48 protein-coding genes and 2 pseudogenes (1 of these 50 running past the window's edge) are annotated in these 57671 nt (G+C 41.7%); 27 read left to right on the top strand and 23 right to left on the bottom strand.

Features of this window, described 5'->3' with window-relative positions:
- Together V7L31_RS06310 and V7L31_RS06305 are read right to left on the bottom strand one after the other, a co-directional pair.
- On the bottom strand, nucleotides 1-387 hold the 5' portion of the coding sequence (locus V7L31_RS06310; protein WP_334695453.1) for a hypothetical protein. 177 nt of this gene lie to the left of the window's left edge; 387 of the gene's 564 nt are visible here — the first part of the coding sequence; its start codon is at nucleotides 385-387; its stop codon lies off the left edge, out of view.
- A gap of 253 nt (nucleotides 388-640) precedes the next feature.
- The gene (locus V7L31_RS06305) at nucleotides 641-1924 is read right to left on the bottom strand and encodes a glycoside hydrolase family 10 protein (RefSeq protein ID WP_334695452.1); all 1284 of its coding nucleotides are present in this window, start codon (nucleotides 1922-1924) and stop codon (nucleotides 641-643) included.
- Between the two features lie 635 nt (nucleotides 1925-2559).
- Between V7L31_RS06305 and V7L31_RS06300 the strand changes: the two genes are divergently transcribed.
- Nucleotides 2560-2880 (top strand): hypothetical protein, encoded by a 321-nt coding sequence (locus tag V7L31_RS06300; RefSeq protein WP_334695451.1) that lies wholly within the window; start codon nucleotides 2560-2562, stop codon nucleotides 2878-2880.
- A 345-nt stretch (nucleotides 2881-3225) separates the two neighbouring features.
- Here the strand turns inward: V7L31_RS06300 and V7L31_RS06295 are convergent, their stop codons facing one another.
- From V7L31_RS06295 to V7L31_RS06275, 5 genes and pseudogenes are all read right to left on the bottom strand, one after another.
- Nucleotides 3226-3537, bottom strand: coding sequence for a ferredoxin (locus V7L31_RS06295; RefSeq protein ID WP_334695450.1), 312 nt, complete (start codon nucleotides 3535-3537; stop codon nucleotides 3226-3228).
- A gap of 102 nt (nucleotides 3538-3639) precedes the next feature.
- Nucleotides 3640-4515, bottom strand: a pseudogene (locus V7L31_RS06290) (uroporphyrinogen-III synthase).
- Between the two features lie 173 nt (nucleotides 4516-4688).
- Nucleotides 4689-5984, bottom strand: coding sequence for an adenylosuccinate lyase (purB, locus tag V7L31_RS06285; protein WP_179063707.1), 1296 nt, complete (start codon nucleotides 5982-5984; stop codon nucleotides 4689-4691).
- Between the two features lie 40 nt (nucleotides 5985-6024).
- A complete protein-coding gene (locus V7L31_RS06280) occupies nucleotides 6025-6576 on the bottom strand; it encodes a DUF421 domain-containing protein (protein ID WP_334695449.1) in 552 nt (183 codons plus the stop codon).
- 211 nt (nucleotides 6577-6787) lie between these two features.
- Entirely contained in the window at nucleotides 6788-7804 is a 1017-nt protein-coding gene (locus V7L31_RS06275; protein WP_334695448.1) for a YihY/virulence factor BrkB family protein, read from the bottom strand.
- A gap of 193 nt (nucleotides 7805-7997) precedes the next feature.
- Between V7L31_RS06275 and V7L31_RS06270 the strand changes: the two genes are divergently transcribed.
- Nucleotides 7998-8639, top strand: a complete 642-nt coding sequence (locus V7L31_RS06270; protein ID WP_334695447.1) for a type I restriction endonuclease — start codon at nucleotides 7998-8000, stop codon at nucleotides 8637-8639.
- A 9-nt stretch (nucleotides 8640-8648) separates the two neighbouring features.
- Here the strand turns inward: V7L31_RS06270 and V7L31_RS06265 are convergent, their stop codons facing one another.
- Both V7L31_RS06265 and V7L31_RS06260 read right to left on the bottom strand, forming a co-directional pair.
- Nucleotides 8649-10178: a YifB family Mg chelatase-like AAA ATPase gene (locus tag V7L31_RS06265; protein WP_334695446.1), complete on the bottom strand. Its 1530-nt coding sequence runs from the start codon at nucleotides 10176-10178 to the stop codon at nucleotides 8649-8651.
- Between the two features lie 108 nt (nucleotides 10179-10286).
- A complete protein-coding gene (locus V7L31_RS06260) occupies nucleotides 10287-11513 on the bottom strand; it encodes a pentapeptide repeat-containing protein (RefSeq protein ID WP_334695445.1) in 1227 nt (408 codons plus the stop codon).
- 593 nt (nucleotides 11514-12106) lie between these two features.
- On the opposite strand from V7L31_RS06260, the gene V7L31_RS06255 reads away from it, so the two are divergent.
- Entirely contained in the window at nucleotides 12107-14236 is a 2130-nt protein-coding gene (locus V7L31_RS06255) for a hypothetical protein (protein ID WP_334695444.1), read from the top strand.
- Between the two features lie 34 nt (nucleotides 14237-14270).
- On the opposite strand, the gene V7L31_RS06250 is transcribed toward V7L31_RS06255, so the two are convergent.
- The 4 genes from V7L31_RS06250 to V7L31_RS06235 all read right to left on the bottom strand — a co-directional run bounded on the left by V7L31_RS06250 (nucleotide 14271) and on the right by V7L31_RS06235 (nucleotide 17680).
- Complete coding sequence (locus V7L31_RS06250; protein ID WP_334695443.1) at nucleotides 14271-14714, bottom strand: type II toxin-antitoxin system VapC family toxin; 444 nt, start codon at nucleotides 14712-14714, stop codon at nucleotides 14271-14273.
- Entirely contained in the window at nucleotides 14702-14941 is a 240-nt protein-coding gene (locus V7L31_RS06245) for a hypothetical protein (RefSeq protein WP_100900700.1), read from the bottom strand. The genes V7L31_RS06250 and V7L31_RS06245 overlap by 13 nt, the downstream gene beginning before the upstream one ends.
- 279 nt (nucleotides 14942-15220) lie before the next feature.
- On the bottom strand, nucleotides 15221-16696 hold the full coding sequence (locus V7L31_RS06240; protein WP_334695442.1) for a pentapeptide repeat-containing protein: 1476 nt from the start codon (nucleotides 16694-16696) through the stop codon (nucleotides 15221-15223).
- Nucleotides 16697-16969: 273 nt separating this feature from the next.
- Nucleotides 16970-17680 carry a pentapeptide repeat-containing protein gene (locus V7L31_RS06235; protein ID WP_334695441.1) on the bottom strand — a complete coding sequence of 237 codons (711 nt, stop codon included), beginning with the start codon at nucleotides 17678-17680 and terminating at the stop codon, nucleotides 16970-16972.
- Nucleotides 17681-17938: 258 nt separating this feature from the next.
- Between V7L31_RS06235 and V7L31_RS06230 the strand changes: the two genes are divergently transcribed.
- On the top strand, nucleotides 17939-19129 hold the full coding sequence (locus tag V7L31_RS06230) for an FAD-dependent oxidoreductase (protein ID WP_334695464.1): 1191 nt from the start codon (nucleotides 17939-17941) through the stop codon (nucleotides 19127-19129).
- A 114-nt stretch (nucleotides 19130-19243) separates the two neighbouring features.
- Here the strand turns inward: V7L31_RS06230 and V7L31_RS06225 are convergent, their stop codons facing one another.
- The 5 genes from V7L31_RS06225 to V7L31_RS06205 all read right to left on the bottom strand — a co-directional run bounded on the left by V7L31_RS06225 (nucleotide 19244) and on the right by V7L31_RS06205 (nucleotide 26613).
- Nucleotides 19244-21061 (bottom strand): tetratricopeptide repeat protein, encoded by a 1818-nt coding sequence (locus tag V7L31_RS06225; RefSeq protein WP_334695440.1) that lies wholly within the window; start codon nucleotides 21059-21061, stop codon nucleotides 19244-19246.
- A gap of 226 nt (nucleotides 21062-21287) precedes the next feature.
- The gene (locus V7L31_RS06220; RefSeq protein ID WP_334695439.1) at nucleotides 21288-21584 is read right to left on the bottom strand and encodes a helix-turn-helix domain-containing protein; all 297 of its coding nucleotides are present in this window, start codon (nucleotides 21582-21584) and stop codon (nucleotides 21288-21290) included.
- Between the two features lie 130 nt (nucleotides 21585-21714).
- Entirely contained in the window at nucleotides 21715-24876 is a 3162-nt protein-coding gene (locus tag V7L31_RS06215) for a plasmid replication protein, CyRepA1 family (RefSeq protein ID WP_334695438.1), read from the bottom strand.
- A gap of 356 nt (nucleotides 24877-25232) precedes the next feature.
- Nucleotides 25233-25433, bottom strand: a complete 201-nt coding sequence (locus V7L31_RS06210; protein ID WP_334695437.1) for a hypothetical protein — start codon at nucleotides 25431-25433, stop codon at nucleotides 25233-25235.
- Between the two features lie 352 nt (nucleotides 25434-25785).
- Nucleotides 25786-26613, bottom strand: coding sequence for a carbohydrate ABC transporter permease (locus V7L31_RS06205; protein ID WP_334695436.1), 828 nt, complete (start codon nucleotides 26611-26613; stop codon nucleotides 25786-25788).
- A gap of 181 nt (nucleotides 26614-26794) precedes the next feature.
- On the opposite strand from V7L31_RS06205, the gene V7L31_RS06200 reads away from it, so the two are divergent.
- The 5 genes from V7L31_RS06200 (at nucleotide 26795) to folE (ending at nucleotide 31625) form a co-directional block, all read left to right on the top strand.
- On the top strand, nucleotides 26795-27493 hold the full coding sequence (locus V7L31_RS06200) for an aldehyde oxygenase (deformylating) (protein WP_179065203.1): 699 nt from the start codon (nucleotides 26795-26797) through the stop codon (nucleotides 27491-27493).
- A gap of 123 nt (nucleotides 27494-27616) precedes the next feature.
- The gene (locus V7L31_RS06195; RefSeq protein ID WP_179065202.1) at nucleotides 27617-28636 is read left to right on the top strand and encodes a long-chain acyl-[acyl-carrier-protein] reductase; all 1020 of its coding nucleotides are present in this window, start codon (nucleotides 27617-27619) and stop codon (nucleotides 28634-28636) included.
- 119 nt (nucleotides 28637-28755) lie between these two features.
- A complete protein-coding gene (locus tag V7L31_RS06190) occupies nucleotides 28756-29736 on the top strand; it encodes an acetyl-CoA carboxylase carboxyltransferase subunit alpha (protein WP_179065201.1) in 981 nt (326 codons plus the stop codon).
- Between the two features lie 355 nt (nucleotides 29737-30091).
- Nucleotides 30092-30817, top strand: a complete 726-nt coding sequence (locus V7L31_RS06185; protein WP_334695435.1) for an SDR family oxidoreductase — start codon at nucleotides 30092-30094, stop codon at nucleotides 30815-30817.
- A gap of 100 nt (nucleotides 30818-30917) precedes the next feature.
- The gene (gene folE / locus V7L31_RS06180) at nucleotides 30918-31625 is read left to right on the top strand and encodes a GTP cyclohydrolase I FolE (RefSeq protein WP_334695434.1); all 708 of its coding nucleotides are present in this window, start codon (nucleotides 30918-30920) and stop codon (nucleotides 31623-31625) included.
- Nucleotides 31626-31825: 200 nt separating this feature from the next.
- Here the strand turns inward: folE and V7L31_RS06175 are convergent, their stop codons facing one another.
- Complete coding sequence (locus V7L31_RS06175) at nucleotides 31826-32470, bottom strand: phosphoribosylanthranilate isomerase (RefSeq protein ID WP_334695433.1); 645 nt, start codon at nucleotides 32468-32470, stop codon at nucleotides 31826-31828.
- A 121-nt stretch (nucleotides 32471-32591) separates the two neighbouring features.
- Here V7L31_RS06175 and psaK point away from each other — a divergent pair, with 121 nt between their 5' ends.
- From psaK to V7L31_RS06130, 9 genes are all read left to right on the top strand, one after another.
- Nucleotides 32592-32846 (top strand): photosystem I reaction center subunit PsaK, encoded by a 255-nt coding sequence (gene psaK, locus V7L31_RS06170; RefSeq protein ID WP_334695432.1) that lies wholly within the window; start codon nucleotides 32592-32594, stop codon nucleotides 32844-32846.
- Nucleotides 32847-33573: 727 nt separating this feature from the next.
- Complete coding sequence (locus tag V7L31_RS06165; protein ID WP_334695431.1) at nucleotides 33574-34770, top strand: site-2 protease family protein; 1197 nt, start codon at nucleotides 33574-33576, stop codon at nucleotides 34768-34770.
- Between the two features lie 262 nt (nucleotides 34771-35032).
- Entirely contained in the window at nucleotides 35033-36403 is a 1371-nt protein-coding gene (der, locus tag V7L31_RS06160) for a ribosome biogenesis GTPase Der (RefSeq protein ID WP_334695430.1), read from the top strand.
- Nucleotides 36404-36569: 166 nt separating this feature from the next.
- Nucleotides 36570-37487 carry an energy-coupling factor transporter transmembrane component T family protein gene (locus V7L31_RS06155; RefSeq protein WP_334695429.1) on the top strand — a complete coding sequence of 306 codons (918 nt, stop codon included), beginning with the start codon at nucleotides 36570-36572 and terminating at the stop codon, nucleotides 37485-37487.
- A gap of 865 nt (nucleotides 37488-38352) precedes the next feature.
- Nucleotides 38353-38631 carry a transcriptional coactivator PipX gene (gene pipX / locus V7L31_RS06150; RefSeq protein WP_069068710.1) on the top strand — a complete coding sequence of 93 codons (279 nt, stop codon included), beginning with the start codon at nucleotides 38353-38355 and terminating at the stop codon, nucleotides 38629-38631.
- Nucleotides 38628-39296: a YggS family pyridoxal phosphate-dependent enzyme gene (locus V7L31_RS06145; RefSeq protein ID WP_334695428.1), complete on the top strand. Its 669-nt coding sequence runs from the start codon at nucleotides 38628-38630 to the stop codon at nucleotides 39294-39296. The genes pipX and V7L31_RS06145 overlap by 4 nt, the downstream gene beginning before the upstream one ends.
- Nucleotides 39297-39663: 367 nt before the next feature.
- Nucleotides 39664-40269: a cell division protein SepF gene (locus V7L31_RS06140; RefSeq protein WP_334695427.1), complete on the top strand. Its 606-nt coding sequence runs from the start codon at nucleotides 39664-39666 to the stop codon at nucleotides 40267-40269.
- A gap of 106 nt (nucleotides 40270-40375) precedes the next feature.
- Nucleotides 40376-41194, top strand: a complete 819-nt coding sequence (proC, locus tag V7L31_RS06135) for a pyrroline-5-carboxylate reductase (protein WP_334695426.1) — start codon at nucleotides 40376-40378, stop codon at nucleotides 41192-41194.
- 125 nt (nucleotides 41195-41319) lie between these two features.
- A complete protein-coding gene (locus V7L31_RS06130) occupies nucleotides 41320-43995 on the top strand; it encodes a DEAD/DEAH box helicase (protein WP_334695425.1) in 2676 nt (891 codons plus the stop codon).
- 369 nt (nucleotides 43996-44364) lie between these two features.
- Here the strand turns inward: V7L31_RS06130 and V7L31_RS06125 are convergent, their stop codons facing one another.
- Nucleotides 44365-44745 (bottom strand): hypothetical protein, encoded by a 381-nt coding sequence (locus V7L31_RS06125; RefSeq protein ID WP_334695424.1) that lies wholly within the window; start codon nucleotides 44743-44745, stop codon nucleotides 44365-44367.
- A gap of 778 nt (nucleotides 44746-45523) precedes the next feature.
- Between V7L31_RS06125 and V7L31_RS06120 the strand changes: the two genes are divergently transcribed.
- From V7L31_RS06120 to V7L31_RS06085, 8 genes are all read left to right on the top strand, one after another.
- On the top strand, nucleotides 45524-45655 hold the full coding sequence (locus V7L31_RS06120) for a hypothetical protein (RefSeq protein WP_334695423.1): 132 nt from the start codon (nucleotides 45524-45526) through the stop codon (nucleotides 45653-45655).
- A 22-nt stretch (nucleotides 45656-45677) separates the two neighbouring features.
- The gene (gene bchB, locus V7L31_RS06115) at nucleotides 45678-47204 is read left to right on the top strand and encodes a ferredoxin:protochlorophyllide reductase (ATP-dependent) subunit B (RefSeq protein ID WP_334695422.1); all 1527 of its coding nucleotides are present in this window, start codon (nucleotides 45678-45680) and stop codon (nucleotides 47202-47204) included.
- A 409-nt stretch (nucleotides 47205-47613) separates the two neighbouring features.
- Nucleotides 47614-47934 (top strand): hypothetical protein, encoded by a 321-nt coding sequence (locus tag V7L31_RS06110; RefSeq protein ID WP_334695421.1) that lies wholly within the window; start codon nucleotides 47614-47616, stop codon nucleotides 47932-47934.
- 506 nt (nucleotides 47935-48440) lie between these two features.
- Nucleotides 48441-50786, top strand: a complete 2346-nt coding sequence (locus V7L31_RS06105) for a two-partner secretion domain-containing protein (RefSeq protein WP_334695420.1) — start codon at nucleotides 48441-48443, stop codon at nucleotides 50784-50786.
- Nucleotides 50787-51429: 643 nt separating this feature from the next.
- Nucleotides 51430-51789, top strand: coding sequence for a Mo-dependent nitrogenase C-terminal domain-containing protein (locus V7L31_RS06100; RefSeq protein ID WP_334695419.1), 360 nt, complete (start codon nucleotides 51430-51432; stop codon nucleotides 51787-51789).
- Between the two features lie 22 nt (nucleotides 51790-51811).
- A complete protein-coding gene (locus tag V7L31_RS06095) occupies nucleotides 51812-52084 on the top strand; it encodes a cupin domain-containing protein (protein WP_334695418.1) in 273 nt (90 codons plus the stop codon).
- 756 nt (nucleotides 52085-52840) lie between these two features.
- The gene (locus tag V7L31_RS06090; protein WP_292716925.1) at nucleotides 52841-53047 is read left to right on the top strand and encodes a glycogen debranching protein; all 207 of its coding nucleotides are present in this window, start codon (nucleotides 52841-52843) and stop codon (nucleotides 53045-53047) included.
- Between the two features lie 454 nt (nucleotides 53048-53501).
- A complete protein-coding gene (locus V7L31_RS06085) occupies nucleotides 53502-54059 on the top strand; it encodes a methylmalonic aciduria and homocystinuria type D protein (protein WP_334695417.1) in 558 nt (185 codons plus the stop codon).
- A gap of 88 nt (nucleotides 54060-54147) precedes the next feature.
- On the opposite strand, the gene V7L31_RS06080 is transcribed toward V7L31_RS06085, so the two are convergent.
- Both V7L31_RS06080 and V7L31_RS06075 read right to left on the bottom strand, forming a co-directional pair.
- Entirely contained in the window at nucleotides 54148-54366 is a 219-nt protein-coding gene (locus V7L31_RS06080; RefSeq protein ID WP_334695416.1) for a hypothetical protein, read from the bottom strand.
- A 69-nt stretch (nucleotides 54367-54435) separates the two neighbouring features.
- Complete coding sequence (locus V7L31_RS06075; RefSeq protein WP_334695415.1) at nucleotides 54436-55452, bottom strand: potassium channel family protein; 1017 nt, start codon at nucleotides 55450-55452, stop codon at nucleotides 54436-54438.
- 193 nt (nucleotides 55453-55645) lie between these two features.
- On the opposite strand from V7L31_RS06075, the gene V7L31_RS06070 reads away from it, so the two are divergent.
- Nucleotides 55646-56392 carry a creatininase family protein gene (locus V7L31_RS06070; RefSeq protein WP_334695414.1) on the top strand — a complete coding sequence of 249 codons (747 nt, stop codon included), beginning with the start codon at nucleotides 55646-55648 and terminating at the stop codon, nucleotides 56390-56392.
- A gap of 845 nt (nucleotides 56393-57237) precedes the next feature.
- Here V7L31_RS06070 and V7L31_RS06065 read toward each other — a convergent pair.
- Nucleotides 57238-57584, bottom strand: a pseudogene (locus V7L31_RS06065) (hypothetical protein); the annotation flags it as partial.
- Nucleotides 57585-57671 lie beyond the last annotated feature (87 nt).

Here is a 57671-nt window from a genome sequence, read left to right as displayed (position 1 = left end):
CCATGCCTGATGCTGGGAAATTGCTAACCATTGTGCTAATCCAATCCCCAAACCGCCAAGGCTACCATAAACTGCGCCTGACAAGATTCTCATGGGAAGAATCTGAGTGCTAGGTACAATCCAACCTACAGCACCAATACCGATCGCAGTGATTATACTCCAACCCAAAAGACTTGCCAAAATCCACCTGATACAAAATATAGGTTGTTTGAGAAGACAACCTTGAAAAAGTGCGATCACAAATCCCCCGATGGCTGCTTCTACTACCCCAACATCGGGTTTTTCACCGACTTCAATTAAGAGTAAACTCAATAAAAAACCGCCAAAAGTAGCTAAAGTCCACAGCAGTGTAAAGCCAAATTTGGTATTTCCAGGCGCAAATAACATCAAAATTTCTTTGTTTTTCAGGAGGAGGAAGGCAGTTCTTGCAGGAGGAACCCGCGCTTAAAAGTGTGGTACTTAGGCTATGGACGCTTTGTATCTCGTGGCACATTCCATTCTGATTAGTATTTTTGATCAGCTAAAAAACATCTAATTTGCATAATCAAATTAAACATAACTCTTGTGGGGTGGGCAACATGAGCGCCCAGCTTATACAATTTAAATATGGAACAGCTTACTATTGGACAATAACCTATAACTAAAGTTTCTCGTAATATTTCTTTCCTCCTACCTCCTGCCTCCTACCTCGTGCCTTTGTTTGCAATAGTCTGACAGTTTTAGCATTAAACATATCAAAAAAAGCTTTGCGTCGTTGTTGGGGTGATTCAGGTGCAATGTAACCCCAAAGACTCTCCCAGTAGAAAAAGGATACACCATCAAAGTAGCGATCGCGCACTGCTTGAACTTGTTCTCTAACTTGTGCCATTTTCACCGGATTACCTACCGTTCCCGTTGATATACCAATACCTACAGGAATTAAACTTTGAGCCAATTTTACAGATGGTTGTTCTAGTTGAGCGATAAAAGAGTTTTTATCGTTTCGATATACCTGCAAAACTAACTCATTAACTAAACCTTTTTTTACCCAATTTTCCCAATCTTGCAAATAGTATTTGTAGGCAAAAGCTTGATAATTAGGAGACAAAGATATTTTGACTTTGGGTTTGACTGCCTTGATAGCTTGATAGATTTCCGCCATGAAATCAGTAATTTTATCGGCTCGCCAATGCATCCATTCTGGGTTGAAAGGGTCGATAGGGGGACTTTTGCCTTGATGCTCTTGCTGATAGAGTTTAATTGTGAAGCGATCGTAGCCAAACTGTACAGGCATTCCAAAATGATCGTCAAGCTGAATACCATCCACATCGTAATCTCTGATAACTTCTAATATTAGCGATTGAATAAACTCTTGTACTTGTGGATGTAAAGGATTTAACCAAGCCTGTTTGCTCACCAAAACATTGTCAATTTCTTCTGGTGGGGCATCTTGAATAGAGTTTATACCTTTTTGACCAATTGTTAACCAATCGGGATAACGCCTTGCTAATTGCGAATAATGAGGAGTCATGAACCCATATTCAAACCAGGGAATTACTCTCATATCTTTATTTTTAGAAAGTGTTACTATCTTTGCTAAAACATCCTGTCCACCATGCAGAAAATTGAGTAAAGGTTGAGTATCCGAGCCTGTAGTCATTTTGGCTACGGCACTTTTATAAAAAGTATGTCCTCGGTTCCAAACTACAGGATAAATTGTATTAAAATTGAGAGCCGATAATTGATTTATGGCACGGTTAATACCCCAAGGGACAAATAGTACACCACTAGCAACATTAGTGAGCCAAACGCCGCGAATTTCTGTAGTTAAAGGACTTGTTTTTTGGGAATAAACTGGTAGTGAAGAGGGTAAGAAAACTGTTAAAGCAACTACTAATCCCAAACACAGTAAGTAAGAAAAACAACGGCGAACAACCCGATTCATTTGTAAGCTTAACCTAGTGCGATCGGAATATATATAACTACAAATTAAAGTTATAATCCTCCGGATGATGTAAATAAATGATGATTTAATGTCTAGATATCAATTAATAAATGTCTCTTAGCAGACAATTCTTACTAGCTGCCGATAATTCTCGATACGTACATAGTATCTTGTAGTCATTTTGGCAACTCTTATTGGAGTGCAGAAATGCGATCGCGGTATTTGATTGCGTGAAAAACTCCCTACAACTCAAAAAGGCTTGATTCCCTACTCTCTGCCTATCGCGCTTATGGTGCGAGAAGCGCAGCACGCAAATAAGTTCAAAAATCAAATCGGATTGCTATATAGATTCACTCAACTTTGAGTCAGTCTGATGCTATTTAAGTGTAAATACAGTGTTAGTTCCATTATAGCTTGTATAAACTATTGGTGTTGTATAAAAAACTCTATCTAGAACGTTTTACTACCGATAAGAGAACTTTTCAAATATTTTGTAATGCTTCATGAAGAGTGATTACGAGGATCAGGGCTAATACCCAAGTAGATCAGTACTGGGAGTAAACAGCGCTATCAATCTAAATCCTTGTAGCTAACAAATATTTTAGTCTAATCCAGAGTTTTATCAAAGGACAGTAATGATGATGAAGCAGCTAGAAAACACATCGGTTGGTACAGACAACACCGATTTTACTACAAACTTAGTTCAATCTGCGATCGCTATAGCTTGGGATGATTGGGTAACTGTTCTCAATACGGTTCCAGATGATTTGGTGTTTTATAAATTCAATGATATTAACAGTGATATCATTAACGATCAACTAGTTATTGAGTGGAATAATGTCCATCATTTCAATAACTCAATATCTGGAGACGCAACTTATCAGACGATTTTGGACTTGAATACAGGAACTCAAAACCGGAACATTATTTCTAACTACACCAGCCTGAGCCTATAAGCAAAATATGTTCTTAAACCCAGAGATATCAAGCGATCGCTGTAAAAATTCGTATCTTTTAATTTTTAACCATTAGGTTAATGCGTAAGTCCTATTTTTAACAAAACTTAGTTATTACTGTAATAATACAGTAGCAAATTTTATAATAACAGCATAATTTTCTATTTATTCACAATATGAAAATTTTCTCTTTTACCTCAATAAAAAAGCGACGCACAAAGCGAGTATTCGATAGCGCAGTGGGGCGTAGCCCATTCTGATTTCTGAATTCTTCTTCAACCCCACCCTACTTACTAAGAGTTGAGGGTGGGGATTTTTGTGTTATGTTAAATCCACATTTCTGGGTTAAGCGTTAAGTGCTTCTTCTTGATGGGTTTCGATAACACAGTCAGAAGTAGCATAGGCAACGCAGGTAAGAACCCATCCCTCGTCAATTTGATCGTTGTCTAAGAAGTTCTGATCGTCTTGGTTAACTGTACCTGAAATCAGCTTCCCGGTACAGGTAGAGCAAGAACCAGCGTTACAGGAATAGGGCAAGTCCAGGTGATATTCTTCGTTAGCGACCTCTAGGATGTACTCATCATCAGGGACTTCAATTACGTGTTCACCTGCGTGGTCACCTTCTGGGATACGTAGTGTAACTTTGTAAGTTGCCATAAAAAATTCCTAACTCAATATAAACTCCATTTTCGATACTACGGGTTTATGTGCTGCTAGTCTAGAGTCAAATGTCGTTAATTAATCTATATCTTGAGGCAGTTAGTGTGAACTGAAAGTAAGAGTAAAAAATGCTGCGTAGGCGTAGCCCGTCGTAGACATCGCTTCAGCAAATCCCTGAAATAAAGTATAGTCTTTAGACATGATCGAAACATTCATACTCAACTTTTGAGCATTAGCAGTTGTATAAGGGCCGAAACATGCAATAACCCAGCCTTGATAATCGCTTTGCAAGTTAACCATTTTCAAAAAGCTTTCTACTTCTGCTGTGCTACTGAAGGCTATTACATTGATAATTCCTTGACGTATCAGATTTAATTCCACACTGTAGATACTTTTGTCTAAACCCTGTGTAATATGAGTGGGTACGCGAGTTATTTCTATACCCAATTTCTGCAAATCTGTAATTAAATTGGGTACGACATCAGGCTCAGGTAAACCAACAACTTCTGGAGTAGGTATTAGGATTTTTTTCTCTTGAATTTGCGGAAGTTTTGCAAGTTCAGCCACAATTCCGGCTGGAGTAGGTTCTGTTGGAATTAAATCTACCTTGCCACAAAAAGCTAATAAGCTTTCTGCATCTTTTCCTAAAGCACATAAGTGACATTTTTGTACCACAGATATAGGAATATTCAAATCATTCATGCGGTGAAAAAATGCAGTGATGCCATTTCTACTTGTAAACACAATTCAATCAAATTCGTCTATGTAGTTTAGAGCAGCATCTAACTGATTGTAGTTTGATAAATAGCAGGTTTCGATAGTAGGCATGAAAATAGGTAAACTACCTTGTTTGATGATTTGTTCAGATAACCTATAAGCATAATTTCTCGGTGCTGTTACTAAAATTCTCTTGCCATCTAGAGGTAATTTGCTAGATGGAGTGAGCAAGTTAATTTCTCTTAATTGGGTGTCCATTTGTTTAAGTCTCGCTTCGGTTAAGTCAAGAGACGCGATGAATCGCCGTCTCTACAAGGATTATGGGTGACGCATATTTAATTTCTGGAGATGTCTATTGGATAATTTATTTCTTGGAGTTCCCTAAAAGGTTAGTAGCAAGCGCTTAAGCGCTTACTACAGGTAAATTAATGCTAAATTCCTAATCGTTGGTAAACTTCTTCTAAATGCCGCAGATGTTGCTGGGGGTCGAAACACACCTCTAGTTCTTCTGGAGACAACTTTTGGGTAACACGTGGGTCTTTGCTAATTAAGTCCTGAAAGTTGCCTGCTGGTTTGTTCCAAGCAGCGTGAGCGCTTTCTTGGACGATCGCATAAGCATCTTCTCGGTTGCTTCCCTTGTCTATCAAAGCCAGTAGTACTTTTTGGCTGAACACAACGCCGCCGTAACAGTTGAGATTCCGTTTCATGTTCTCAGGATAAACCAACAGGTTTTTCACCAAGTCGGTTATTTCTGACAGCATGAAGTGAGTCAAAGTGCAAGCATCTGGCAAAATTACCCGTTCTACAGAACTATGGGAAATATCCCGCTCATGCCAGAGGGCAACGTTTTCTAAAGCTGCACCTGCATGACTTCTGACGAGTCGTGCCATTCCGGTTAATCGTTCCGAACGAATGGGGTTGCGCTTGTGTGGCATTGCTGAAGAGCCTTTTTGACCTTTGGCGAAAAATTCTTCAACTTCCAGAACGTCTGTTTTTTGGAGATTGCGAATTTCTACAGCAAAGCGTTCAATGGTTGCGGCTACCAAGGCTAATTGTTGCACATAGTCGGCGTGGCGATCGCGGGAAATAACTTGTGTTGAGGCTGTATCGGGTTTGAGTCCGAGTTTTTGGCAAGCGATCGCTTCTACACGGGGTTCAATATTGGCATAAGTTCCCACCGCACCAGAAATCTTACCCACAGCGATCGTTTGCCGGAGTATTATCAAACGTTCTTGGTGTCGCAACACCTCTGCTAACCAACCAGCTAGCTTAAAACCAAAAGTAATTGGTTCAGCGTGAATACCATGCGATCGGCCAGCCATCACTGTATGGCGATGTTCCCGTGCTTTTTGGCGAATTACCTGAATCAAATCTTCTAGACGTTGCAACAATATATCTAGGCTGGCAACTAATTGCAGTGCTAAAGCCGTATCCAAAACATCCGAACTAGTTAAACCTAGATGAATATAGCGTCCAGCATCGCCTACATATTCATTGACATTTGTCAAGAAAGCAATGACATCATGGCGGACTACAGCCTCAATTTCTAGCACCCGCTTCGGGTCAAAATCTGCTTTGGCTTTAATTTCCTCAACAGCTTCAGATGGAATGTAACCAAGTTCAGCTTGAGCCTCACAAACAGCAATTTCGACTTGCAGCCAAGTTTTTAGTTTATAGGCTTCATTCCACAGATTAGCCATTTCGGGCAAAGTATAACGCTCAATCACAGTTCGGCACAGAATACAACCGTCATATTTTACAGTTTAATTAATGTAGATCGCTTTTTAACGCTACTTTTTGCTCCAGAACAGAACTAGTTTTTGAATCCGACATGATGATACTAATCCTGCCGTCAGCCTCTATATACGCGAACTTCACATCAGCTAAAAATTCTACACCTTGCTGACGTAGCTTGCTCATCAACTCATCATCTGTAATTAACTCTCGTTGCAGATGACGTTCAATCATCCGACCATTTTTTACCAGTAGCAACGGTGGCGGATTCAAAAAACGTTGGAACTGGGGAAGTTTGTAGCCTAACCAGTTCAGCAAGTAACTCCAAAAAATCACTGTTCCGACCAGAATCGCACCTTCAGTAATCGATGTATAATTACTTGCCATTGCATTTTGAGCAGCTTCCGCAAATAGCACAACTACAAGTAAATCAGTAATTCCTAGCGTTCCTAATTGTCGGCTAGGAAGCAGGCGTAGCACTGAGAACAGCGCTAAGTAGACTAGTGAACCACGGATAATCAACTCAAAGACGCTGATGCTAGGAACAAAAATTGCGTGCCAATTGATAAAAAACCATTTTTCCATATAATTCTGGAAAAAATCCAGTATAAATTTATTTGTGTTTTCTTATAAAGCTAACTTTTATTAGAAGTTATATCATCTCTGGTTAATGATTTAATTAAACCCCAATAACTGCACCCAACTGATGGAGAAAAGATTTAAATATTAACCAGACTTGATATTATATACTTCAATACATCAGATTTATAAATATAATTACTCCGGCAATCATGGATTAAAATCGCTGATTTTTTCTTCTCTGTTTTAAGCGCTTGGGCTTTTTAAAATTCTGAAATAAGGGATTAATAAAACTGGAAGATGTCTTTCTATTAGTGGATACTTGCCTGGTTGGAGTAGTGTCATCATATTTCGTGTTATCAGACAGAGGTATGGCATGTTTAGTTGGAGTTATGCCGCTACCGTATCTTCTGGCATAAACTTGGGTAAACTCTGCACCAAAGAAAAGAATCTGTGCGGCATAGTTAACCCAAGCTAAAATAACGACCAGTGAACCAGCAGCACCATAAGCTGAACCAAAACTACCATTACCTAAATATTGTCCTAATAAAAATCTCCCGATAGAAAACAAAAATGAGGTGAGAATAGCTCCAACTAAAACATCACTCCAAGCAATTTTGACATCTGGGAGAACTTTAAAAATTAGTCCAAATAGAAACGTAGTGACGGCAAAAGAGAGGATGAAATTGAGAATCTGCCAAACAAAATCGACACCTGGTAATAAGTTGCTAAAGTATGTTACTAATGCTGCTAACGCCGTACTAATTACCAGAGAAACTAAAAGTAAAAAGCCAATCCCAATCACCATTGCAAAGGATAAAAAACGTAGGCGGATTATGTTAGTTACGCCGCGTCCAGGTTTTGGTTTCACTTCCCAAATCGTGTTCATAGCATCTTGCAATTCGGTAAATAAACCAGTAGCACCTAAGAGCAAAACTACAACACTAATAATAGATGCGATCGCTCCTGTCTTTGGTTTGTTAGCATTCTGAATCGCTGTTTCGAGAAACTTTGCGCCATCTGGGCCGACTAAACCTTGAATTTGTCCGACGATTTGACCTCTGGCTGCTTCCTCTCCATACACTGCACCTGCGATCGCAATTACAATAATTAGCAACGGTGCAATCGAAAAAATCGTGTAATAAGCTAACGCCGCCGCTAACCTTGAGGCTTTATCCTCACTCCATTCTTTGAATGTTTCTTGTAATAACTTCCAAATTGCTCGCAAATTCATCAAATCAGTCTCCTTCTAAGGGATGTTGCTTAGTCCCTGATATATTGGATACTGATTTACTGAGTTGTAACATCCTCCCAAGGATGTTTTTGCAGCTTCCTTGGGGAGGAGTTTAGAATTTTATCGCCAATTGGCGATAATTAAAGATGCGCTGATGTTGATCTTATAGCCAAGCAATTTTTATCTAGAAGCAATGACACAGACTGCAGCAATTACAGAAGCGATTACCACTCTTGAGGATGCAGAAAATCGATTTGGTTTTGTCCGTGTTGAAAACGAGCAATTTTTCCCAGAGTGGTATGAGGGATTGTCTGAAATTACAGAAGCGGAAAAAGCCTCTGTGGATGTCGTGCGCCGTAGGTATCTCTATCACCGTGCCGGAGGTGATTTACTAGAAGGGACAGTCATATTATTGTTAGTGTCACCAATACTTGCACTCTCTGGATTTTACGATCCTCCTTTCAGAATTAAGGCTGAATCATCCGTGGAACTAATTTTGAATGATGGTGAGGAGATATTGCGCGGAAGGATTGATGTTTTAGTGTTACAAGATCAGTTGTGGGTGATGGTGTTAGAGTCGAAAAAAACTACACTCTCAGTTTGGTCAGCTGTACCGCAAGCCCTAGCTTATATGATGGCTAACCCTAACCCCAGTAGACCTGTGTTTGGGATAGTGACGAATGGAGACGATATTTTATTTGTGAAAGTGACGCAAACAAATACGCCACAGTACGATTTGTCAAGAGTTTTTGCCCCGTTTGCATCCGCGAGAGAACTGTACGCCGTTTTGCAAATTCTTAAGCATATTGGTCAGTTAATTTCTCCTACGTCTTAGCGTTCCCTTTTATTGCATTCTATCGATTGTGCGATATTGAATTGCTTCTGCTACATGATTGGTTTTTAGCTCATCTTCTCCTGCTAAATCTGCAATAGTCCGTGCTACTTTGAGAATGCGATCGCTAGCTCTGGCTGATAAACCTAATTTTCTAATTGCTGCTTCTAATAAATTACGACTAGCATCATCTAACTTGCACCATTTCTGGAGATGACGACTTTGCAAATGGGCATTGCAACGCAGATTTGCTTCTCCTTGGAAACGCGTTATTGCGCGATCGCTTGCTTGTTGCACCCGTTCGCGTACTGATGTTGATGTTTCTCCCGTCGGTTGTTGGGTAATTTCTTCTGGTTTTAAGCGATTCACTGCAACTTGTAAATCAATTCGATCCATCAACGGCCCCGAAAGTTTTGCCCAATATTGCTCGCGTTGGCGCGGTGAACAAGTACACTGTTGGATAGTATCGCCATAGTAACCGCAAGGACAGGGATTAGTACTTGCCACCAAAGTAAACTGCGCGGGAAACATTACCGATAATTTGGTGCGGGAAATTGTGACGTAGCCATCTTCTAGAGGTTGACGCAGAAATTCTAAAACATCTCGTTTAAATTCTGTTAATTCATCGAGGAAAAGTACACCTCTGTGAGATAGTGAAATTTCTCCAGGACGGGGGAAGCTACCACCACCCACCAGAGAAGGGCCGGATGCCGAGTGGTGGGGACTGCGAAAAGGGCGATCGCGTACTAATGAACCACGATTTTTCAATAAACCAGCTACCGAATGAATGCGAGTCACTTCTAAAGATTCGGCAAAGGTTAAGGGCGGTAAAATTCCCGGTAAGCGTCTTGCTAGCATAGTTTTACCACTACCAGGCGGCCCGACAAAAATGAGATTATGCCCACCAGCCGCCGCAATTTCTAAAGCACGACGCCCATGAGCCTGTCCTTTTACATCATGCAAATCTGCGCCAGGATATGATGCTTTGGCTATGTCTACTGTACTATCAAGCTGCACAGGTTTGTAACGCCCCGGATTATTTAAAAAATCCACCACCTCAGATAGATGTTTGTAGCCATAAACAGCCAAGCCTTCAACCACTACCGCTTCTTGGGCATTATCAGCAGGGAGAACTAAACCTGCAATTCCCATTTTTTGGGCTGCTGCGGCGATGGGTAAGACGCCAGCCACCGGGCGCAAACTGCCATCTAGAGAGACTTCACCCAAAAATAGATAATCCCCCAACAAATCGGCGCTAACTTGCTCAGAAGCCGTTAAAATTCCGACACTAATGGGTAAGTCGAAACAGGGGCCTTCTTTGCGTAAATCTGCCGGAGTTAAATTAATGACTATTTTTCGCATCGGAAAGGCAAAGCCAGTATTTTTCAAAGTTGCTTTGACTCTTTCTCTCGATTCTTGAATTGCTGAATCTGGTAGTCCCAAGACAACAATTCCCGGTAATCCCCCTGACACATCGACTTCTACGCCTACTTTGACGGCATCGATGCCCACAATTGATGCACTCCAGACTCTAGCAAGCATTTCTTATATCACAGTAAACCAATAGACATCTCTAGCAGATGAGTTAGTTGGTTGGCATTAGTGAAAGCACATAGATGATTTTGGGCAATTCATCAATTGCCCATCGCATTATCGCCAGTGCTGGGGTATTTTCAGATTTTCCGGTAGGATGGTTGTGCGATCGCCAATTGCTTCTTCAATCTGCTGTGATTCTACATTCTCCGAACCGCTCAAGTTTGCTCCACAGAGGTTAGCTTCTTGGAAGTTAGCTTCTTGGAGGTTAGCTGTACTCAGTAATGCACTGTCTAAATTAGCTCCAGCCAGTTTTGCCCTTTGCAAGTTACTGCCAATCAAGTTTGCATCTTGGAGATTGCTACCCTCAAGGTTGACTTCTTCTAAGTTAGCATCACAAAGAATTGCACCTTCCAAGTTAGCGTCACAAAGAACTGCACCTGCCAAATTGGCATCACAAAGAACTGCACCTTCCAAATTGGCATCATAAAGGATTGCTTGAGAAAGGTTCGCTTTTCTGAGGACTACGCCTTGGAGATTGGCTTCTGGGAGGATGGCTTTTTGCAGGTTGGCTTCATAGAGGACTGAACCACAAAGATAGGTTACTGATAAGTCTGCTTCTGAGAGATTGACTCGTGTAAAATTGACCCATTGCAAGTTAGCTCCGACAAGCATCGCTCTTGAAAGGTTAGCTTCCGTTAAATCTGCATTACTCAAGTCTGTATTGCGTAAATCGAGTTTCTGATTGATTGGATCTTTGGATGAATCGCGTCGTCCAATAACAGTTAAGGCTGTTTGAATATCTGTAGGAAGTTTTGATGATTGCCTTGACTCGTCCTCATATTCCTGATTTGCCGAGGCATTTTCGCGGATAAAAGCAGCAAGAATTTCCATGATTGTCCAATGGTCTTTTGGAGAATCTTTGGCAATTCGTTCTAAAGCATAAATTGCCGCAAATCGCGTCTCAATCTTTTCATTTCCCAATTGTTCAATTGCTTTAGAAAAGCGTTCGGGAACAATTTCTTGTGGAGTTATTTGGGTATGATTGATGCCATTTCCGATATTTTTATCCCAAGCTAGTGTTCCAGCCAGAAGTTGGGTTAACAGACTGTGATTCTCATCTAGAGAGAGTCTGGAGGTATAGTAAGCATTAATAATTAATGCCAATCCCCCGATAATTATGGCAATAGTTGTTAATGCTTGAGTAATGTATTCGATTTTTTCTTGAGTTGAAAATTCTTGAATGTTTTCAAAAAACGAGAAAATTAGAGTGAATGATAAAATAAATATAACTGAGATAAATACCAACAAAGTCGTGTGTCCATTGGTCTTTATGAAAGACATGTCATAAGTCTTCATATCCGACTCCTTACGGAAATAAATTTAGGTTGATTCTAAGAGTATCCGTAAAGTTATGATAGAGTAAAAACACGGATAAAATTGACAAGTTATTAAATCTAGGACATAAAAATTATCTACATATAGTCATCCTGAATCATTCGCGATCGACAAGATCCTCGACTTTCTAGACAAGTCAGGGATCGCATTATTCACAAATGATTCGCAGTTGGAACACAACATTTTTCTCTATGAACTGGAGTATTTCAGGCAATTAGAAACACGATATTACTTGTGAAAAATAGTTTAAATTTTGTAACATTAACCGGGTTTATCTAATTACTCAGGTTGATCGCAAACCCTAAGTAGATTGGACTAAGTTAGAAATCGCTGTGAGTAATTCTTATGCTGCCTACAGGTTTAACGATGTGTTATTGAAACCCTGCTCTTAGTGCGTATTGCTGATTTATTGCGCCTGCGTCAGCAGTCAGAGCGATCGCCAGAATCTTTTTTCTGCGATTTGTGCCTCCAGAGTCTCTGGGCAATTGCGGAGTTTTTGAGTATAAAATTTGGTATTTACGCAATATAGGGCAATTTTCGTGATACCAAAAATTGTGCAACAATTTGGGCGATCGCTACCAAAATCTTTTCTAGCAATTGCGACTTGTTTACTTGTATTTTACCTATCCCCAGTTAACGCTACAACTATCGGATACTTAAGCGAACAAGGAGAACTATTTCGCCAAGCCCTAGCTGCTGCTAAATTAACTCTAGAGGATGTCCGCTTCGATATGAAAGATATGGATCTCTGGGGCGGTGATCAATATCGAGTCAAGTTGCTAGATGTGTTTTTTGATAACCCCTGGAAAATTAGCCCTTACACCCGCACCATTACTCAAGATTTACTTGCAGCTAAATCTGATTTGGCACAACTCGCCGCCAGCGCCTACAAAAGAATCGATGGCGGCGTGAGTCCCCAATTAAACAGAGATTTGCTGACAAAATACAAACAGCAAGTACAAAAGCTGGGTGATGATGCCTTAGCTGTTGCGCTTGGTAAACTCAGCACTCAGCCTGCTGATAGTTTTAAGAATAGCGAATACAAAGCTTTGCCACCAAAGCTACGTTCTGCGGTAGCACAGTTTTTATTCACAGTACCAGATGCACTGCATTATAGACAGGTGGGATTGTTGCGATCGCTAGCTAAATTACAACTAGATGCCGCTCGCACCTACACTGAAGTATTTAACTACGCAGTTAAAACTGTGGAAGAAGAAGCCACAGAAGAAGATACTAGCCCAGAAAAGGTACTGTTAATTGAATCTCTTTTAGACAACATTGATTTTAAAATGCTCAACACAGGAGCAATTTTAATAGCTGCTGCTGTTGGTGAAATGCAAAGTCAAATCAGCCAAATTCCAGTTAATTTGTTGCAAGGAAATTACAACTACAGCATAGATACACCCCAAGGTCGAATTATTCTCAGTGGTAAAGGCGATCAGGTCTATTCCCCTGACGATTACCTATTAATCGTAGATATTGAAGGTAATGATACTTACTCTGGCGGTGCTGCGACTAAAAATATTGCTCATGGTGTCAGCGTCACCTTAGATTTAGCTGGCAAAGACCGCTACTCTAGCCCACCGGGGAAAATTCCCAGTTTTGGGGCTGGTATCTTCGGCTATGGATTGCTGGTAGATTTACAAGGTGATGATAGTTATGAGGCAGAATACGCCAGTCAAGGCATAGGTATTTTTGGTACTGGCATACTCTACGATGCCCAAGGTCAAGACACTTATCAAGGCATTAGCAATCTCCAAGGCAGTGGTACTTTTGGTTCAGGACTGCTGATTGATAATCAAGGCAGCGATCGCTATTCTCTGTACAGGTACGGTCAAGGCTATGGCTTTACTAAAGGAGTGGGGCTGCTATTAGATAGTGTAGGTGACGATAAATACATTGGACTAGAAGACAAGTATCCAAACGGCGGCCCATTTGGAGCTAAAAGGCACGTCCATTTTATCCAAGGTGCAGGTTTGGGAAGACGTGCAGACTATACAGAGGGTCACAGTTGGGCTGGAGGTGTAGGGATGCTAGTCGATGGCGCAGGAAATGACCGCTACGAATGTGAGGTTTACGGTCAAGGTACAGCTTACTGGTATAGCTTGGGCTTTTTGGTAGACAAGGCGGGTGATGACTACCACGATGGCGGCTGGTACAGCCTGGGAAGTTCGCCGCATTTTGGCGTGGGAGTTTATCAAGATGATGGAGGAAGCGATCGCTATACAGGTATCATTATGCAAAGTTTAGGCAATGGTCGCGACTGGAGTATTGGCTGGTTTGAAGATAGCGCCGGCAACGATTGGTATAACGGCAGCTTAATGACCTTCGGTACGGGAGATATTAACGGTATCGGAGTTTTTTGGGATAAGCACGGCGATGACACTTATCTATCTTTATTAGAACCAGCTTACGGACAATCGCGGTTAGAGGGTGTTACTGGTTTGCGAGAGTTGATGCTGACATTAGGCTTATTTGTTGATGGAGGCGGGAAAGATAATTACCTGTTATTGCCAGAAACAGACCCTCAAAATAAATTGCCTGATACAGCACTCAATACTCAATCTCTGGCAACTAATCCTGTTGCTGGTAACGATCGGACTTGGTGTCGCAGGGCAAAACCTCGTTATGTCAAAATGGCTTATGGCTGCGGCATTGATGCCCAATAAATTCGAGTAAAAATGCGAGATGATGCTCAGAGGTTCAAGATGCTAAAAATTCACTGAGAATAACAACAGGTAAACCAGGAACATTACGAAAGCCTTTATCGTTGGTAATAAATTGGTTAGAATTAAAAGACAAAGCTGTTGCAGCATGAATAGCATGGGGTGTTTTGAGATTACTTGTAGCCCGAAGGCTAGCAGCTTGTCGCAGTATTGATTGACTAATAGAAATTAACTGCACTTGAGATGGTAATACTAGTTCTTCATAGTCTCCTACTAAAGAATTATTGCCATTACGTAATGGAACAATTAAAACCTCCATTAATATTAGTTCACTGCTGATTATTTGAATTTCTCCTGTATAAAACTTAGACCATAGTGGTTGCAAAAGAGAATAATAATCAGGGTTGCCTTCAATAGTATAAATAGGCACCGAAGTATCTATATAAATAGAGCCACTTGTTGGAAGTATTAGCTGTCCCATGATAAGCGTTCTTCTTGTAGTTGTCTGTCTATATCTTCAGCAGTTCGAGAAGGGTGTCTCCTACGGCTTTCTTCTATAATGTCGAGTACAGAACGATGTTTTGGTTCAGCTTTTTCTGGTAAAATCACAAATACATCAACGCTATCGCCTATTTCGGCTTCTGGAATTTCAATTTCTATTTTGTTTCCTGGTAAAACTTTGGTTGTGATACGTAAAGCTGATTGCATGGTTTCTCCCTCAACATTTGTTAAATACTGTAGGCAAGATTGTTCTCTTCTATATTCTCCTACAAGCCATAGATGGCAGCAGTACTCTCATCTATTTCTTGTTTTTCGATAAATGAATAAATAATCCAATAAACAAATTTCTCAGTATGTCTGTGTTGTTATCAGACATAGATTCCATCTTCCTCATCTCCAGAATTGTTACGGAGACTTTTGGTAAAAACTATAGCATTAAGGGAAAACGGTAGAATACGCCCAAATAACGAATGATGCAATGATAACTTAACCAGACTGCCGCCAATGTGTCGGTGCTTCGATATAATCAGGTAAGCGAGTGGTGCGATCGCCAAGTGCATCTCTAATCTGCTGCAACTCTAAGTTTTTCGCTCCTGTCAAAATCGTTCCTTCCAGTTTGACATCACTTAGGTTAGTCTGTAAAAAGTTAGCTCCCATCAAGTTTGCCTGGGTTAGATTAGCTTGATAAAAGGTTGCCCTATATAAGTTTGCTCCAATCAGGTTAGCCTGATACAAGTCAGCTTCCGTTAAACTGGCTTCTGAGAGGTTGGCAAAATAGACTTCTGTTTGGTGGAGTTTGGCCGCATTCAAATTAGCCCCACAAAGATTAGCTCCATTTAAGTTCGCTCCACAGAGGTTAGCACCAATCAAACCCGTTTGCTGTAGGTTGGCTTTACCCAATTTTGCTCCTTGCAAGTTAGCTAAAAACAACTTTGCTCCAGAGAGATTCGCGACTTTTAAAGTCGCTTGTTGCAAGTTAGCTTTATAAAGGTTCGCTCCCTGTAAATTCGCTGCACGCAGACTTGCTCCAGAGAGATTAGCTGAACGTAGATTTGCTCCAGAGAGGTTGGTACGATTGAGGTTAGCCCAACAAAGGTTAGCTCCATATAAACTAGCTTTTAGTAATTTGGTTTCATAAAGAATCGACCTAATGAGTTTAGCGCCACTCAGGTCACATCCACTCAAGTCAGCCCCACGTAAGTCAGCCCCACTCAAGTCAGCCCCACGCAGGTCAGCTTGTTGCAGGTTAGTTTTTAGTAGGTCTGCTTGTCTAATGTCGGTATTACGTAAATCAAGTTTCTGATCTTTTGGGTCTTCGAGTAAATTACGTCTGCCAATAACACTCAGAGCTGCTTGAATATCAGTGCGTATTTTTGGCAATTCTTCATGAAGATTTTGCTCTACTTGCGGTGTCGGACGCGACCCACCTCTACGCCTACTTGAATAAACTGCTCCTTGAGATTCGGGGTTTTGTTGCTCACCTTTTACGTGCTGAATAGGTGCATTCTCTCGCACAAAGGCAGTGAGAATTTCCATAATTGTCCAGTGTTCTTGAGGAAAATCCTGAGCAACTCTTTCTAGAGCATAAATTGCACCTGTGCGGGTTTCAACCTTTTCATGCCCCAGCTGGGCAATCGCGCCCATAAAGCGCTCTGCAATCAATCTGTCTTGATTGAGTTTGGCATTTTGCAGGCCAATTTCTAAGTTTTTCTCAGATGCGATCGCACTCTTTTGCATCGCTTGGGCACGCCTTGCTGCATAATAGGTATTAAACATTGCTGCCGATGCGAGAAAAACTATTGCAGTAGTTGTTAAAGCTTGGTTTCTATACTGAATTTTTTCTTGAATTGACAATTCTTTAATACTTGACAAGACAAAGAAAATTACAGTCAATGAAAAACCAAATATAAGTGTTATAGCGATCAACCAATTCAACAGAGGGTCTGTCTTTTTAGAAGACATGGTAAAAATTTTCCTTACAACCTAGAATTATTACTTAGATGTTGGGGAAAAATAGTATAGCATCTAGCAGAAAATTATAATAGGTGTTAAGACACTCGTTGAACTACGGAATAATATCGAATATACTTGTAGATTACGGCATAAATAAACCACCCATTTCAAATCAATGAAACCCTTGCAGTACAATAATTACGGATTACACTGAAAATAAGAAATGGGGAGTAGAGAGTAGGGAGTTAGGAAAATTAATCAAGCGGATATGATATTAATATTTTAGTTAGAGAATTTGGTTTCTCTGAAGTTTGCCGCATCAAGTATGGCATTCTTGAAAATTGCCTCATCCAATCTAGCTAGATATAAACTGGCACGATGCAGGTTAGCTCCAGAAAAGTTAGCTCTCTCTAGATTGGCTGCACTGAGGATTGCTCCTTCTAAGTTGGCTAGATATAAGTTAGCTCCTTCTAAGTTCGCTGCACTAAGTATTGCTCCCGCTAGATTAGCTTCTCTGAGATTGGCCCCAGCAAGATTAGCTTGATAGAGATTTGTCTGTTGTAGATTCGCCCCATTTAAATTTGCTCCTCTCATGTCTGTGAAGCTCAAATCAAGTTGCTCATTTTCTGGGTCTTTGTTTACATCTCTTCTGGCGATAACAGTCAATGCGGCTTGAATATCTATACGAACTTTTGTTGACAAATTGCTCGTTACTTTCTCTTCGGGAATATAAGGAGAATTTTTTCGTACAAAATTACTCAGAATGTCTATGATTATCCAGTGGTACTGTGGATGATTATGGGCAATTTGCTCTAAATCATTAATTACAGCCAGACTGTTTTCTATTGTGTTATTTCCTAGCTGTTCGCTTGCTATTCTTAAACATTGTTTTGGCGACTGATGCTGATTTTTTTTTACTTGCTCCTGAAAAATAGGTATCCACAGAAATACTTTTGATATTTGAATGTGATTTTTTGATAAAATATTTTTCATGATATGAGAAACATTAATAATTACTGAAAATCTCCGCAAAAACTAACAGCCATTTTTAAAATTTGAATATGCTAATTCCATAAACAAGATGAAAAATCTAACTATTGAGCGAATATAGGGAACTCCAAGAAATAAATTATCCAATATTGTGGGATGGGCATCTTGCCCGCCCAGTCTGTATGGCGGCCAAGATACCCACCCCACAAGAGTTAATTGCATATTTTTTTGGAAGTTTCTTAACTAAAAATGAGTATTAAAATGCAGCAAAATACACAGCAAATAGTTAAAAAACTGGTGTTAATTGGTGGCGGTCATAGCCATGCTATTGTTATGAAAATGTTTGGAACAAAACCGTTACCAGGAGTACATTTAACGTTGATTAGTGCAGCATCAAAGACAGCTTACTCTGGAATGTTACCAGGACACATTGCCGGATTTTATAGCCACGATGAATGCCATATTGACTTGCGACCCTTGGCGAACTTTGCTCAAGCACAGTTATGTATTGACACGGTAGTTGCCCTAGACTTGAAAAATAACCAAGTTCTTTGTGCTAGCGGACTTGCGGTAGATTTCGATGTGCTGTCTATTGATATTGGCAGCACTCCCGCCACAATATCTGTATCAGGTGCGGCAGAATATGCGATCGCAGTTAAACCAGTATCGCAGCTATTAGAGCATTGGGATGAATTAATTGAAGCTGTAGGTAAAAATCCTCAAGAACCAATTAGCATTGCGATCGCAGGTGGAGGCGCAGGTGGTGTAGAATTAGCCCTATCGATGCGATCGCGTTTACACCAGATTTTACATCAAGCTCAACAACCTATGCAAAACCTGGAAATTCATTTATTCCAGCGTGGACAAGAACTGATGCCCAATTACCATCAATCAGTGCGGCATCAACTTCAGCAAATTTTAACTGAGCAAGGTATTAAACTCCATCTTGGGGAAACTGTGTGTAAAATTGCACCCATAACACCCAAGGAAACTAAAGAAATATTTGAAATTAAATGTGAATCTGGGTTGAAAGTAGAGTGCAATAAAATCTTTTGGGTAACACAAGCATCAGCACCCGAATGGTTAAAAACTACTGGACTAGGAACTGATGAACAAGGTTTTATTCTAGTAGAAGATACGTTGCAATCTCAAACGCACCCGCAGGTATTTGCATCTGGTGACATTGCCACAATGGTAAATCATCCGCGCCCGAAAGCTGGGGTATTTGCTGTTAGACAAGGTAAACCTTTATTTAAGAATTTGCAGCGAATTTTGTTAGGTAAGTCGCTCAAACCTTACACACCACAGAAACACTATTTGAGTTTAATTGGTACAGGAGACAAACGAGCCATAGCCACACGAGGTATCATCACCTTACCACCCCACAAACTATTGTGGCATTACAAAGATTGGATTGACCGCCGTTTTATGGAACGCTTTCGCTTTGAATAATATTATGTCTGGATAATTTAGTTGCGATGTTAAGGCAAGAGACGCGATAAATCGCGTCTTTGCTATTAGCGGCGTGTCATTAAAGAAACCTTATCCGAACCGTATTGGAGTTCTTCAAAGCTGTTCAATTAGTTCAATAATTTGCTGATAATACTGGATATTCCCTTCTTGATAATACAAGTCTGCGGATTTCTGGAAATCGGTAATTGCTCTTTGAGAGTCTCCCAGATTTCTGTAGACATCTGCCCGAAGGATGTAAGCAGAAGCCCAATTAGGCTGACGCTGTAAGGCTTGGTTTAAGTCTGCAAGTGCTCCTTGTAAATCTCCCAACAGAGAACGGCTACGACCCCGATTGTACCAGTCTTCGGCAAAGCTGGGGTCGATCGCGATCGCTCGACTGTAATCTTCTATTGCCCCTTGATAATCTTCTAGGGCATAGCGAGCATTGGCGCGATCGCTGTAAAATGCAGCAGATTGGGGATTTATTTGCAATGCTTGGGTGTAATCTGCGATCGCATTTTCATAAGCTTCTAAAGCATAGTGGGTAGAACCTCGGTTGTAATATGCTTCAATTAAATTAGGATTAATTTTTAATGCTTGATTATAATCGGCGATCGCTCCTTGTTCATCTCCTAAAAGACGACGAGCATTTCCCCGATTGCAATAAGCTTGAGAAAAATCAGGAACAAGTTCTATGGCTTGAGTATTATCATCAATTGCTCCTTGTAAATCTTGCAAAGCTTCACGGGCAATACTCCGACCATAATAAGCTGCGGCTAATTTATCATTAATTTCTAATGCTCGATTATAATCTTTAATTGCGCCTTTATGATCTCCTAAAGAACGACGAGCCGCCGCGCGATCGCAATATCCTTCTGCTAAATTAGGATTGAGTTGTAATAGACGATTGCTATCTTCAATTGCACTTTGATAATCTCCCAAGCGGCGAAGAGCATTAGCCCGAAAGCCGTATACTAAAGCTAGTGTGGGATTTTCTTGTAAAGCTCGGTCATAATCTGCGATCGCACCTTCATAATCTTCAAGAGTACTACGCACCAGACCACGCTCACAATAGGCTTGCACGTCATCAGGATTCAGCTTTAATGCTTGGTTAAAGTCTGCAATTGCTTCATGATAGTTTTTGAGGTGAGCTAGGACAAGACCCCGATTATAGTACGCTCCGGCAAAGCTGGGGTTGATTTTTAGGGCGTGGTTGTAATCTCCGATCGCACTTTGATAATCTGCTAAAGCGTAGTGGGCATTACCTCGGTTATGATAAGCTTCTGCCAAGTTAGGATCTAATTGTAATGCTTGGTTATGGTCAGCGATCGCTTCTTGATAATTGCCTAAAATCTGGTGAATATTACCGCGATTGCTGTAAGCTGCGGCAAAATGAGGATGCCATTGTAAAGCTTGCTGAAAATCTGTAATTGCTCCTTGACTATCGCCACGTTCAAAACGAGTTACGCCCCGATTATGATAAGCGTTGGCAATATCAATATTGATGTTATCAGCTAATTGGGTACTCATTTCGATTGTTTGGATATAATCTGCGATCGCCTTATCGTAGTTTTCCAAAGCAAAGTAGGCATTTCCGCGACTGTGGTAAGATTGCGCCAGATTAGGATCGATTCGTAATGCTTCGTTATGATCTGCGAGCGCACCTTGATAATCGGCTAAAAAATAACGAGCATTAGCGCGGTTGTAATAGGCTATGGCAAAATTGGGATTGATTTCGATAGCGCGATTGAAGTTAGCGATCGCACTGCGATAATCTTTGAGTTGACCACTTAAAATCAGCCCGCGATTATGGTAAGCTTCGGCATAGTCAGGATTTAGCTTGATTGCTTGGGTGTAAGCTGCGATCGCACCTTGATAGTCTCCTTGCAAGTTGTACTTTAATCCTTGGTTAAAAAAATCTTCAGCATTCATATAACTTTTTTGGCTTTTGACATTCTCTAGCCTAAAGCATCGGCATTGTTAGCGATATGTTTTGGAAATCATTTTAACTACTATTGTGACTGTTTCGAGGATTTTTCGTTTCAATCCCGCGAACGGGTTTCATTTATTTGAAAGTTTGCTGTTGTTGTAGGAAAGTGCATATTGATTTTTGTTTCAGACGTTTCCTAATCCTCACCCTATTCTGACTCCTGAAGTCTTACTCTTTAGGTGACATTTTAATTTCTATTTTTTGATTTAAAGCTGCTGCAATTCGAGCCAATATAGACAAAGAATGTCCCTCATAGTCAGCATCTTCTAATCGAGCAATGACTGACTGGGTAGTACCGACTAAATCGGCTAGTTGTTGCTGGGTTAGTACCTCTTGTTTACGTGCATCGTAGATAATTTGAGATACTTGAGCATTTATTGATGATTCTCTAAGCATCTCTTGTAATTCTAGAGCTGACTTCATCATTCTTTTAATGATTTTAAGTGCATCATTAGTTTTCTTCATCTGTTTCTGACTCTGGTTCAATAACGGTTCAGTTAAGGGCTAATTGTACAAAAATGTGGGTTTTTTAGACGCGATAAATCGCCGTCTCTACAAGTGTTTTGGTCTTATCTGAACTGTATTGCGCTATATCTTAAAATAACGGCACAGCCGACGCAGATAATCTGTCGTCTACCTTTCCAGACTGAGTTTGCATAATTTCAAACTTCCAATCTGAAGAATAATCAGGCAACTCATAACCAACACTCTTAACATGAGCCAACATCAACTCATCTCGTTTATGCCAAACAGCAAATATTTTCTCTCTGCCATCACATAACGTTTTTAAATCAATTTGATAAACCTCATTGACTCGCTTCAACTTCAAACCCAACAAATTTAATAGCCGACTGAGTATTTTTATTGCCGAAGCCTGCTCTTTCTCCCCAACTAAATTAAGACCAAGCGCTCTTTTAATATGCTTACTATGCTGAAAAGCAACATTTTTTAGCAATATCAAATCTGGCTCATTTTCAGAAAACTCTCGTTTTGGTTCGAGAAACTGAAGCATTCCTAATGCTCTCATCGCTTCCACTTTGAGCGTGTAAGTTTTTAAATCTGGGAGAAAAACTTTCCCTTCACCCCAAGACAATTGCTGATGCCATTCTTGCTCATCTCTAACGTGAAAATATTCGCTCTCGTGAGTTAAATAATAGTGAATTAAAAGTTGACGATAATATCCTTGGTCATCCTGCAACTTTAGCCACGGAGTAGCTTCTACACCATATCTTTGTCTAATAACATATTTGTTGATTTGATTCCGTTCTCCATCAGTTAGAGAATGCTTCACTAACAATTGCTCATATTCTACATAATCGATATCTTTAGCATTAGCTACAGCAGTTGCTAATGATAGTTGATTTTGCTGCTTAATCTCTTTGATTTTACGTTTAATTTCTTTAGCTTTTTGACGGCTTTGTGCCCAATCTTTTTGAACTTTGACAATTTCTAAAACTAATCTTCTGCGGGTAGCTAAATCATCGGCATGAGTTGCCAAAAAGGCCAGGCGTAAATCTCGAATAATATTATTGTGAACTGCATTACTCCGCATCTGAATTTGATGCCCATCAGTAACTAAACCATCTTGCATTGATTGCCGATAGAGACGAATAGAAGCATTTACCCTTGCAGATAACTTCGCCCAAGTTCGCAAATGAATCGGGTCATAAACTAAAGGTAAATCTACATCTATTTTATGTAATGGACTCAGCAAAGCTAAGTTTTCTTTTTGATTTTCCTGATACCAATCAGATAACAAGCGATAATTTGTACTCCCACTACCAATTAAACCAATACCTCGTTTCGCGCACCAAACAACACGCGGCACATCATCTCTAACTCTTGCTAAAGCTTGTCTTGCTTCCGAATCAGGAATTACCCCTTGAAAAATGCCATAAACTCTGTCGAAATGTTGCACATCAATACTAATTCCTGTACCAAGGCTAGGGGTAACAAAAACGCCATCATATTCCGATATTTTTTGATTAATCGCAGCAATAAAATCAACTGCTGCATGACCAGGTGTATTTGTAGTGTGACTACTAACTACCAAAGTTTTAGGAAATTGTCGCCGTAATTTTTGTAATCGCTCTTTTAAATAACGTTCAATTGTTTCACAACTATAACGCCCAGCGCGACTATCGGTAGTAACATAACATTTACGTCCAGCAAGTAAATCTAATTCTAATTGGTGAATTAACGGTGTTGGGTTCGGCGAATCATAAAAAGTCACATCCCAGCCATGCTGAGGCTTCCATTGGTTGAGAACTACCCAAGGTGTTAATTTAATTCCTGCCAATCCTTGTAAATATTCCAGCGAAACATCTGATAAATCAGCATCTTGGGCAATTACTAACCCTCCAGTTGTTAAAACTGTCGCAATTAGTTGCTGGAATAACTTTAATATTTTTACACGTTTGTGCTTACAAGTATTACTGTTTAATAGATGCCATAGAGATTGCTCTACTTCATCTAAAATTACTATTGCCCCGCGCCAGTTTTCCGGGTTAAGTTTCCAAATCGAGTCCACACACAAGCCGAGAGATTGCTGAGGAAAAGGAGAGCGGAGGATAGGAGGAGCAGGGGCAAGTGTTCGATCAATTTTTTTATCCCAATTTTCTTTATTTGTTCCCCATTGGATACCAATTTTTTCACACAAAAATCGTCCAAGTAAAATTCTATGAGTAATTAATAAAACTGGTTGTTTTCTACTTTTCGCCTGCTGAACAACGCTTTGCAATGCCGTAGTTTTTCCTGTTCCTTTGGCTGATTTTACTCCGACTAATCCAGAAGTGGGGAAAGGGATTTCACCTATATAAGGACGGTTGAAGATGAGTGCAGCCGGAATGCTTAACTCGGTGTGCGGTTTGGTTTGAGCAAGATAAATTTCTAAATCAACACTTTGGCGATAAACTTTCTCGAAACTACTTGCACCTTTAGCAATAATAAATTCATCAACCCCTTTTTCCATTCCTGGAAGTTCGACGACTTTCACAGGGCAATTTTTTTGCTGGAATAAACAACCAAGTTGAGAAATAGCATTATTTACAGCAGCAATTGTCTTCGGCTGAGTTTCAAAATCAAAGCAAATGTAAAAGCTGCGTTTTGTAATTGCAAAGGCTGCTAAATCGGGAATTAGCTGACGACGGGTGACTTTGCCAAATTCATCTTTCACAACCCGATAACCACTGGTAATTCCGGGAATGGCAATAGCTACATATCCTTGCGTCAACAAGGTAGCTGCTTTCTTTACACCCTCGCAGATAACCAGGGGAATATTCTGTTGCATCACCCATTGCCAAAAGCCTCCAGCTTCACCATCAGGAGTAATGGAGATATTGTCAGGCATCACCAGATTGTAACGTTCAGCCACTTGCTGCCACACTTGCAACGTTACCCGCAAACAAAACACCCGCGTTGGTGTGCTGGGAGGATGCTCGTATTTGATGGACTTGCCATTGTGATTTTGTCGGGGTTGGTTTGGCTTAAAACATCCCCATTCCATCATTTGCCAATTATTCAGAGGGTCTAGTCCCGAACACCACCAACCACCTTCAGTGATATGAGCATAACGCTGCAACCATCCAGCTTTCAACATTCCGGTATTGGTGCGGGGGAGTAGCTCAGAAATCAATAGGTACTCATAAGCTGTTACGCCTTGGAGTGACTTAAAATTGAGTTGCACTAAGTGTAAGTCTATACCACTCCTCTTGACTAATTCTTCAAGGTGTTGGGGGTGTAAATAGTGCAGATGCATAGGGAAAGGCTCGGGGGGAAAGTCAATGAGATTAAAACACTAACATGCATCTGCTTTTTTTCTATAAGAGAGATTGCGAGGGTTTAATGATGCTTTTTTTACTTCGTTACAGGAAACACATCGGTTAAAACTCTAATAGGTTATTCTGCCTATTAGATCCCCAAAGTAATATTTTTGTATTGTGATATTTGTTCGATTTTAATTTTGATTTATCAGTAAATTTCTGCGTTAAGGAATGCGATCGCCAGAGGCTAGCTACAGGTATCGGTATGATGAGCAAGGGATACACAATTAACACAATTTCTGGTACTCAAACTCTTGGAGTCACTGCCAATAATGTCTTGGGTCACTGTTTATCAACTAGCATCATCACATTCGAGTTGATTTTGGTCGAAATCACACTGCCAATGAATTCTCAATACTCTATCCTCGAATATGCCGTACTTTTCAAGTACTGAGTGTAAGTCAGCCTTTTGTAAGCTTTCACTCAATTTCTGCTGAATCTCTTGTTGTAACTGCTGTAATAGTTGAGGATCTATAACTGGTTGAGAACTCATAACTGTTTTCTTGGGTGAGGAGGTCTACAGTTATTGCTCCAGTTTAGCTAGTGTGGATTACGCTAAATGTCACAAAAATTCATGTTTTTCTACCGGATTTCTTTATAAGGAGAATTCAGAACTCAGGAGTCAGAAAACAGGTATGAATTCTGTACGAGTGGGTGATAGCACCGGCGGCAAGCGAGTCCGCGGTAGCGAGTACTCGAACGTCGCGTCTGAATATTGGTTAAAACCACGTAAGAGGTGGGCGAAAAAAATTAAAATATTCTCGCCTGAAAACTCTATCCCTTTATGGGTAGAGTATTCTGAATTCTGAATTATGACTCCTGTTTTATTATGCCCAGTTTCACCACTAATTTTTAATGCCTGTTGCGGCAATACCTTGAATAAACTGACGCTGACCGATGAGAAATAGTACCATTACTGGAACTGTGGCGATCGTCACTGCCGCCATCATTAAGGGCCAATTATTCGTAAATTGCTCTTGAAACTCAGCCAACGCCAGTTGTACAGTCCTTAATTCTGGTCGTGTTGTAAACACTAAAGGCTTAAACAAATCATTCCACTCACCGATGAAAGTGAACAAAAACAACGTTACTAACGCCGGACGGGCCAAAGGTAACATTACCCGCCACAAAATTTGCAGTCGGTTCGCCCCATCTATAGCTGCGGCTTCCTCTAACTCCACAGGAATTGTCTGGAAATACTGACGTAATAAGAAAATCCCAAATCCGTTGACCGCAGTGGGTAAAATGAGTGCGCCGTAGGTATTTATCAAGTGTCCCCACTTCAAAACCAAAAAGATGGGAATCACCAATAGCTGAAAGGGAATCACTAAAGTTGCTAAAACGACTAATAGTAGTGCTTGGCGTCCCCGAAACTTCAATCGGGCTAGGGCATAACCAGCCAAAGCAGAAGTGACAATCTGAAACGCCGTCACCGCGATCGCTACCAAGGTAGAATTAGCAAACGCCAGTAAAAATTTTCCCTGTTGCCACGCAATGCGGTAATTTGCTAAAGACCAGTTATTTTTGGATAAATTTTCGGGGCTGGCGGCGGTTGGTGCAAAGGAGGTGAGAAAAACCACAAATAGCGGTAGTAGAACGATAAATGCCCCTAGCAGTAAGATTACTAGGCTCAAAAAATCGCCAGATTTCAGATTCGGGTTTGGTTTAGACATTACTTGAATTGCAAAGGATTTATTTCGCTAGTACTAGAGCATTGCCCTCAGCAACCATTAATCTATAAACATAGTCTACTTGTTAAGTTAAATTAAACCACAGAGATTGTTACCCTCAGTTCATAGGGTAAATTGAATCCTGGTGTCAAATAATTCAGGTTTACAGGAGTAAACAATAACCATGCAGCAGCTTACAGACCAATCTAAAGAATTAGATTTCAAGAGCGAAACATACAAAGATGCTTATAGCCGGATTAATGCGATCGTAATTGAAGGGGAACAAGAAGCCCATGAGAATTACATCACATTAGCGGGACTGCTGCCGGAATCTCATGATGATTTAATTCGCCTCTCGAAAATGGAAAGCCGCCACAAGAAAGGATTTGAAGCTTGTGGACGCAATTTGGATGTCACCCCAGATTTGCAATTCGCCAAGGAATTTTTCTCTGGACTACACCAGAATTTCCAAACAGCAGCCGCAGAAGGGAAGGTAGTTACTTGTCTGTTGATTCAGTCTTTGATTATCGAATGTTTTGCGATCGCAGCATATAACATTTATATTCCCGTCGCCGATGCTTTTGCCCGCAAAATCACTGAGGGAGTAGTTAAAGAAGAATACAGCCATCTCAACTTTGGAGAAGTTTGGTTGAAAGAACATTTCACAGAATCCAAAGCTGAACTTGAACTCGCAAATCGCCAGAACCTACCCATAGTCTGGAGAATGCTCAACAAAGTAGAAGGTGATGCCCACACAATGGCAATGGAAAAAGATGCTTTAGTAGAAGACTTTATGATTCAATACGGTGAAGCATTGAGTAACATAGGCTTTACGACTCGCGATATCATGCGCTTGTCAGCCTACGGACTTATAGCCGCTTAAAAAAGTTAGGAGTGAGGAATGATCAGTGAGAAATTATGAGTCGTACTCCTAACTCCTAACTCCCAACTCCTAACTCTCCAAAATCTCCACGCCTCAAGACAGCATAAGCCTAATAATCACTACATGTTTGGTCTAATTGGACATCTGACTAGTTTAGAACACGCTCAAGCGGTAGCTCAAGAATTGGGATACCCAGAATATGCCGATCAAGGTCTAGACTTTTGGTGCAGCGCCCCGCCGCAAATTGTTGATACCATTATTGTCACCAGTGTAACTGGGCAACAAATTGAAGGACGGTATGTAGAATCTTGCTTTTTGCCGGAAATGCTAGCTAGTCGCCGCATCAAAGCCGCAACACGCAAAATCCTCAACGCTATGGCCCATGCACAGAAGCATGGCATTAACATCACAGCTTTAGGCGGATTTTCCTCAATTATTTTTGAAAACTTTAAGTTAGAACAGTTTAGCCAAGTCCGCAACATTAAACTAGAGTTTGAACGCTTCACCACCGGAAACACACATACTGCCTACATTATTTGTAAGCAGGTGGAAGAAGCCTCGAAACAACTGGGAATTGAAATGTCAAATGCGACTGTTGCAATCTGTGGTGCAACTGGGGATATTGGCAGTGCAGTGACACGCTGGCTAGATGCAAAAACAGATGTCAAAGAACTTTTGTTGATCGCCCGCGATCAAGAACGTCTCAAAGCCTTACAAGACGAACTAGGACGCGGGAAAATCATGGGTTTGACAGAAGCCCTACCCCAAGCTGATGTTGTCGTTTGGGTTGCTAGTATGCCCAGAGGCGTGGAAATTGACCCTACCACTTTGAAGCAACCCTGCTTGTTGATTGATGGTGGCTATCCTAAAAACTTAGCGACGAAAATTCAGCATCCTGGCGTACACGTGTTAAATGGTGGAATTGTGGAGCATTCTCTGGATATTGACTGGAAAATCATGAAAATCGTCAATATGGATGTTCCAGCGCGCCAGTTGTTTGCTTGTTTTGCCGAATCAATGCTGCTGGAATTTGAGAAGTTATACACGAACTTTTCGTGGGGACGGAATCAGATTACCGTAGACAAAATGGAGCAGATTGGTAAGGTGTCAGTAAAACATGGATTTAGACCACTGCTGGTTTAGTCATTGGTCATTGGTCATTAGTCATTTGTTATTTGCAAAGAACAAAGGACAAATGACTAAGGACAACTGATAAAGGACAAAGGATAGATACTCATAACTCGTAATTCATAACCCCTACGATGGCAACTACTGAGCGTAAACCGCTACTGTTAGATTTTGAAAAACCCCTAGCAGAACTCGCAAACCGAATCGATCAGATTCGGCAACTTGCAGAAGAAAATGGCGTCGATGTTTCTGGTGAAATTCGCAAACTAGAGGCACGCGCTATGCAACTGCGTGAGGAGATTTTCAGTACTCTATCCCCATCTCAGCGATTGCAAGTCGCTCGTCATCCGCGTCGCCCCAGTACTCTCGATTACATTCAAGCTATTAGTGATGAATGGATGGAACTGCATGGCGATCGCTGTGGTGGTGACGATCCGGCTTTAGTTGGTGGTGTTGGCCGTCTGAGTGGACAACCTGTGGTGATGTTGGGTCATCAAAAGGGCCGCGATACTAAAGACAATATTGCCCGTAACTTTGGAATGCCTTACCCTGGCGGCTACCGCAAAGCCATGCGGTTGATGGAACACGCCAATAAGTTTAGTATGCCCATACTAACTTTTATCGACACGCCGGGAGCTTGGTCTGGGGTAGAAGCAGAACACCAAGGTCAAGGAGAAGCGATCGCTTACAACCTACGGGAAATGTTTTGCCTGGATGTGCCAATTATCTGTACAGTGATCGGTGAAGGTGGTTCCGGTGGGGCACTCGGTATTGGCGTAGGCGATCGCCTACTCATGTTTGAACACTCCGTTTACACCGTCGCCACCCCCGAAGCCTGCGCCGCTATTTTGTGGAAAGATGCTGGTAAGGCTCCTCAAGCCGCCGTCGCTCTAAAAATTATTTCCCACGACTTGAAAAAGTTGGGAATTATCGACCAAATACTACCTGAACCCACTGGTGGCGCTCATTCTGACCCCTTAAAAGCTGCTACCACTCTCAAGCAAGTGCTGATGGAAAATTTGGACGAACTCAATCGTTTAACCGCCCCAGAACGTCGCCAACTGCGCTACGAAAAATTCCGCAAAATCGGGGTTTTTACAGAGGTTGCCCACTAACAACACTGCATAATGATTGATTAGTAAAGCAGCAATGCTATAATCGCCTATGTGCTTAAAGATTTTTAACAATCTAGCCATAGGCATTTGCATGTTTGGCAAATCTACTCAATTTGATTGAGTGGGTTTTGTATTGTGTAAATAATCTAATTTAAATGTACGGCGTGGTTTTCCAGGCAATGGTTTGTTGTATGCACTAGTAAAACCCACAATATGGGTACTATTGTGCTGCATCATAGCATCTGCCTAATGGAAATCATCATATTTTTAGATTCCTTTAATCTATCCAAACCGAGAAGTGTGAATAATTGGATGGTAATAGGTTTTGGGAACTGCCAAAAAATTGGGAGACACCATGAGTGTTGAGCAAAAACGACGCGCCCTGATTACTGGGGCAAGTAGTGGAATCGGGAAAGCAACGGCTTTAGCCTTTGCAAAAGCGGGAATAGATATTGCCTTAGTCAGCCGTTCTTTGGATAAGTTAGAGGCGGTAAGAGAAGCCGTAGAGCATACTGGGGTGGAAGCGAAAGCTTACGCCGTAGATTTAGCGCGGATCTCCGAAGTCAAAGACAAGATCCAAGCGATCGCCCTTGACTTTGGCGATCTAGATATTCTGGTAAACAATGCTGGCATCGCCTATACAGGCACTTTGAGCGAAACTCCCCTAGAAGACTGGCAGCAGGTAATTAACTTGAATCTTACCAGCGTGTTTCAGTGCATTGTGGGGATTTTACCTTCAATGCGCGATCGCGGCACAGGCACAATTATTAACGTCGCCTCAATTGCCGCCAAGCAACCCTTTCCTGGTTGGGGAGCATATAGCGTCAGCAAGGCTGGTTTGATAGCCCTCTCTCAAACCCTGGCACAAGAAGAACGCATCCACGGCATTCGTGTCACAGCTATCTGTCCCGGCGCAGTCAATACTGAACTTTGGGATACAGAAACAGTCCACGTCAACTTAGACCGTTCCAAAATGTTAACCCCAGAGATTGTGGCCCAATCAATTCTTTACACTGTTCTTTTACCACAACAAGCAGTTATTGATGAATTGACCTTGATGCCCAGCGCTGGCGCACTCTAATTGCGAAGTTAGAAGTTAGGAGTTAGGAATTAAAATTTTTAACTCATAACTCATAACTCATAACTCATAACTAAATTTAAACCATAACCAAGACTGAATCATGACTATTGCTAGTTCCAACGGTTCCAATTGCTCTCAATCGCCTCTGATTCCCGACTTGGCAGAAGCCATAACTCCTAGACCCGATCGCAATACTCATAACGGGCGACAAGCGGATGTCTTCCCACCAAAAGAGGAACAACTTGAGGAAATGAAGGATGCCGTGCGAGCAATTATATTGGGCGTTGGCGAAGATCCTGAACGCGAAGGACTCCTAAAAACACCCAAACGAGTAGCCGAGGCAATGCGGTTTCTTACTAGTGGCTACAACCAATCCCTTGAAGAACTCGTTAACGATGCCATCTTTGATGAAGGACATAGCGAGATGGTACTAGTTAGAGATATTAATTTCTTTAGTTTGTGCGAACACCACATGCTGCCATTTATGGGTAGAGCGCACGTTGCTTATATCCCAAACCAAAAAGTTGTCGGACTGAGTAAGCTAGCCCGGATTGTTGAGATGTATTCTCGCCGCTTGCAAGTGCAGGAGAGGTTAACCCGCCAAATTGCCGAAGCAATCCAGACCATTCTAGAACCTCAAGGCGTAGCCGTTGTGATGGAAGCTAGCCACATGTGCATGGTGATGCGGGGCGTCCAAAAACCAGGTTCTTGGACTGTCACTAGCGCAATGGTTGGTGTATTCCAAGAAGATCACAAAACGCGCGAAGAATTTTTTAACTTAATTCGTCACCAACCGGCATTTTTTTGAGTGCTGAGTTAGGAGTTAGGAGTTAGGAGTTACATTAACCTGGCGAATAGAATTCGCGGCTACACTGGCGTTGTCCGCCTCCGCGGACTAAATTCAAATTAAGGGTTTGAAACCCAGGATCGGTAGCTTCTGTTTGTAGAGACGCGGTTTCTAACCGCCCTTTTCCCATAAAAACTGCTGTAATTCACAAATTATCACTCCTAACTTCTAAGTAACTCAATGTTCTTTAGACTCTGAAATAAAAGTGCGACTTTATCTAAATCCTTATCTCCTGGTGTCCGTTCCACACCACTAGATAAATCAACGCCGCTAGGATTAAGCTGATTTAGGGCTTGCACAATATTATCGGCTGTTAGTCCTCCTGCTAAAAGCCAAGGACAATTGGGGCTAAATTGCTCTAGCATTGTCCAATCTAAAGTTTTGCCTGTACCACCCAGTTGTTGCGGATGGTAAGCATCAAGTAACAAAGTATCTACGTATTTTGTATAATTAGCTGCTGTCTCTAGATGCTCAAGACTACGAATTCTCAGGGCTTTAATAATTTCAACATTAGGCAAAGCTTGACGTACTTGGTCGCAAAAGCTTGCTGATTCATCTCCGTGTAATTGCACACCAGTCAACCCAGAATCAGCAACTATCTGAATAATTTCAGAGATACTAGCGTTGGCAAAAACCCCAATTGTGTCAATATTTGCTGGTAGTTCTGACACTGCTGCCCGAATTTGGGATGTCGTTACGTAACGAGGTGAAGTGGGCACACAAATAAATCCTAGTGCCGTTGCGCCCAGAGAGGCGATCGCTACAGACTGTTGTGGTTGAGTAATGCCGCAAATCTTAACGCGCATGAAAATTTAACAAATTTAAACTAATTATCAAAAAAGTCTAAACTATCTAAAAAACTTTTGGGCCTTGTAATTTTATAATCTTGTAGGTCTACGTTAACTTTTCTATTCAGGAGACAAAAGCTTGATTTCCTCTATTTTACTAGCAGTAGCGGCATCTGTTCCTGCAACACCTACGTGGAATCCCACAGTAGGAATCATCATCAGCCTCAGTAGCTTAGTAGTTGTTTTGCTAAGTACTAAGATCGAAAAACCCCTAGTTGGCCCCAAGTTCCCTATCCTGCCAATTAGTATTCCTACATTCGTTGCTGCTGCGGCTTTTGGCCATATTATTGGCGTTGGCATCGTTTTAGGATTGACTAATATCGGTCGTCTATAGTTTTGTGATGACAGAGGTGTTACTTGTAACACCTCAATCAATACAATACTCCTAAAGACGATTTTAGGTAAAGTGAAGGACACTCGTAGGGGTACGGTATGCCGTGCCCCTACTTGCGATATAACGTTGTACCCCATCTGAATGAGAAACCCTATATCCCTCTTCTGTCACTCTCCGGGAGGGCGATCGCTAGAAGCCTGATGAGGCAATCAATACAAGCTATACTATTAGAAAAAAATTGGTCTTGTATTTGTTATTAGATAAAGAATCGCGCGATCGCTTGCTATACAAAAGCTCTAGAATCCAGAAATGGCAAATGTTTTCGGAGAGTGACAAAAGAGGGATATATCCCATACCCAATTCTCAATGCTTCACTTCAGCGTTTTGCTCGCTGAATTTTAGATTTTAAACTTTGGATAATGTAATTTAATATTCAAAATTCCAAATTAAAAAAGGTCTGAGAGCAAGCGAATTTGAACGCGAGAATCAATCTAAAATCCAAAACCTAAAATTAATTGATCGGCCTCCGACTTAATTGCTGAGGTCAATCTAAAATCCAAAATCTAAAATCTAAAATTGTTTGATATGCATTAATTGTCTATTCTAGAAATAAGAGCATTATGTCACTCGGCACTACCGAATTGATGCTCAATATAAATGTATGTACGAATACGCATAGTATCTCGGTATAAAAAGTACTAACAGTATCTAGTTATAGGGCAATATAATGCAAGCAAATTGGAGAATTGGGTCATTATTTGGAATTCCCCTGTTTTTAGACCCTTTATGGTTTGTGATTTTAGGATTGGCAACTCTCAATTTTGGGGTAGCTTATCAAGAATGGGGAAATATAATCGCTTGGAGTGCTGGAATAGTTATGGCACTGCTGCTATTTGGTTCGGTGTTGTTACATGAGTTGGGTCATAGCTTGGTAGCCCGATCGCAAGGCATTAGAGTTAATTCAATTACCCTATTTATGTTTGGCGGAATTGCTGCCATTGAAGAAGAATCTAAAACTCCTTTGAAAGCCTTTCAAGTAGCGATCGCTGGCCCTTTGGTGAGTATTATCCTATTTGTCCTGCTCCGTCTGGCAGCTTTTATAATACCTGATACGAATCCCCTCAGTGTCATGGTTGGAGATTTGGCGAGAATTAACTTAGTTGTGGCTCTATTTAACCTGATTCCTGGCTTACCTCTAGATGGAGGACAAGTGTTAAAAGCAGCACTATGGCAAATCACAGGTAATCGTTTTCAAGCCGTACACTGGGCTGCAAGGGCTGGGCAAATATTGGGTTATAGTGCGATCGCTTTAGGATTTGTTGTCGATTTCGTCACCAGAGAGTTAGTAGTTGGTTTGTGGATTGCGCTGTTAGGTTGGTTTGCTGTCCGCAACGCTAACACCTATGACAACATGACTACATTGCAAGAAAGCTTGCTCAAAGTGGTGGCGGCCGATGCGATGACTCGTGATTTTCGCGTCATTGATGCTGACCAGACATTGCGTTCCTTTGCTGATTTATACCTCTTAGAAACTGCTCCCTCACAGGTTTATTTTGCTGCTTCTGATGGACGTTACCGAGGTCTAGTTTCCATTGACGATTTCCGTTTAACCCAAAGAGGTGAATGGGAAACCGAAACCTTGCACAGCATAGTGCGTCCGCTGACAGAAATACCTACCGTTGCAGAATCAACAACAATCGCGGAGGTCATTAACAAGCTAGAAAATGAGCAGTTACCGAGAATTACCGTCCTTTCTCCCGCTGGGGCTGTCGCTGGTGTCATTGATCGGGGGGATATTGTGCGATCGCTAGCACAAAAGTTAAATTTGCAGATAACCGATGCTGAAATTAAGCGCATCAAGGAAGAAGGTAGCTATCCATCTGGGTTGCAACTGGGAGTAATCGCGAAATCAGCTACAAATTAAACGTCATACACTCGTCATAGGTTTGCAATAGATACGTCAAGAGCGTGTGTGATATTGAATTTGGTATTTGGTTACAAAATGCTTTTTTTGGGTAAAAGGTAGGTTCTCCTACCTTTTTTATTTTTCAAAGTATGGCATTACCAAACAGCCCATCGTAGACATCGCCTCAGCCTCAGATGATGGGAAATTATTAAAACTTCAAGTTTAAAGCGAGTAAAATGGAGGAACGTGATATACTACACCTCTCACTCACCCTGGTTTTATGGCACTGCCAATTGTTGCAATTATCGGACGCCCAAATGTGGGCAAATCCACCCTGGTTAATCGACTCGCCGGGGAACAAACGGCGATTGTCCATGATGAACCGGGAGTGACACGCGATCGCACTTATCTTCCAGCTTTCTGGAATGGTCGTGAATTTTTAGTGGTAGACACTGGTGGTTTAGTTTTTAATGATGATACCGAATTTTTACCACTGATTCGCCAACAGGCAATGACAGCCCTTGCAGAGGCGTGTGGCGCTATTTTTGTCGTCGATGGTCAAACAGGCCCCACATCGGCAGATTTAGAAATCGCTGAATGGATGCGCCAACAACCCGTCCCTGTGCTACTAGCTGTAAATAAATGTGAATCCCCAGAACAAGGCTTAATGCAAGCTGCCGAATTTTGGGAATTGGGATTGGGCGAACCTTACCCCATCTCCGCGATTCATGGCAGTGGCACAGGAGAGTTACTCGACGAGTTAGTTAATCACATCCCTGCGATTGAAGACATCCCAGACACGAATGAAATTAAAGTAGCAATTGTGGGACGCCCAAATGTGGGCAAATCGAGCTTACTCAATTCTTTTGTCGGCGAAGAAAGGGCAATTGTCAGCCCCATTTCCGGCACAACCCGCGATGCTATTGATACCGTCATTGAACGAGCCGGACAAACCTACCGCTTGATTGACACTGCCGGTATTCGCAAAAAGAAACACATCGAATACGGCACAGAATTTTTTAGTATTAACCGGGCTTTCAAAGCGATTCGTCGCGCTGACGTGGTTTTATTAGTAATAGATGCCGTAGATGGAGTTACTGAGCAAGACCAAAAATTAGCTGGGCGGATTATCGAAGAAGGTCGAGCCTGCATCATTGTCGTAAATAAGTGGGATGCTGTCGAAAAAGACTCTTACACAATCTACGACTACGAAAAAACTCTGCAATCACGATTACATTTTACCGAGTGGGCAGAAACAATTTTTGTGAGTGCCTTGTCAGGACAACGGGTAGAAAAAATTCTCGAATTGGTGAAAACGGCGGCGGAATCACACAAACGTCGTGTCAGCACATCAGTGATTAATGAAGTTTTAACAGATGCCGTCAGTTGGCATTCACCGCCAGCATCTCGTGGTGGGCGTCAGGGCAAGATTTATTATGGTACACAAGTAAGTAGCCAACCACCAACGATCGCACTATTTGTCAACGACTCCAAACGCTTCAACGACAACTACCGCCGCTACATTGAACGGCAATTTCGTCAACAGCTAGGATTTAAAGGCACACCAATTATTTTACTGTGGCGGAGCAAAAAAGTCCGTGATGCCGAAAGTGGTAATGTTAATAGAGCAACTCGCGTCAAAATAAGTTAGGAGTTAGAAGTTAGGAGTTAAGAGTTAAGAGTTATGAGTTAAAGTCAAAATTGCTAACTATAGAACCCTATCGACTTGAGTTTGATAGCGGCACAAGGTGAAAGTTATGAGTTAAAGTCAAAATTCCTAACTCCTCACTCCTAACTCCTAACTCTATAACTCTAAAATGGATTTATTGCGATCGCTGCCACTTGGACTTTATTTAGAACAACCCCAAACTTGGCTACATAAAATCGATCCGCGAGTCAAGTTCGCCTGGTTGATGAGCTTTTTAACAAGCTATGTTTTAGCCAACAACTTTTGGCGGGTGCTGCTGGTGGTAGTATTGATTCTTGCCACCTTGATTGCCAGAATTCCCCGACGCGTATGGCAGCAGCAAATGGGTTGGCTATTAATGCTATCGTTTTTTGTGCTAGCGATCGCAGCCATTAGTCCTGATGGATTGGGTGTAGATTATCAGTCACGTCTGCCAGCTAACGAACAAATCTTAACCCAGCCCGCAAATTCTAATAATATTAAAGAGCCACCAGCCGAGAAAAAAGCATACAGCTATGTGCTATTTCACAAAGGCCCGGTTAAAGTAACTCGCTACTCCTTGAGTTTGGCGGTACGCTTGAGTACACTTATATTTACCGTCATTTACAGCACCAACCTCTATCTGCTGACAACCGCACCAGAAGAAATCACATCTGGCATAGAAAGCCTAATGCAACCCTTGCGACGCTTCAAGTTGCCTGTCACAGAAATTGCTTTAACTTTAACTTTGTCCTTGCGCTTTATTCCCTTGGTTTTAGAAGAAGTGCAAAATTTATTTCGTTCCGTGATGACAAGGGCAATTAATTGGAAAAAGCTGGGATTGAAAGGAGCATTCAAGGTTTGGATGACAGTTGCAGAGAGACTTTTAGAAAATCTGCTGTTACGAGCCGATCAAATGGCAAATGCCATGATGGTACGGGGTTTTACCAGTCCCAATGAGCATCGAGTCCAGTGGCACGATTTACGATTAAAAGGGCGTGACTGGCTGGCGATCGCAACTTTAATATTATTCTGGGGAATACGACTAGCTATAGGAACTCAGGCGTAATTTTGCACCGAGAAAATGGTAAGAGGTAATATAGCAGAATTCAGGAGTCAGAATGGGCTAAACGCCCCGCTATCGCTAACAGGAGTCAGAAGTAAAACAAAACATTAAATCGCCGTCTCTACCAAATACTGATTATTGTAGAGACGGCGATTCATCGCGTCTCTTGCCTTAACCGAACAGTATTGAGCTATAAGTAACAATATGGTAGGGTAATTTGAACAGCTACCCAGCCATAAAATTGATCCCCTAGCATTTCCTGTAGATTTTAGCTATTAACCAGCCTTACTCGAACACTACAAACTAATCTCAATATTTTTGACCGACACCCTTATGAATCTCTGCACAATGCTCAGGCACAAATTCCACCACTGAAAATACTGGATAATCAATAGACCTTTTGCATAAATGGTAGTTTTCTTTCCAGTCCCCAATCCCCAATCCCCAATCCCAATTTTGTGCCATTGGGCGACAGTTGTGGCAGTATGGAAAGAAGTTGAAAAATTCGTCGTTGCCGTTGGGAACTTCAAAGGGTGTTTTTCCTTCCTACGTCGAGCTTTCAACCAGAGGATCGGGAATATTTTGTACCTTGTCCCTACAGATTGCAAATTGAAGTCACCAAAGCAGATGGTGATATTTCTCCACCGCCTCTACTCTTTGAATCTACGCTTCGCGGCTTTTGTTGTACCATTGCGCTTCACTACCACTAGCTTCATCTGCCCATTAGGAACTAGATCGAGGTCTTCGTAACCGCAGCTTCGCATTTTAACCAAATATTCTGACGAATGTTGGTATTATCGTCTGAATGTTTGGAATTCACTGCGAAAAGATATATATACTTCCACCTTGACTACACCTTGACTCTTAAATGAATCCAGAAAACGCAGAAACTTACATAAACCATCCAACTTGGGGTTTACTCTACAAAATCTGTATGGTTGATGAAAACCAGGATTTGTTCACCACACTTTATGCCCAGCGCTTATTTTTTTTGGTGGCAAATGACGTTAAAGGTGTCAAATTCCAGTCTCTAGGACGTACTGAGGCGAGAATGATGTTGGAAAATCGCTTACGTACCCTGCGGCGCAGTGGGCATTCTCAGGAGTACGATCAGCTTCAGAGTGTTTTCCAGCGCACCTTCCAATGAACAGTTCGATTTCCGAACGTATTCTTTCCATTCGTTCCTCACTACCAACGTCAGTCAAATTGATTGCTGTTAGCAAGCAAGCTTCTGCCGAGGCTATTCGGTCTGCATACAACGCCGGAATTCGTGATTTCGGGGAAAGTCGTATCCAAGAAGCTGCCAGCAAACAAGCCGAGTTGCAAGACTTACCGGATATTACCTGGCACTTTATTGGACATTTGCAAGGCAATAAAGCCAAAAAAGCCATCGAGCATTTCCCTTGGATTCACTCCGTGGATAATTTGAAGCTGGCACAGCGCTTAGACCAATTGGCGCAACAGCTAGAAGTGAGTCCCCAGGTTTGCCTGCAAGTGAAAATTCTCCCCGACCCCAACAAGTCTGGTTGGAGTGTGCCAGAACTTTTGGCTGATTTACCCACACTGAATCAATACAAAAGTTTACAAATTCAAGGTTTGATGACAATTCCGCCATCAGGATTAAAAGATTCCGAAATTCTCAGTGTGTTTAATCGCAATCGTGAGCTAGCCAAAGAAATCCAGGAGCAAAATTGGTCGCATATTAAAATGCAGCACCTATCTATGGGTATGTCAGGCGACTACGAACTGGCAGTGCAAGCAGGCGCAACGATGGTACGATTAGGAACAATCTTGTTTGGCGATCGCTCTTAGCCAATTAATCATCAGCCTTACAGGGCAGTATTAATAGAAGCTAAGGATTTGTTGACAAGAATTTTCTAACAGACTGGTGCAATCCGAAACAAAGGATATAGTATTGACAAGAGCAATCGCCAAGGGAAAATGGGGTATAAAGAAGTTTCCTTCGGATAAACCTTAGGATATAATCTTGACTCGTTATTATGTTTAGGCGATGCACAGACCTTTCCAATAAGTGTCGGTTCATCGCCAAAACCCGTAGTATGGGCTACAACTAGCAATACACTTGCTGAAGTATCCACCGATGTAGCGGTCGCTCCTATCTCAACTAATCCTCAGCCAAGTCAATACAGGCTATTCGCACCAGGAGAGTACACACACAATGAACAACATTTTTTCCAAACTCAGAGACTTTGTAGGTCTAAATGAGCAAGTGGAATACGAGTATTACGAAGAAGAACCAGAAACAGATAATAATAATTATCAAAATCTGTATCAGCAAGAAAATCCCCAGCCAGCACCACAAGAGAGTCCAGCCGCTCAAAATCGACGCTGGCGGGAACCAGTGCCTACAATGGGAGATGATATGACAGCAGGTCAAAAGCCAATGGGGAATGTGATTGGTATGCCAGGAGCAATTAACGGAATTTCGGAAGTTTTAGTACTCGAACCACGCACCTTTGAAGAAATGCCCCAGGCAATTCAAGCGTTGCGCGAACGCAAGTCAGTGGTATTAAATCTGACAATCATGGACCCCGATCAAGCTCAACGAGCAGTAGATTTTGTTGCAGGTGGTACTTACGCACTAGATGGACATCAAGAGCGCATCGGTGAAAGCATCTTTTTGTTTACACCAAGTTGTGTCCAAGTTAGCACCCAAGGTGGCGTTCTTCATGAAGTACCACAACCACCAGCACGTCAATCTCGCCCAACTACAGGTACTCCAAATCAAAGCTGGGGCAACGAAACTAACCGGATGGCACAATAAAGTTAAATTAGTAGTTAGTCCTTTGTCCTTTGTCATTTGTCCTGGGTTTTGCTCATGGTGACAAATGACAAACGACTAATGACCAATGACTAATGACCAATGACTAATGACTATAAAATTTGGCTTAATTGGTGGTGGGGTAATGGGAGAAGCACTCTTATCCCGCCTTATCGCGCGTGGAATTTATCAATCATCAGAAGTTATAGTTAGCGAACCGCTACCTTCACGCTTAGATTTTTTAAAGCAGCAGTACGGTGTTGCTGTGACGACAGATAATAGTCGGGTTTTCACGGAAGCAAAAGAAGTTCTCTTTTTGGCAGTGAAACCGCAGGTATTTAGTGCGATCGCTCAAGAATTAGCACATATTGATATTCTTAATAGAGAACATTCACCCCTAATTATTTCCATTTTGGCGGGTGTGCCCTTAAGTCAGCTAGAAGCTGCATTTGTGCAATTGCCAGTAATTAGAGCAATGCCCAACACCCCGGCCACTGTGGGAGCAGGAGTTACCGCGATTTGTTCAGGTGCATATACCAATGCCAAACATCACCAAATAGCACAGCAAGTTTTTTCTGCTGTGGGTGAAGTCGTAGAAGTTTCAGAAGGGCTGATGGATGCAGTTACAGGGCTATCTGGTAGCGGCCCCGCTTACGTGGCGTTGTTAGTAGAAGCACTTGCAGATGGCGGAGTCGCCGCAGGTTTACCTAGAATAATTGCCAATCAACTAGCCTTGCAAACTGTACTGGGAACAGCGAAACTGTTACATGAAACCAAAATGCACCCAGCAGAACTCAAAGATCGCGTTACCAGCCCGGGCGGTACAACCATTGCGGGGATTGCCAAGCTAGAACAGGCAGGATTTCGTTCCGCTTTAATTGAAGCAGTCAAAGCTGCCACAGAGCGATCGCAAGAGCTGGGAAAATAAATAAGAGAAGAGTCCTTTGTCATTAGTCATTAGTTTTAGACAAAGGACAAATGACAAAGGACTATTAACGAAGTTGACAAAAGACTCGTTAGTATAGTAAACAATCTGGTTGCAAATGTGATTGAGTGAATTATCCTGCACCGTCTCCAGAACTTGACTTAGGGACTATATTTCCCTTTGATCTGGATCAGTTTCAAAAAGAAGCGATCGCGTCCCTGAACGCTGGACGCTCGGTTGTTGTGTGTGCCCCCACAGGTTCGGGCAAAACATTAGTCGGGGAATACGCTATTTATCGTGCCTTGGCGCGAGGAAAACGTGTATTTTACACCACTCCCCTAAAAGCGCTGTCGAATCAAAAATTACGTGATTTTCGAGAAAAATTCGGGTTTGATCAAGTCGGTCTGTTAACTGGAGATGCTTCCATTCATAGGGATGCACCGATTTTAGTGATGACCACAGAAATTTTCCGAAATATGCTCTATGGTACACCCATTGGGCAAATAGGCATCTCATTGGTAGACGTGGAAGCGGTGATACTTGATGAATGCCACTACATGAACGATCGCCAGCGCGGTACAGTTTGGGAAGAATCAATCATCTATTGTCCCCGTGAAGTGCAACTGGCAGCCCTCTCAGCAACGGTTGCTAATAGCGATCAACTCACCGACTGGCTAAATCGCGTTCACGGCCCAACAGACCTGATTTACTCCGATTTTCGTCCAGTTCCCTTAGAATTTCACTTTTGCAATCCTAAAGGGTTATTTCCCCTGCTAAATGATAGCAAAACCAAAATTAACCCCCGCCTTCAAAAGAAAAAGGGGAAAGGGGGAGAAAGGGATAGAGGGAGAAGTGGTAGACCGGAGGCTCCGGGTATAATTTTTACCCTTAGTCAGTTAGAGCAACGGGATATGCTACCAGCGATTTATTTTATCTTCAGCCGTCGGGGATGTGATAAAGCAGTGGCGGAAGTGGGGGATTTATGGCTGGTAAATAGTGAAGAATCCCAAATTTTACGGGAACAAATTGATGACTTTTTAGCCCGTAATCCCGAAGCTGGGCGTTCTGGACAAATTGCCCCCCTATACCGAGGAATTGCTGCCCACCACGCTGGAATTTTGCCTGCTTGGAAAGCACTGGTAGAAGAACTATTTCAGCAAGGGCTGATTAAAGTAGTATTCGCCACCGAGACATTAGCGGCGGGAATTAATATGCCTGCTCGGACAACGGTAATTTCTACCCTTTCCAAGCGGACTGACACAGGACACCGCCTGTTAAACGCTTCGGAATTCCTGCAAATGGCGGGACGAGCCGGGCGGCGGGGGATGGATAAACAAGGTCATGTAGTGACAGTCCAAACTCCCTTTGAAGGAGCCAAAGAAGCGGCGTATTTGGGAACATCCAAGCCAGACCCCCTTGTAAGCCAGTTTACGCCCAGTTATGGCATGGTACTCAACTTGCTGCAAACGCATACCCTAGAGCAAACCAGGGAACTGATAGAGCGCAGTTTTGGGCAGTACATGGCGACCTTGCATTTAAGACCGGAATATGATGAGATTGCCGAATTACAAACCCAATTAGCTCAACTTCATGAGCAAATCGCCGCAGTTGATGAAAATGAACTGGCTATTTATGAAAAATTGCGGCAACGCCTGAAAGTGGAACGCCAGATATTGAAAACCTTGCAAGAGCAAGCACAAGAAGATAGACAAGAAGAATTGGGGATGATGTTGGGATTTGCAGTGTCAGGAACTCTGTTGAGTCTCAAAGGTAAAAATATCACAGTGTCTACACCCGTAACCGCAGTGTTAGTGGGCAAATCGCCTGGTTCCGGTCAAGCTCCTTACTTGGTATGCTTGGGACATGATAACCGTTGGTATGTGGCAACCACAGGGGATGTAGTCGATTTGTATGCCGAACTGCCGCGAATTGAAGTGCCGCCTGATATCCTGCCACCGCCAGAGATGCCATTGAAACCAGGACAGTCGCGCCGTGGTAATCAAGAAACATTTGCGATCGCTGCCCATATCCCCAATCCGATAGAATCTTTGCATCTAGCCCCAGAAGTAGCAGAACAACTCAGTCGCACTACCGCCGTCCAAGAGCAATTAGAAGCTCATCCCCTACATCAATCAGGCAATGCTGCCACGCTTTTCAAGCGCCGCGCCCGCTATGTGGAACTAGAAGCCGAACTCGAACAGTTGCAAGGGCAAGTAGAGCAACACTCACAACGTCATTGGGAAGAGTTTCTCAATTTAATCGCAATTCTGCAACACTTTGGCGCTTTGGATAACCTAGTGCCCACAGTATTAGGGCGAATTGCTGCCGCCATTCGAGGCGAGAATGAATTGTGGCTAGGTTTAGTATTCGCTAGCGGTGAATTAGACAACTTAGATCCGCATCATTTAGCCGCCGCCGCCGCCGGTTTGGTGATGGAAACGCCCCGTCCAGATAGCAAGGTTAACTTTGAGCTTAGTAATGAAGTTGCAGAAGCCTTAGCAAAATTGCGGGGAATTCGTCGCCAAATGTTCCAACTACAACGGCGGTATAACGTAGCGCTGCCTATATGGTTGGAATTTGAGTTAATCGCCATAGTGGAACAATGGGCGCTAGGAATCGAGTGGACAGAACTTTGTGAGAACACCACTTTAGATGAAGGCGATGTGGTGAGAATTTTACGCCGGACGTTGGATTTATTGTCGCAGATACCCCACGTCCCTCACTTGCCAGACTCTTTCCAACGCAATGCCAATCGGGCAATGCAGCTGATCGATCGATTCCCGGTGAATGAAGTGATTGAATAAACAAGACGCTCTGACGCACACAGACTACTTGAGAATTTCTGCGTCTTTTTCTCTCAGGACTTAAGCAAAATTAGACGCTGGAGAGGCAATTCATGAATTGCCTCTACAATGAATTTACATTTAGGGAACTCCAAGAAAAAAATTATCCAATCTTGTGGGGTGGGCATCTTGCCCGCCCACCCTATGGACTGGGCGGGCAAGATGCCCACCCCACAAGAATTAATTGAATATTTTTTTTTGGAAGTCCCTTAACCAAATAATAGTAGTGGTACTTCGTTAAAAATGCTTTTTTGGTTTTGTATATCTTCTATACGTGATTAATCACGTGTATCTAACAAAAGTTATAGTCGCTATCAACGCTATGCAATCTTAGTACACCAAGTTTCCAGTACCCTGCAACTGACGCAAAGAATTTATACATAATGGGCAGTCGCAGCCAAATACCCTAATTGCAGCATCGCTTTCCTCTTCAGTAAAGTTCAACATGGCAACATTGCGATCTGATACTGATGTGACAATAGTTGAGGGACTTGTAGAGGTATACGGACGTTTTCTCTCTGAATCTCGAATGCACACAAAATCGTTTCCACCATGTGGGTTAGTGATACAGGTGCGACCATCTTGTGTATGTAGTAATCGCTGCGTAATACTACCACTGGCATGGGCAGGATGAAATGCCACCAGCGTAGACATCATCGACACAAAAATTGAGGAAGTGGAAAGCAAATTCAGAAGAATTTTTTTGTTCATAGATTTCATTGAAAAAATTGTCTCCTAGCTTAGGGTATTCGATTCACTTTCAAACTTCAAGTGAATTCTTGCTGAGAATATTCTGCTTGACACTTATTACCTAAGAAAGTTCCATATTTACACAGTTTGAGCGCTAATTATGTAGGTATAAATAAACAATAATACTCATAAGCAAGACCTTTCGCCAGAGACCACGCTTGTATGTACTCAGCGACTAGCTTCATAAAGCTAGTAGGCACTTAATCGATAAACTGGCCTAGCTAAATATTATTACGTTAGTTATTGGCAAAAATGATAAATGGAAGCCAGAAATTGCTATATTTGATGTGAATAATCGAAGTTTTGTATAAGTAACTGCGGCAACCAGAGAAGGGGGTGTTCTTGTTAGGTATGTATTGAAATTAACTAAGAACTGCTATTATAAACAAATTTACCGGAACATTAAGATTTTTTTACATAAACAACAGGAATATTGTTTATATAGATAGCCTCATCTCAAGCATTAGGGACTTCCAAATAAAAAATATTCAATTAACTCTTGTGGGGTGGGCATCTTGCCCGCCCTATAGACTGAGTGGGCAAGATGCCTACCCCACAACATTGGATAATTTATTTCTTGGAGTTCCCTTAATTGAGTTTCAGGCATATCACCGCCCCGAAAACCCGCAACAAACCTTATTTTTTCTTAGCCAGTAGGTTTGAGAAAATCAGAAACGATTTAATAATCAAGCACTTATAAGTAGATGGGCTGAATTAAATATAATAAGACCCCCTCCCCTTGGCTTTAATCTTACTCCCCTTCTCTGCCAACGGCACGCGGCGCGATGCCTACGGCGGTAAACTACGCACCGAAGGGATTGGCGATCGGGTCTATTGGATATTTTTTACGCCCACTTACTTAGTTATTTGAGTTGACAAGGGAAAACACAAACATGAAATTGGCTTACTGGATGTATGCTGGCCCAGCCCACATCGGCACTCTCCGAATTGCTAGTTCTTTTAAGAATGTTCATGCGATCATGCACGCTCCCATTGGCGATGACTACTTTAACGTCATGCGCTCCATGTTATCGCGGGAGAGAGATTTCACTCCGGTGACAACCAGTGTTGTCGATCGCAACGTTTTGGCACGCGGTTCCCAAGAGAAGGTAGTAGATAACATCGTCCGTAAGGATGCCGAGGAACACCCAGATTTGATTGTGTTAACTCCCACCTGCACCTCTAGCATTTTGCAAGAGGATCTGCACAATTTTGTGGAACGAGCGCAGTTGGAAGCAAAGGGAGATGTAATGCTGGCGGATGTAAACCACTACCGTTACAACGAACTGCAAGCCGCCGATCGCACTTTGGATCAAATTGTCCAATATTACATTGAAAAAGCCCGCAAGCGCGGCGAATTGCCTGAGGGCAAAACAGCAAAACCCTCAGTTAACATTATCGGTACTACCACCCTTGGTTTCCACAATAATCACGACTGCACTGAACTCAAACGGCTGATGGCTGACTTGGGGATTGAAGTAAATACTTTAATTCCCGAAGGTGCTTCGGTGAATGACTTGAAGAAGATGTCCCAAGCCTGGTTTAACCTGGTGCCTTACCGTGAACTCGGTTTGACTACAGCCCGTTACCTAGAAGAACAATTTGGCACACCTTATATAGACATTACTCCAATGGGTGTAGTGGAAACTGCCCGTTGTATTCGCAAGATTCAACAGGTAATTAACGCTCAAGGTGCAGAAGTTGACTATGAAAACTTCATCAATGAGCAAACCCTGTATGTATCTCAGGCTGCTTGGTTCTCCCGTTCCATTGACTGCCAAAACTTGACTGGCAAAAAAGCTGTGGTCTTTGGTGACAACACCCACGCCGCCGCCATTACCAAGATTCTGGCGCGAGAAATGGGGATTCACGTTGTTTGGGCTGGTACTTACTGTAAATATGATGCAGACTGGTTCCGCGAACAGGTGAGCGAGTATTGCGATGAAGTGTTAATCTCCGAAGATCATGGTGCAATTGGGGATGCGATCGCTCGTGTCGAACCCTCCGCGATTTTCGGTACTCAAATGGAACGCCATGTTGGTAAGCGCTTAGATATTCCTTGCGGTGTAATTGCTGCACCAATCCACGTCCAAAACTTCCCCATCGGTTACAAACCATTTATGGGTTATGAAGGGACGAATCAGATTACAGATTTGATCTACAATTCCTTCACTTTGGGAATGGAAGATCACCTGTTAGAAATCTTCGGTGGTCATGATACCAAAGAAGTGATTACTAGAGGGATTTCTGCTGATTCTGACCTCAACTGGACAAAAGATGGTCAAGCAGAATTGAATAAGATTCCGGGATTTGTTCGCGGTAAAGTCAAGCGGAATACTGAGAAATTTGCCCGCGATCGCGGTTTCAAGGAAATTAACGCTGAAGTGTTGTACGCCGCCAAGGAAGCTGTCGGAGCCTAGTTTAGAGTTGAATTGAGAAGATTCAGGGGTGAGGAGTTATATATACTCTTTACCCCTATTTTTTGGAAATAATCCTGCCTCGCTACCATAACAGCACTTACGTAGAAAGACGCTACGCGATCGCAATGACAAAAAACCTTACCTTTGCGTAAGTAAATCCTGAATGTTTTCAAGAAATCCAACAGAAATATATGAAGTTTTGTAACAAAGTGCGTAATTATTACTAGCCAAGCTGATTTCATAATTACGAGAGTTCGCAAGAGCGTTAGAAACCTAATGCTTTCGTGCCACTCTAGACTCTGTATCGTTGATTCCTTTATTGCCAAACTGTACTAATGAAAGTCAATTGAAATTAGTACATCACAAGATACGTTCACACATTGACTAATCTAAAAGGAAATTAAAATTCATGGAATCTCAAACTTCACAGCAAGCAGTTATTGATCCTCAAAAATTACAGCAGTTACAAGACGAACTTCAGCAGGAATTGCATGCAATTCTGAAGAATACTAAATTCGGTCAGATACTCAAAGATTACGGTATATCAACACAAGAAGTTCTGCAATTTCAGTACACACTTGATTTCACTAAACTCCAATCTACTGATGCTGGTGGAGATCAGCAAGTTCAGCAATCTTTGCTAGCAATTCCAGGTTCACATATCAGACTATCAACTTGCACTTGTTGGTCAAACGATCTAGATAGATTTGTTGATTGCCCATGCCATTAATCCTTAACAGTTTTGTAAACTGAAATACCAAAGTAAGTGCCTCTAAAATTAATCAGCAATATTTCCAGTAATTAAGTTGGTAATACTGCTAACTATTAATGAGCAAGCTTATCAATATTTAAGTTAAAAATATTGCTCTAGAATAGGGGAATTAATAAACTTTCGTAGAGGCGTAATAATTTTGCGCCTCTAAACTAATATTATTTGGAATGACCAATATTATCATATTAAAAAAATACAAAAACCTATACTAAGGATTTGAATATCGTAGTTTATTGAGACAAATATAGTTATATAGTTAGTTTATTAAATAGAGATACCAATACGGTTAAGTTAAGGTTTTTTGATAAAATTTTAGACCGCAAAGATCCGATAAATCGCCCGCCGTCAAGACGAAATACTAATTATTGTAGAGACGGCGATTCATCGCATCTCTTACCTGAACCGAACAGTATTGATAGAGGTACAGCGTCACTATCATTTTTTAAAGGAGTTTATTATTCATCATGAGTATTTTGTATGGCAGGTTTAGAGGGTTAGGAATTTTAACAAGTGGAGCAATAGCTTTCTCTGGAACTTCTGCTATTGCCCAAATCACTCAAGATGCTACTCTACCTAATAACTCTCAAGTTACAACACAGGGCAATCTCACAAATATTGAAGGTGGAACCCGATTAGGAAGCAACTTATTCCACAGTTTTAAAGAGTTCTCTGTACTCAACGGGACTACCGCTGAGTTTAAAAATACTGAGGGCATTCAGAATATTATTAGCCGAGTAACAGGCAATTCAATTTCTAATATTGATGGCATCCTTAAAGTTAACAGCCCAGCTAACCTGTTTTTAATTAATCCCAATGGAATTATTTTTGGTACTCATGCTTCTTTAAACATCGGTGGTTCATTTATTGCAAGTACAGCGAGTAGTCTCAACTTTGCCGATGGTACAAAGTTTAGTGCCACAAATCCCCAAGCCACACCCTTGCTGACAGTAAGTGTTCCTATTGGTTTGCAATTTGGAGCAACTGCTGCTCCCATCCGCAATCAATCCCAGGCAGCTAGTTCTGATGGCGTAATTAATATCTTTCGGAAACCAGTTGGTCTAAGAGTGCGGCCAGGCAAAACCTTGGCACTTGTGGGCGGTGATATCACGTTAGAGGGCGGCAATTTAACAGCAGCGTCAGGACGAATTGAGCTAGGCAGTGTAGCTAATAATAGTCTGGTCAGTCTCAAACCAATGAACCAAGGTTGGGTCTTTGGATATGAAGGTGTAAAGAATTTCCAGGATATTAAATTAATTCAACGGGTGACTGTTGATGGGCTTAAAATTCCATCTCAGGTAGATACTAGTAACAGACTTGGTAGCGGCGGTAGTATCCAGGTACAGGGCAGAATAGTAGAACTAAGTGGCAATCTTGTGAGCTTGATAAGTCAAACCAGGGGTAACAGAAATGGAGAAGATATAACCATTAATACTAGGAAATTAATTGTTCAGGATGGCGCACAAGTAAGTACTTCTACTTTAAGTAGCGGTTCAGCGGGAAATTTGATAGTGAATGCCTCGGAATCCGTCGATTTAATTGGTAGCACCTTACCAAATACTATTACTGGGTTTATTGGTATAAGTGCTGGTGTAGGAAAGGCGGGTGACATTACAATCAACACTGGCAGATTGCGTATTCAAGATGGGGCAAGAATAACAGCCGAGTCTAGTGGAGTGATAGATAACTCACAAGTGATTCCATCTGAAGGAAGAGGAGGAAACATAATTGTTAACGCCTTGGATTCAGTAGAGATAGCCGGAAGCTCAGTGACAGATAACGCCAGTGGTTTGTTTGCTTCCACTCTAAATTATGGAAATGCAGGACAAGTGAACATCACCACAGGGAAATTGATTGTCCGCGATGGAGCTGAAATAAATGTGAGTGTTAAAGTTCCAGATATTACAGTTTCTACAGGAAATGCAAGTAATCCAGGCACACCAGGCGCACTCAACGTAGCTGCTAACTCCATATTTCTGGATGAAGGAACACTCACATCTAATAGTGATTCAGGTAAGGGTGGTAACATCACGCTACGAGTGCGGGACTTATTATTGATGCGCCACAATAGCCAAATATCCACTAATGCTGGGGGTGATAAAACTGGCGGTAATATCACCATCTATGCACCAAATGGCTTCCTTGTCGCCACTCCCTTTGGAAATAACGATATCACCGCCAACGCCAACCTTGGCCCTGGTGGTAAAATCACAATCACTGCTAAAAACATATTTGGTTTTGTGCCGCGCACCCGTACAGACCTAGAGAGGCTATTAAATCCTAAAGAGCCACTAGATCCAAATAGGCTGCCAACAAGTGATATCACTGCATTCTCTCAGCAAAACCCTTCATTAAATGGTACTGTACAAATCAACTCACCAGATGCCGACCCCAGTAAAGGATTGGTAGAATTGCCCGTAAATCTAGCTGATGTTTCGCAGCAAATTGTTGCTGGTTGTAATTCTAGTAGAGCAATAGGAAGGAGTTCATTTATTACTACTGGGCGTGGAGGACTAGTAGCCGATCCCACAGAGCCATTGATCGCTGATGATGCCGTGTTGGCAGATTGGATCACACTCTCCCCAGAACCTCAGAATCGTGCTGAAGATGTTCAGAAAAAAGTGGTTGTTCAGGCACAGCGAAATACAGAAGGAAAATCACAGAAAGTGAATTCTGTCAATGAACCTACTCAAATTGTAGAAGCCCAAGGGTGGATTATAGATGCGAATGGGAACGTAGTTCTGGTTTCTCAAGTACCTACAGCAATGCCCCATAACTCATCGCTCACCGCTACATCTTGTGCTGCTCGTTAAGATATTAGTCTGGATTAGTTTGGACTTAGGGACTGACAAATAAAAAAGTATCCAATTAACTCCTGTGGGGTGGGCATCTTGCCATTAGTGTCAAGAGACCCACCCCACAATATTGGATAATTTATTTCTTGGAGTTCCCTTATCAAAGGATTTATAGCTACTTATTAGATAATATCTAGGTTAGCTTGTGTAGTATATCAGACAAAAATACAGATATTCAATGCCCTAAAATCGAGAGATATTAAAGGTTCATCCTAACGAAACGTATATGGGGTAAGAATAAAACTATATTTGTCTGCCATAAATTACATCTCTAGATACTAGGCAGTTTAAAAACCAGGCATTTATATTTAATATATAAGATTGCTATCTTACAGATTAGAAATCCATAAGTTAAAGAAATGCCATTTTTATATTTTCTTTGTTATTTTGTATTTAACGGGACAGTTCTTCATGATTTGGTGGGTTTAAATAACAATTAGTTAAACAATTTCCCTTCCAAAAGATGGATGTGAATTGTTTGCATTGTGCTTACTTTGCTTCTAAATCTACAAGCACAATGTAAATTGTCCAGACAGATTACATTGTAATATTTTGAATCGGCAAATAGTTCATCTACACAAGGAAAACCTTGCCTAAAGCTATGCTTAAAACAAATAATCAGCGTATTTTTCTGAGTGCTTTTATTAAACCTTTAGAAGAAAATAATCAAACAGTTAATAAAAAGCAGTTTACTCAACCTAAATTAGATTTACTGCAACCATTACGTCAATGGCTGGATCAAATTCAGATTCAGAATAGTAAATCAGCCAAATTTATTGCTAAACTAATCCCTGCTCAGTGTCCATTCGAGCGTGATATCATGCTTTTTGGTCGCAAAATAGGACACATTCCACCAATGTGTAAACTAAATCCACTTTATAACGAACTTGTTTACTTGCGTTTTCGGGCTTTGTGTTATCTAGTAGATCAGTGTGGAGAGGATATTCAATCCTACTGTTGAACATAACTAGAGAAAACACGATATGGAAATTAAAATTGAGCATCAAGCCAGACAAGAGTATCTCAATGAATTGGGTGTATTTAAATGGGAAATTTGGAAAAAGGAAGTTTCCAAATTCCCTTGGACTTATGATTCTCAAGAAACTTGCTACTTTTTGGAAGGTGACGTAGTTGTTACTCCTGATGGTGGACAGCCAGTGCAAATGGGTAAAGGTGATTTAGTTATTTTTCCTGCTGGTATGTCTTGCACATGGGAAATTACAATGGACGTGAAAAAACATTATTATTTTGATTAGCGATCCCTTATGCTTTTTGATTATTCAGAAAACCAACATCTGATAACTCAATTTTGATTTTTATTATAGAGAGGCTCGCAGCGAGTATCATCAGACCGAGTTGTAGAATCAGTAAATTGCATCTATCAATATCTGTCAAAACTCGTTACAACTCTATTCTTTAAATAATATTGCAGTAGTTATAGAGTCCTGGATTCTCAAAGGATACAGTTGGCGAATATAGTATTTTCCAATCTAGTAAGGTACACCCGCAAGGGCACGGCAGTGCCCCTGCGGGTGTCAATTTAAGCTTAAATTTCTTTAAAACCCAATAGGTTCAGCTAAGGATAATTGGTCTATTGAAGACGTGATTTATCGCGTTTCGATATGAGGATTTTAGGCTTATCTGAACTGTATTGCTTTAAAACCTCGTTTCTAGCCTCCGGCTGGAAATGCAACTTAAAAGCGGCTCTGCCGCTAGCAAGAGAGGCGCAGCCTCTAGGACAGCATTCTCAATCGGAGACTGGGAACGAGATAATATCTAAAAGCTGGTTCTAGGCTTGCTTTCATGTTAAGTTGACACGTATTGATTTTTGAACAGATACGTAGGGTGTGTTAGCGTTTCGCGTAACGCACCCTACAAATACTTAATTTTATTCAAAAATCAAACCGGATTCCTATAGTAATTGGGATTAGTTTACTATAAGTAGTTTTAATTTTAATAATATTATAAAATTACAAATGGCTTTTTTGCTAAAGTTTTTGAGGTAATATTCCATGACTATTTGGGTAAATGAGCAAATCGATCCTTCTGGGATGATTCATGCCTGTATTGCCACTTGTAATGAATCTCAAGCTAAAGATTGTCATGATTCTTTTGAGAATAATTTGACCGAGACGCAAAAGGCCGCAGGTTGGGTAGCGCGATTACGAACAGTTGATTCTTGGGATGAAGTTCCAGTGAATTCTTTAAAACTCAATTAATTGGGTGTTATGGAAAGTAAGCTGCATAGCTGAATGCCTTTATTTTTTCTGCTTGCCTTTGGCAAAACTCTCACACGCTTTGCTTAACTAGACATCTGTATAATCAAGTTTTGCTGACAGCTATATCATTTTGGTTTTGACTGCAAATTATATGGGATGGAGGTTATTTTTTGGGATTTTGATTGATCATTTTTCAGGCGCGTAGGCGTAGCCTGCCATAGGCATCGCTTGTCTACGACACTTGCACCTATGCCAACGCCTACAGCGATCGCAGCAAATCCCATTAGAACAGGTTAATAAAGGTTAAAATTCGGATTAAAATTATCAAATCATTAGTAACTACTTGCAAAAAAAGCAGCATATTAGAGAAAAATGATGCTTTTTTGGAACTTTTAAGAGTTATTATCAATACCAGAGATTAAATTAAAAATTTTGTATAAACCTAATCAATTTAGTGAACTATCCCAAGGTTTACACTTCGGAGCAAGCCTGTCCCATTAATTTAGTTGGTGAAGCGGGACAAGCGGTTCAAATTTCAATTCATCCTCCCAGTCAATATATCTGTGCCAACTGCGAACGGATATTACCAGATTGGAAACGACAGCCATTTTTACGGGTAGTGATTGTTTTACAACGATCGCGTTATCAATTAGTTAAAAAGACAGCAGAGGTAGAGACCGAGAAAGAACGCCTGCGAGAAAAGTTTATGAGATTTGGCTGCGATTTAGCATTTAATCTACGCGATCGCGGCTATTTAACAGACCTGATCGACCCTCGTACAGGCTATCCTTTATTGTCCCATCCGGGAGCGATCCCCCACGATGACACAGCAGTTGTCAAAGCTTTGCTCAACTATCCAGTGATCAAAAATCAATGCCGTGTACTAGTGCATCCCGATTGGGGTGCAGCAGTTTATCCTAGCATTTTGATATCAGAAGCTCCCCCAATTGTGATCGAATGGGTTACAAAAAGCATAGCAGCTATGCATGGGTGGAGAGAAATTGATTATTAGTAAAAGGTATTTGGCTCCAAGTTTCTACAGGAATATCATCTTTACTATCTGAGTACGATTGCTCACTGCATTAATAGTATAATCAAAATCATAAATCTGATACAATGCGAATTTTTTTCTCAAGCATAGTTTGTTTTAGATGCTGATACAAAGTATCATCGTGAGTTAGCAAAGCTCGCTTAGTTTTCGTGTTGACAATTAAATATCTTGCTTCTTTTTCTGAAGATGAGGCATAAAATTTTAACAGTGCCCAATTAGGTTCTTGGTCATTCCATAGATATGAGAAATCTTCTAAATTTGTATTCATATCAATACCTATTTTTTTAAAACTTTTTCTTATTACTTTTTGTCTACAGAAATTATCTGATATCTGCCCTCAACTATTTTTCGGTCGTCGCAATTTTTGAGAACCAATTGGGCCGAGAATTTGGTTCAGGCTACGCAACTGTTCTGCTGTACCCATACCAATTAGCCGATCGCCTGGCATTAACACCGTATCGCCTGTGGGGCCACCGATTAAAGTCCCATCAGCGCGGCGAATTGCCAAAACTAATGCCCCAGATTGCGATCGCAATCTCGCTTTTTGCAAACTCTGACCGACAAAGGGACAAAAAGCCGGATCGAGTAAAAATTCTTCCATATACAACTGACGGTCTGCACCTGTCAAAATTCCATCTACAAAGTCTAAGACTTGGGGTCTAAGAGCCGCAGCAGCCATACGTTTTCCACCAGTGATATAGGGGGATATGACTTCATCTGCACCACCGCGTCGTAACTTCTGCAAAGCCTCTTCTGTACTTGCCCGTGCAATCACCCGAATTGCCGAATTCAGTGTTTTGGCTGACAAAACAATATATAAATTTTCGGCATCTGAAGGGAGTGCTGCAACGATACATATTGCCCGTTCAATACCAACTTTCAGAAGTGTGTCATCTAGGGTAGCGTCACCTTGATATGCTGTGTAACCTTCAGTCTGCGCCCTTTGTACAGATTCCATGTCAGCATCAATCACTACAAAAGGTGCGTCTTCTGCCCGAAATTCCTTGGCAATTTGACGACCAGTGCGGCTAAATCCACAGATGATGTAATGTTCTGATAGAGATTCCATTAACCGCCTCTGTTGCTGTAGCCGAATTCCTTCTTGAAAGTAGCCTTGGATGATCGCTTCTGTAAATCTGTTGACAATGTAACCGATATTGACTACACCCAACAAAATCAAGGCAATTGTAAACAACCGTCCTCGGCTACCGAGTGGGTGAGTTTCTCCATATCCCACAGTTGCTAAAGTGATAACTGTCATGTAAGCCGCATCTTCCCATGACCAGCCTTCCACTAACCAGTACCACAAAGTGCCAATAAAGAAAACACCGCCGAGAGCGATCGCCCCAGCCATCAACTCCTTTTGGATACGTTGATATTTTTGCTCAAGTGTTGAAAATGAGGTAACAATAGTACTTTTAACCTACTTTTTCTAGTTTTCTGCTAGCTTTTTAGCATTCGTCCTTTTCAGTATATTTAAACTAAGTAAGTGGGCAAGAAGAAATCGGGTGGATCGGAGATTATTTTATTAAGGGAAATCGTCAAAAATGTTACTGCATTTAAGTACTTGGCAAGAAGTCGAAGCTTATTTACAGCAGTCAAAGGGGATTATTTTCCCTATTGGTTCCACAGAACAACATGGGCCAACGGGGTTAATTGGTACTGATGCTATTTGTGCAGAAGCGATCGCAGCTGGTGTAGGTGATGCAACGCAAGCGATCGTTGGGCCTACAATCAATGTGGGCATGGCACTGCATCATACTGCTTTTCCTGGCTCAATCAGTCTGCGTCCCAGCACTTTGATTCAAGTAGTACGAGATTATGTAACTTGTTTAGCCAAAGCTGGTTTTAGCAAGTTCTACTTTATTAACGGACATGGTGGTAATATCGCCACTCTGAAAGCGGCTTTCTCAGAAACTTACGCGCACTTAGAAGATTTGCAGATTCCCAATGCTCAACAGGTGCAATGTCAAGTGGCAAACTGGTTTATGTGCGGTTCGGTATATAAGCTAGCTAAAGAATTATATGGGGATCAAGAAGGTTCTCATGCAACGCCAAGTGAAGTAGCGCTCACTCAGTATGTTTATCCAGAGGCGATTAAGCAAGCATACCTTTCACCAGAAGTTGCAAGGGGACATCGGATTTATAGCGCTGCTGACTTTCGAGTGCGTTATCCAGATGGACGTATGGGTTCAAATCCGGCTTTAGCAACGCCTGAACATGGTAAGCAATTTTATGATTTGGCGGTGAAAGAACTTAGCAGTGGGTATTTGGAATTTGTGAACGCACAATAAAAGTTCTGGAAAGACGCTGTGGAGATGCTAATAAAATTGCGGTAAATTGCCCAGACGGTGCCTGGCAAATCTAATTTAGATACTGAAATTTCGCAAACACTGTCTGCGGAATCTAATTTATCCACTTTAGCCCAAGGATTTCCTTTAGTCTCAGGCTTTTTGCTCGGATGTTCCAGTTCTGAGGTCGAAACTTGAGGATTAAGTTTGAATGATCTTATATCTTGCACCAGGTGACTGGAAGTCGCAGCTACACAGGCGAAACCCACCTACGTGGGTTTAAAAACCTTTGATTTTCTCTTAGTCCACGGAGGTGGACTTCGTTTGTATAGCCGCGATTTCTAATCGCCAGGGCTAGGTGCAAGATGTGAGTGATGGGATATGTATGCAGCAATCCATGTATCTGGCGATAGCTGGGTTTGTAAATCACTCATTGTCTAACCCTCCCGCCAAAAGGAAAACTTTTGTTTCTCGGCAAGGTCAACAAATGCACTTGCAACTTCATCTAAATTATCCTGTGTTGGGATGATATTATCCTGTGTTGGGATGATTTTATTGAATTGACTCCACACATTCTCAAATTTTAATGATTAGAACACCAAAATTGAGCCTCTGAACTCGGAAGTTGCACCTTTTTACTCAAACGTTGAACCTTTGAACTCGGAAGTTGCACCTTTTTACTCGAACGTTGCGCCTTTGAACTCGGAAGTTGCACCTTTTTGCTTGAACGTTGAGCTTTTGAACTCAAAAAATGAAGCTCAGAACTCGGAATGTCGTGCTTTTAATTCCAACATTCAAATTCTGAACTTCAACGTTGCACCTCAAAAGTGCAACTACCGAGCTATTTTCTACAACGCAGCTTTTTGAGACTTGGATTTTCCAGGTTTACGAGCAAATCGTTGCCCCATTTCCACAACTACTGCATCTAAACCTGCACCTTGTCCACTGGCTTTAGCATAGTTATACACCTGCAACGCGGCTGCATAAGCTTCACTACCGACTGCAAGAGATTATCATCTACCAACTCTTGTAACTGCGTCAACGACAACAACACCGGATACAACGCTTCAAATAATTGCACGTCCTTCCGCATCTCTTCTAAGTCAAACGATCGCGGTAAAAACTCTGGATTCTGCGCCGCCACCTCTAATGCTTTACTCACAAACGCCCGACTTTTATCGCCCATCTGGTTGAGTCGATGGAGGATATTATTCCCCGCACCTCTCAGTTAAATCTGGGCGTGCGACTTTCGCCGCACCCAGCTTCCGATGTTCTTAGCTTG

The sequence above is a fragment of the Nostoc sp. genome, assembly GCF_036916655.1.
Classification (GTDB): Bacteria; Cyanobacteriota; Cyanobacteriia; order Cyanobacteriales; family Nostocaceae; genus Nostoc.
This window is presented reverse-complemented; position numbering and strand designations above follow the sequence as displayed.

What these genes read in the sequence shown, in the direction of transcription:
- V7L31_RS06210 (WP_334695437.1), bottom strand. Translation starts at nt 25,433, where the DNA reads ATGAGTTCTCAACCAGTTATAGATCCTCAACTATTACAGCAGTTACAA.
- V7L31_RS06235 (WP_334695441.1), bottom strand. Translation starts at nt 17,680, where the DNA reads ATGAAAAATATTTTATCAAAAAATCACATTCAAATATCAAAAGTATTT.
- V7L31_RS06260 (WP_334695445.1), bottom strand. Translation starts at nt 11,513, where the DNA reads ATGTCTTTCATAAAGACCAATGGACACACGACTTTGTTGGTATTTATC.
- proC (WP_334695426.1), top strand. Translation starts at nt 40,376, where the DNA reads ATGACTATAAAATTTGGCTTAATTGGTGGTGGGGTAATGGGAGAAGCA.
- V7L31_RS06175 (WP_334695433.1), bottom strand. Translation starts at nt 32,470, where the DNA reads ATGCGCGTTAAGATTTGCGGCATTACTCAACCACAACAGTCTGTAGCG.
- V7L31_RS06275 (WP_334695448.1), bottom strand. Translation starts at nt 7,804, where the DNA reads ATGAATTTGCGAGCAATTTGGAAGTTATTACAAGAAACATTCAAAGAA.
- V7L31_RS06295 (WP_334695450.1), bottom strand. Translation starts at nt 3,537, where the DNA reads ATGGCAACTTACAAAGTTACACTACGTATCCCAGAAGGTGACCACGCA.
- V7L31_RS06240 (WP_334695442.1), bottom strand. Translation starts at nt 16,696, where the DNA reads ATGTCTTCTAAAAAGACAGACCCTCTGTTGAATTGGTTGATCGCTATA.
- V7L31_RS06195 (WP_179065202.1), top strand. Translation starts at nt 27,617, where the DNA reads ATGTTTGGTCTAATTGGACATCTGACTAGTTTAGAACACGCTCAAGCG.
- V7L31_RS06215 (WP_334695438.1), bottom strand. Translation starts at nt 24,876, where the DNA reads ATGCATCTGCACTATTTACACCCCCAACACCTTGAAGAATTAGTCAAG.
- V7L31_RS06225 (WP_334695440.1), bottom strand. Translation starts at nt 21,061, where the DNA reads ATGAATGCTGAAGATTTTTTTAACCAAGGATTAAAGTACAACTTGCAA.
- V7L31_RS06105 (WP_334695420.1), top strand. Translation starts at nt 48,441, where the DNA reads ATGAGTATTTTGTATGGCAGGTTTAGAGGGTTAGGAATTTTAACAAGT.
- V7L31_RS06090 (WP_292716925.1), top strand. Translation starts at nt 52,841, where the DNA reads ATGACTATTTGGGTAAATGAGCAAATCGATCCTTCTGGGATGATTCAT.
- V7L31_RS06300 (WP_334695451.1), top strand. Translation starts at nt 2,560, where the DNA reads ATGATGATGAAGCAGCTAGAAAACACATCGGTTGGTACAGACAACACC.
- V7L31_RS06220 (WP_334695439.1), bottom strand. Translation starts at nt 21,584, where the DNA reads ATGAAGAAAACTAATGATGCACTTAAAATCATTAAAAGAATGATGAAG.
- V7L31_RS06270 (WP_334695447.1), top strand. Translation starts at nt 7,998, where the DNA reads ATGACACAGACTGCAGCAATTACAGAAGCGATTACCACTCTTGAGGAT.
- V7L31_RS06125 (WP_334695424.1), bottom strand. Translation starts at nt 44,745, where the DNA reads ATGAACAAAAAAATTCTTCTGAATTTGCTTTCCACTTCCTCAATTTTT.
- V7L31_RS06280 (WP_334695449.1), bottom strand. Translation starts at nt 6,576, where the DNA reads ATGGAAAAATGGTTTTTTATCAATTGGCACGCAATTTTTGTTCCTAGC.
- V7L31_RS06245 (WP_100900700.1), bottom strand. Translation starts at nt 14,941, where the DNA reads ATGCAATCAGCTTTACGTATCACAACCAAAGTTTTACCAGGAAACAAA.
- V7L31_RS06230 (WP_334695464.1), top strand. Translation starts at nt 17,939, where the DNA reads ATGCAGCAAAATACACAGCAAATAGTTAAAAAACTGGTGTTAATTGGT.
- V7L31_RS06100 (WP_334695419.1), top strand. Translation starts at nt 51,430, where the DNA reads ATGCTTAAAACAAATAATCAGCGTATTTTTCTGAGTGCTTTTATTAAA.
- V7L31_RS06145 (WP_334695428.1), top strand. Translation starts at nt 38,628, where the DNA reads ATGAACAGTTCGATTTCCGAACGTATTCTTTCCATTCGTTCCTCACTA.
- pipX (WP_069068710.1), top strand. Translation starts at nt 38,353, where the DNA reads ATGAATCCAGAAAACGCAGAAACTTACATAAACCATCCAACTTGGGGT.
- V7L31_RS06250 (WP_334695443.1), bottom strand. Translation starts at nt 14,714, where the DNA reads ATGGGACAGCTAATACTTCCAACAAGTGGCTCTATTTATATAGATACT.
- V7L31_RS06080 (WP_334695416.1), bottom strand. Translation starts at nt 54,366, where the DNA reads ATGAATACAAATTTAGAAGATTTCTCATATCTATGGAATGACCAAGAA.
- bchB (WP_334695422.1), top strand. Translation starts at nt 45,678, where the DNA reads ATGAAATTGGCTTACTGGATGTATGCTGGCCCAGCCCACATCGGCACT.
- V7L31_RS06070 (WP_334695414.1), top strand. Translation starts at nt 55,646, where the DNA reads ATGTTACTGCATTTAAGTACTTGGCAAGAAGTCGAAGCTTATTTACAG.
- V7L31_RS06165 (WP_334695431.1), top strand. Translation starts at nt 33,574, where the DNA reads ATGCAAGCAAATTGGAGAATTGGGTCATTATTTGGAATTCCCCTGTTT.
- V7L31_RS06205 (WP_334695436.1), bottom strand. Translation starts at nt 26,613, where the DNA reads ATGTCTAAACCAAACCCGAATCTGAAATCTGGCGATTTTTTGAGCCTA.
- V7L31_RS06305 (WP_334695452.1), bottom strand. Translation starts at nt 1,924, where the DNA reads ATGAATCGGGTTGTTCGCCGTTGTTTTTCTTACTTACTGTGTTTGGGA.
- V7L31_RS06185 (WP_334695435.1), top strand. Translation starts at nt 30,092, where the DNA reads ATGAGTGTTGAGCAAAAACGACGCGCCCTGATTACTGGGGCAAGTAGT.
- V7L31_RS06265 (WP_334695446.1), bottom strand. Translation starts at nt 10,178, where the DNA reads ATGCTTGCTAGAGTCTGGAGTGCATCAATTGTGGGCATCGATGCCGTC.
- der (WP_334695430.1), top strand. Translation starts at nt 35,033, where the DNA reads ATGGCACTGCCAATTGTTGCAATTATCGGACGCCCAAATGTGGGCAAA.
- V7L31_RS06200 (WP_179065203.1), top strand. Translation starts at nt 26,795, where the DNA reads ATGCAGCAGCTTACAGACCAATCTAAAGAATTAGATTTCAAGAGCGAA.
- V7L31_RS06190 (WP_179065201.1), top strand. Translation starts at nt 28,756, where the DNA reads ATGGCAACTACTGAGCGTAAACCGCTACTGTTAGATTTTGAAAAACCC.
- V7L31_RS06155 (WP_334695429.1), top strand. Translation starts at nt 36,570, where the DNA reads ATGGATTTATTGCGATCGCTGCCACTTGGACTTTATTTAGAACAACCC.
- V7L31_RS06140 (WP_334695427.1), top strand. Translation starts at nt 39,664, where the DNA reads ATGAACAACATTTTTTCCAAACTCAGAGACTTTGTAGGTCTAAATGAG.
- folE (WP_334695434.1), top strand. Translation starts at nt 30,918, where the DNA reads ATGACTATTGCTAGTTCCAACGGTTCCAATTGCTCTCAATCGCCTCTG.
- V7L31_RS06075 (WP_334695415.1), bottom strand. Translation starts at nt 55,452, where the DNA reads ATGGCTGGGGCGATCGCTCTCGGCGGTGTTTTCTTTATTGGCACTTTG.
- V7L31_RS06110 (WP_334695421.1), top strand. Translation starts at nt 47,614, where the DNA reads ATGGAATCTCAAACTTCACAGCAAGCAGTTATTGATCCTCAAAAATTA.
- V7L31_RS06095 (WP_334695418.1), top strand. Translation starts at nt 51,812, where the DNA reads ATGGAAATTAAAATTGAGCATCAAGCCAGACAAGAGTATCTCAATGAA.